The 57,671-nt window shown below is 70.6% G+C and carries 39 protein-coding genes (1 of these 39 only partly in view); 34 read left to right on the forward strand and 5 right to left on the reverse strand.

Annotated elements, in window-relative coordinates:
* From PGN25_15695 to PGN25_15710, 4 genes are all read left to right on the forward strand, one after another.
* Positions 1–1,448, forward strand: the 3' portion of a protein-coding gene (locus tag PGN25_15695) for a 2-isopropylmalate synthase (protein ID MEH3118980.1). The gene continues 115 nt to the left of window position 1, outside the view; the window shows 1,448 of its 1,563 coding nt (coding positions 116–1,563); its start codon lies beyond the left edge, outside the window; the stop codon is at positions 1,446–1,448.
* 158 nt (positions 1,449–1,606) lie between these two features.
* On the forward strand, positions 1,607–3,442 hold the full coding sequence (ilvD, locus tag PGN25_15700) for a dihydroxy-acid dehydratase (protein MEH3118981.1): 1,836 nt from the start codon (positions 1,607–1,609) through the stop codon (positions 3,440–3,442).
* 160 nt (positions 3,443–3,602) lie between these two features.
* Positions 3,603–4,613, forward strand: coding sequence for a DUF1611 domain-containing protein (locus tag PGN25_15705; GenBank protein ID MEH3118982.1), 1,011 nt, complete (start codon positions 3,603–3,605; stop codon positions 4,611–4,613).
* Between the two features lie 13 nt (positions 4,614–4,626).
* Positions 4,627–5,607, forward strand: coding sequence for a dipeptide epimerase (locus tag PGN25_15710; GenBank protein MEH3118983.1), 981 nt, complete (start codon positions 4,627–4,629; stop codon positions 5,605–5,607).
* Between the two features lie 10 nt (positions 5,608–5,617).
* Here PGN25_15710 and PGN25_15715 read toward each other — a convergent pair whose 3' ends face one another.
* Positions 5,618–6,739 carry a transglycosylase SLT domain-containing protein gene (locus tag PGN25_15715; protein ID MEH3118984.1) on the reverse strand — a complete coding sequence of 374 codons (1,122 nt, stop codon included), beginning with the start codon at positions 6,737–6,739 and terminating at the stop codon, positions 5,618–5,620.
* Between the two features lie 314 nt (positions 6,740–7,053).
* On the opposite strand from PGN25_15715, the gene PGN25_15720 reads away from it, so the two are divergent.
* The 14 genes from PGN25_15720 to PGN25_15785 all read left to right on the forward strand — a co-directional run bounded on the left by PGN25_15720 (position 7,054) and on the right by PGN25_15785 (position 23,771).
* Positions 7,054–8,244, forward strand: coding sequence for an inositol-3-phosphate synthase (locus PGN25_15720; protein ID MEH3118985.1), 1,191 nt, complete (start codon positions 7,054–7,056; stop codon positions 8,242–8,244).
* Between the two features lie 11 nt (positions 8,245–8,255).
* Complete coding sequence (locus PGN25_15725; GenBank protein ID MEH3118986.1) at positions 8,256–9,176, forward strand: hypothetical protein; 921 nt, start codon at positions 8,256–8,258, stop codon at positions 9,174–9,176.
* A 31-nt stretch (positions 9,177–9,207) separates the two neighbouring features.
* Positions 9,208–10,389 (forward strand): methyltransferase domain-containing protein, encoded by a 1,182-nt coding sequence (locus tag PGN25_15730; protein MEH3118987.1) that lies wholly within the window; start codon positions 9,208–9,210, stop codon positions 10,387–10,389.
* Entirely contained in the window at positions 10,389–11,417 is a 1,029-nt protein-coding gene (locus PGN25_15735) for a Gfo/Idh/MocA family oxidoreductase (GenBank protein MEH3118988.1), read from the forward strand. Before PGN25_15730 ends, PGN25_15735 begins: the two co-directional genes overlap by 1 nt.
* Before the next feature lie 183 nt (positions 11,418–11,600).
* Positions 11,601–13,220, forward strand: a complete 1,620-nt coding sequence (locus tag PGN25_15740) for a YcaO-like family protein (GenBank protein MEH3118989.1) — start codon at positions 11,601–11,603, stop codon at positions 13,218–13,220.
* Positions 13,221–13,395: 175 nt separating this feature from the next.
* Positions 13,396–14,289 (forward strand): sugar phosphate isomerase/epimerase, encoded by an 894-nt coding sequence (locus PGN25_15745; protein MEH3118990.1) that lies wholly within the window; start codon positions 13,396–13,398, stop codon positions 14,287–14,289.
* Between the two features lie 10 nt (positions 14,290–14,299).
* Positions 14,300–15,529 (forward strand): glycosyltransferase family 4 protein, encoded by a 1,230-nt coding sequence (locus PGN25_15750; GenBank protein ID MEH3118991.1) that lies wholly within the window; start codon positions 14,300–14,302, stop codon positions 15,527–15,529.
* Positions 15,526–16,287, forward strand: a complete 762-nt coding sequence (locus PGN25_15755) for a PIG-L family deacetylase (protein ID MEH3118992.1) — start codon at positions 15,526–15,528, stop codon at positions 16,285–16,287. The genes PGN25_15750 and PGN25_15755 overlap by 4 nt, the downstream gene beginning before the upstream one ends.
* A complete protein-coding gene (locus tag PGN25_15760) occupies positions 16,271–16,996 on the forward strand; it encodes a uracil-DNA glycosylase (GenBank protein MEH3118993.1) in 726 nt (241 codons plus the stop codon). The genes PGN25_15755 and PGN25_15760 overlap by 17 nt, the downstream gene beginning before the upstream one ends.
* 83 nt (positions 16,997–17,079) lie before the next feature.
* Entirely contained in the window at positions 17,080–18,135 is a 1,056-nt protein-coding gene (locus tag PGN25_15765; GenBank protein ID MEH3118994.1) for a lysylphosphatidylglycerol synthase domain-containing protein, read from the forward strand.
* A gap of 22 nt (positions 18,136–18,157) precedes the next feature.
* Entirely contained in the window at positions 18,158–19,438 is a 1,281-nt protein-coding gene (locus tag PGN25_15770) for an ATP-binding protein (protein ID MEH3118995.1), read from the forward strand.
* Between the two features lie 190 nt (positions 19,439–19,628).
* Complete coding sequence (locus PGN25_15775; protein ID MEH3118996.1) at positions 19,629–22,121, forward strand: heavy metal translocating P-type ATPase; 2,493 nt, start codon at positions 19,629–19,631, stop codon at positions 22,119–22,121.
* Positions 22,118–22,534, forward strand: a complete 417-nt coding sequence (gene cueR / locus PGN25_15780) for a Cu(I)-responsive transcriptional regulator (protein MEH3118997.1) — start codon at positions 22,118–22,120, stop codon at positions 22,532–22,534. The genes PGN25_15775 and cueR overlap by 4 nt, the downstream gene beginning before the upstream one ends.
* Before the next feature lie 64 nt (positions 22,535–22,598).
* Positions 22,599–23,771, forward strand: a complete 1,173-nt coding sequence (locus PGN25_15785) for a M20 family metallopeptidase (protein ID MEH3118998.1) — start codon at positions 22,599–22,601, stop codon at positions 23,769–23,771.
* Between the two features lie 681 nt (positions 23,772–24,452).
* Here PGN25_15785 and PGN25_15790 read toward each other — a convergent pair.
* Positions 24,453–25,121, reverse strand: coding sequence for a CatB-related O-acetyltransferase (locus PGN25_15790; protein MEH3118999.1), 669 nt, complete (start codon positions 25,119–25,121; stop codon positions 24,453–24,455).
* Positions 25,122–25,759: 638 nt separating this feature from the next.
* Here PGN25_15790 and rimP point away from each other — a divergent pair.
* The 7 genes from rimP to PGN25_15825 all read left to right on the forward strand — a co-directional run bounded on the left by rimP (position 25,760) and on the right by PGN25_15825 (position 35,482).
* On the forward strand, positions 25,760–26,503 hold the full coding sequence (rimP, locus tag PGN25_15795; protein MEH3119000.1) for a ribosome maturation factor RimP: 744 nt from the start codon (positions 25,760–25,762) through the stop codon (positions 26,501–26,503).
* Positions 26,504–26,578: 75 nt separating this feature from the next.
* Complete coding sequence (nusA, locus tag PGN25_15800) at positions 26,579–28,204, forward strand: transcription termination factor NusA (GenBank protein MEH3119001.1); 1,626 nt, start codon at positions 26,579–26,581, stop codon at positions 28,202–28,204.
* A gap of 20 nt (positions 28,205–28,224) precedes the next feature.
* On the forward strand, positions 28,225–28,965 hold the full coding sequence (locus PGN25_15805; GenBank protein MEH3119002.1) for an RNA-binding protein: 741 nt from the start codon (positions 28,225–28,227) through the stop codon (positions 28,963–28,965).
* Between the two features lie 64 nt (positions 28,966–29,029).
* The gene (infB, locus tag PGN25_15810; GenBank protein MEH3119003.1) at positions 29,030–31,951 is read left to right on the forward strand and encodes a translation initiation factor IF-2; all 2,922 of its coding nucleotides are present in this window, start codon (positions 29,030–29,032) and stop codon (positions 31,949–31,951) included.
* Positions 31,952–32,053: 102 nt separating this feature from the next.
* Complete coding sequence (gene rbfA / locus PGN25_15815) at positions 32,054–32,491, forward strand: 30S ribosome-binding factor RbfA (protein MEH3119004.1); 438 nt, start codon at positions 32,054–32,056, stop codon at positions 32,489–32,491.
* A gap of 125 nt (positions 32,492–32,616) precedes the next feature.
* Positions 32,617–33,642 carry a tRNA pseudouridine(55) synthase TruB gene (gene truB, locus PGN25_15820; protein ID MEH3119005.1) on the forward strand — a complete coding sequence of 342 codons (1,026 nt, stop codon included), beginning with the start codon at positions 32,617–32,619 and terminating at the stop codon, positions 33,640–33,642.
* Positions 33,643–33,802: 160 nt separating this feature from the next.
* Positions 33,803–35,482, forward strand: a complete 1,680-nt coding sequence (locus PGN25_15825; GenBank protein ID MEH3119006.1) for a methyl-accepting chemotaxis protein — start codon at positions 33,803–33,805, stop codon at positions 35,480–35,482.
* Positions 35,483–35,565: 83 nt separating this feature from the next.
* Here PGN25_15825 and PGN25_15830 read toward each other — a convergent pair whose 3' ends face one another.
* Entirely contained in the window at positions 35,566–36,600 is a 1,035-nt protein-coding gene (locus PGN25_15830) for an aspartate-semialdehyde dehydrogenase (protein ID MEH3119007.1), read from the reverse strand.
* 624 nt (positions 36,601–37,224) lie between these two features.
* Between PGN25_15830 and PGN25_15835 the strand changes: the two genes are divergently transcribed.
* Positions 37,225–38,064 (forward strand): hypothetical protein, encoded by an 840-nt coding sequence (locus PGN25_15835; GenBank protein MEH3119008.1) that lies wholly within the window; start codon positions 37,225–37,227, stop codon positions 38,062–38,064.
* Positions 38,065–38,179: 115 nt separating this feature from the next.
* On the forward strand, positions 38,180–38,593 hold the full coding sequence (locus PGN25_15840; protein ID MEH3119009.1) for a hypothetical protein: 414 nt from the start codon (positions 38,180–38,182) through the stop codon (positions 38,591–38,593).
* Positions 38,594–38,665: 72 nt separating this feature from the next.
* On the opposite strand, the gene speG is transcribed toward PGN25_15840, so the two are convergent.
* Complete coding sequence (gene speG / locus PGN25_15845) at positions 38,666–39,214, reverse strand: spermidine N1-acetyltransferase (protein MEH3119010.1); 549 nt, start codon at positions 39,212–39,214, stop codon at positions 38,666–38,668.
* A 402-nt stretch (positions 39,215–39,616) separates the two neighbouring features.
* Here speG and PGN25_15850 point away from each other — a divergent pair, with 402 nt between their 5' ends.
* The 7 genes from PGN25_15850 to glgB all read left to right on the forward strand — a co-directional run bounded on the left by PGN25_15850 (position 39,617) and on the right by glgB (position 57,098).
* The gene (locus PGN25_15850) at positions 39,617–40,243 is read left to right on the forward strand and encodes a TetR/AcrR family transcriptional regulator (protein ID MEH3119011.1); all 627 of its coding nucleotides are present in this window, start codon (positions 39,617–39,619) and stop codon (positions 40,241–40,243) included.
* 74 nt (positions 40,244–40,317) lie between these two features.
* Positions 40,318–40,797, forward strand: a complete 480-nt coding sequence (locus PGN25_15855; GenBank protein MEH3119012.1) for a DUF2852 domain-containing protein — start codon at positions 40,318–40,320, stop codon at positions 40,795–40,797.
* A 297-nt stretch (positions 40,798–41,094) separates the two neighbouring features.
* Positions 41,095–42,900 (forward strand): malto-oligosyltrehalose trehalohydrolase, encoded by a 1,806-nt coding sequence (gene treZ, locus PGN25_15860; GenBank protein ID MEH3119013.1) that lies wholly within the window; start codon positions 41,095–41,097, stop codon positions 42,898–42,900.
* On the forward strand, positions 42,897–47,822 hold the full coding sequence (locus tag PGN25_15865) for a malto-oligosyltrehalose synthase (protein MEH3119014.1): 4,926 nt from the start codon (positions 42,897–42,899) through the stop codon (positions 47,820–47,822). The genes treZ and PGN25_15865 overlap by 4 nt, the downstream gene beginning before the upstream one ends.
* A 69-nt stretch (positions 47,823–47,891) precedes the next feature.
* Positions 47,892–51,269 (forward strand): DUF3416 domain-containing protein, encoded by a 3,378-nt coding sequence (locus PGN25_15870; GenBank protein MEH3119015.1) that lies wholly within the window; start codon positions 47,892–47,894, stop codon positions 51,267–51,269.
* A 136-nt stretch (positions 51,270–51,405) separates the two neighbouring features.
* A complete protein-coding gene (gene treS / locus PGN25_15875; protein ID MEH3119016.1) occupies positions 51,406–54,672 on the forward strand; it encodes a maltose alpha-D-glucosyltransferase in 3,267 nt (1,088 codons plus the stop codon).
* Between the two features lie 68 nt (positions 54,673–54,740).
* Positions 54,741–57,098, forward strand: coding sequence for a 1,4-alpha-glucan branching protein GlgB (gene glgB / locus PGN25_15880; protein MEH3119017.1), 2,358 nt, complete (start codon positions 54,741–54,743; stop codon positions 57,096–57,098).
* A gap of 12 nt (positions 57,099–57,110) precedes the next feature.
* Here the strand turns inward: glgB and PGN25_15885 are convergent, their stop codons facing one another.
* Positions 57,111–57,440, reverse strand: coding sequence for a YnfA family protein (locus PGN25_15885; protein MEH3119018.1), 330 nt, complete (start codon positions 57,438–57,440; stop codon positions 57,111–57,113).
* Positions 57,441–57,671 lie beyond the last annotated feature (231 nt).

Below are 57,671 nucleotides of genomic sequence, written 5' to 3' on the forward strand. Positions count from 1 at the left end.
CCGAGATCCTCGACGCCATGGGCGTCGACATCATCGAGGCGGGCTTCCCCATCGCCTCGAACGGCGACTTCGAGGCCGTGTCCGAGATCGCCCGGCGCACCAAGCGCGCGACCGTCGCCGGCCTCGCCCGCGCCATCCCCGCCGACATCGCCCGGGCGGGCGAGGCGGTGCGCCACGCGCAGCGAGGCCGTATCCACACCTTCGTCTCGACCTCGGAGATCCACCTCACCCACCAGATGCGCAAGACGCAGGACGAGGTGATCGAGATCATCCTGAAGACCGTGGCCCAGGCCCGCGACCTCGTGGAGGACGTGGAGTGGTCGGCCATGGACGCGACCCGCACCGACATCGATTACCTCTGCCGCTGCGTCGAGGCCGCGATCCGCTCGGGCGCCACCACCATCAACCTGCCCGACACGGTGGGCTACGCCACGCCGCAGGAATACGGCGCGATGTTCCGCGCCGTGCGCGAGCGGGTGCCGAACGCCGACCGGGCGATCTTCTCCGTGCACTGCCACAACGATCTCGGGCTCGCGGTGGCGAACTCGCTCGCCGGCCTGGAGGGCGGCGCCCGGCAGATCGAGTGCACGATCAACGGCATCGGCGAGCGGGCCGGCAACGCCGCGCTCGAAGAGGTCGTCATGGCGATCCGCACCCGCGGCGATGTGATGCCGTTCGAGACTGGCATCGACACCACGATGCTGACCCGCGCCTCGAAGCTCGTCAGCCACGCGGCGAACTTTCCCGTGCAGTACAACAAGGCCATCGTCGGCCGGAACGCCTTCGCCCACGAGAGCGGCATCCATCAGGACGGGATGCTCAAGCATTCCGAGACCTACGAGATCATGACGCCAGCCTCGGTCGGGCTCACCAAGACCTCGCTGGTGATGGGCAAGCATTCGGGCCGCGCGGCCTTCCGCTCGAAGCTGTCCGAACTCGGCATCTCGCTGTCCGACAACCAGTTCCAGGACGTGTTCGAGCGCTTCAAGGATCTGGCCGACCGCAAGAAGCACGTCTACGACGAGGACATCGAGGCGCTGGTGGACGAGAACCTCGCCACCGCCCACGACCGCATCAAGCTGATGTCGCTCTCGGTGATCGCCGGCACGCGCGGGCCGCAACGCGCGACGATGAAGATCGAGATGGACGGCCGCACCTTCACCGAGGAGGCCGACGGCAACGGCCCGGTGGACGCGGTGTTCAACGCGATCCACGCCATGGTGCCGCACGACGCGATGCTCGAACTCTATCAGGTCCACGCCGTGACCGAGGGGACCGACGCGCAGGCCGAGGTCTCGGTGCGGCTCAAGGCCGGCGAGCGCTCGGTGACGGCGCGCGGCGCCGACCCGGACACGCTGGTGGCGTCCGCCAAGGCCTACCTGTCCGCGCTCAACAAGCTCTCGGCCGCCTCCGTACGGCTGCACGCCCAGCACGCCGCGGTGGTCTGACGCTCCTCGCCGTCATTGCGAGGCGAAGCCGAAGCAATCCAGGGCGCGACTTCCCCGGAAGAGGGAGTGCCGTCTGGATTGCTTCGCTTCGTTCGCCATGACGGGCGTGACGATGACACTGCGCATCATGGTCTGAAGACACAAAAAGTCCCAAAAGAATGCCCGCCTATCGCTCCCGCACCACCACCCATGGCCGCAACATGGCCGGCGCCCGCGGCCTGTGGCGTGCCACCGGGATGAAGGATTCCGATTTCGGCAAGCCGATCATCGCGGTTGTGAACTCGTTCACGCAGTTCGTGCCCGGCCACGTCCACCTCAAGGACCTCGGCCAGTTGGTGGCCCGCGAGATCGAGCAAGCGGGGGGAGTCGCCAAGGAGTTCAACACCATCGCGGTCGATGACGGCATCGCCATGGGTCATGACGGGATGCTCTACTCGCTGCCCTCCCGCGAGCTGATCGCCGATTCGGTCGAATACATGGTCAACGCGCATTGCGCCGACGCCATGGTCTGCATCTCGAACTGCGACAAGATCACTCCCGGCATGTTGATGGCCGCTTTGCGCCTCAACATCCCGGCGGTGTTCGTCTCCGGCGGGCCGATGGAAGCGGGCAAGGTCGTGATGAAGGGCGTGACCCGCAAGTTCGACCTCGTCGACGCGATGGTCGCGGCGGCCGACGACCGGGTCTCGGACGAGGACGTCGCGGTGATCGAGCGCTCGGCCTGCCCGACCTGCGGCTCGTGCTCGGGCATGTTCACGGCGAACTCCATGAACTGCCTCACCGAGGCGCTCGGCCTCTCGCTGCCCGGCAACGGCTCGGTGCTGGCGACGCATGCCGACCGCAGGCGCCTGTTCGTCGAGGCCGGGCACCTGATCGTCGATCTGGCCCGGCGCCATTACGAGCAGGACGATGCGAGCGTGCTGCCGCGCTCGATCGCGACGATGGCCGCGTTCGAGAACGCGATGACCCTCGACATCGCCATGGGCGGCTCGACCAACACCGTGCTGCACCTGCTCGCCGCCGCACACGAGGGCGAGGTGCCCTTCGCCATGGCCGACATCGACCGGCTCTCGCGCCGCGTGCCGGTGCTGTGCAAGGTCGCGCCTGCCGTCGCGAACATCCATATGGAGGACGTGCACCGGGCCGGCGGCATCATGGGTATCCTGGGCGAACTCGACCGCGCCGGCCTGATCGACCGCAACGTCGGCAATGTCGGTTCCGGCACGCTCGGCGCGGCGCTCGACCGCTGGGACGTGACGAAGACCGAGAGCCAATCCGTCCGGACCTTCTACCGCGCCGCGCCGGGCGGCGTGCCGACCCAGGTCGCCTTCAGCCAGGAATCCCGCTGGGACGACCTCGACCTCGACCGCGAGGCGGGCGTCATCCGCGACGCCGCGCACGCCTATTCGAGGGACGGCGGCCTCGCTGTGCTCTACGGCAACCTGGCGCTCGACGGCTGCATCGTGAAGACCGCTGGCGTCGATGCCTCGATTCTCAGCTTCACCGGCACGGCCCACGTCTTCGAGAGCCAGGACGCGGCGGTGGACGGCATCCTCAACGGCCGCGTGAAGGCCGGCGAGGTGGTGCTGATCCGCTACGAGGGCCCCCGCGGCGGCCCCGGCATGCAGGAGATGCTCTATCCCACGAGCTACCTGAAATCGAAGGGCCTGGGCAAAGACTGCGCCCTCGTCACCGACGGGCGCTTCTCCGGCGGCTCCTCGGGGCTCTCCATCGGCCACGTCTCGCCGGAGGCGGCCGAGGGTGGGCTGATCGGCCTCGTCGAGCAGGGCGATAGGATCGAGATCGACATCCCGAACCGCCGCATCCACCTCGCCGTGGACGAAGCCGTGCTCGCCGAGCGCCGTGCCGCCCGCGACGCGGAAGGCTGGCGCCCGGCCGCGCCCCGCAAGCGCAAGGTCAGCATGGCGCTCCGCGCCTACGCCATGCTCGCCACCAGCGCGGCGAAGGGGGCGGTGCGGCGGATCGAGGCGTAGGCGAGAACCGGTCCTGGATCGACCGAGGTTCCTCATGCCGAGGCGCCGGATCGTCGTTGCAGCCACGGGATGCATGCTACCCCTCGCGCCTCGGGCACGGATCGCGCATAGACAGGTTCTCAGGCCGTGCTTCGCACCGGACGGGGGAGACGTCGGACCCATGCAGATCGCCACGCCCTACCTGATGTTCCTCGGCGACGTGCCGGACCGGCTCGCCGCCAAGACCGCCTACGGCATCAACGACTGGCGTCCGGAATGGTGCGTCGGCCAGCTCCGGATGGAGGGCTGCGCCGCCGATCTCGACATCCCCGACCTGACGCTGGAGGAGGCGGTCTCGAAAGGCTGCCGCACCATGGTGGTCGGCGTGGTCAATGCCGGCGGCGTGCTGCCCGAGCACTGGGTGAAGGAGATCGTCGCGGCGCTGGACGCCGGGCTCGACGTGGCGAGCGGGCTGCACGCTCGCCTCGGCTCGGTTCCCGAGATCGCGCAAGCCGCCGAGCGCCGGGGTCGTGCCCTCCACGACGTGCGTCACACCACCGAGACCTTCCCCACCGGCAAGGGCACCAAGCGTCCCGGCCGGCGACTGCTCACCGTCGGCACCGATTGCTCGGTCGGCAAGAAGTACACCGCCCTCGCCCTGGAACGCGGCATGCGCGAGCGCGGGATGGATGCCGACTTCCGCGCCACCGGCCAGACCGGCGTGTTCATCTCCGGACGGGGCGCCGCCATCGACGCGGTCGCGGCCGATTTCATCTCCGGCGCCGTCGAGTGGGTCGCCCCCGCCGCCGAACCGAATCACTGGGACCTGATCGAGGGCCAGGGCTCGCTGTTCCACCCGTCCTTCGCCGGCGTCAGCCTCGGCCTGCTGCACGGGGCGCAGGCCGACGCCTTCGTGGTCTGCCACGAGCCGACCCGCACGCGGATGCGCGGCGTCGAGGCGAGCCTGCCGACGATCCAGGAGGTCATCGACCTGACGATCCGCTGCGGCTCCCTCACCAATCCCGGCATCCGCCCTGTCGGCATCGCCGTGAACACCCAGGCCCTGCCCGAGCCGCAGGCGCGCGCGCTGCTGGCGGAAGCGGAAGCCGCGCACGGCCTGCCGGCGACCGATCCCGTGCGCTTCGGCGTCGAGGGGATCGTGGATCGGATCCATGCCGAGTTTCCGGCTTGAGGGAGGGCCAGCGATGCCGCGTCTGACCGTCGCCGTCGAGCGTTTCCCGATCGCGGGCACCTTCACGATCTCCCGCGGCAGCCGCACGGAGGCGGTGGTCGTCGTCGCGACCATCGAGGACGGCCCGGTGCGGGGGCGCGGCGAGTGCGTGCCCTACGCCCGCTACGACGAGACCGTCGAGAGCGTCGCTGCCGCCCTCGACGGGCAGGCGGACTGGATCGCCGGTGGGGGAGGGCGCTTCGATCTCGCGGCGCGGATGAAGCCGGGCGCGGCCCGCAACGCCCTCGATTGCGCCCTGTGGGATTGGGAAGCGAAGCGCTCCGGCCGACCGGCCCACGAACTCGCCGGCCTCCCCGCGCCGGGGCCGGTCACCACCGCCTACACCCTGAGCCTCGGCGATCCCGATTCCATGGAGGCGGCCGCCCGCGCCGCCGCGCACCGCCCGCTCCTCAAGGTGAAGCTCGGCGGCGAGGGCGACCCCGAGCGGATCGCGGCCGTGCGCCGCGGCGCGCCGGGCGCGCGCCTGATCGTCGATGCCAACGAGGCGTGGCGGCCGGAGACGATTCAAGCCAATCTCGCGGCCTGCGCGGCGGCGGGCGTCGGCCTCATCGAGCAGCCGCTGCCGGCGGGCGAGGACGGGTTTCTGGCCGAGATCGACCGAACCATCCCGATCTGTGCCGACGAGAGCCTGCACGACCGCGCCGGGCTCGATGCGCTGGCCCGGCGCTACGACGCCATCAACGTCAAGCTCGACAAGGCCGGCGGCCTGACCGAGGCGCTGAAGCTGGTCCACGAGGCCCGGGCGCGCGGCTTCGAGATCATGGTCGGCTGCATGGTCGGCTCGTCGCTCGCCATGGCGCCGGCGATGCTGCTCGCGCACCACGCGGCCTATGTCGATCTCGACGGGCCGCTGCTGCTCGCCCGCGACCGCGCGTCGGCGCTCACCTACGAGGGCAGCACGGTCTCCCCGCCGCGGCCCGAACTGTGGGGGTGACGGGCGGCGCCTACTGCACCGAGCGGATCGCCAGCGGGGGCACCACGGTCTCGTTGACCCGCAGGCGGGCGTCGAGGATCGGCGCGGCGGGCTCGTCGGCCTGCTGCTGCGCGGCGAGGTCGGCGATGGCCTGATACTGGCTGAGGCGCCGGTCGATCATGATGTCGAGCTTCTCGTGCACCTCCGCCACCGTCAGGCTGCGGCGCTTGCCCCCGTCCTTCCCCGTGAAGATGGCGCGGTTGGCCCGCGCGGCGCGGCCGAAGGCGGCCTTGGCGACCTTGTCCGGGTCCTCGGCGCTGAGCGAGAGGAACTTGCCGGCGCTCGCCGTGCCGAGGAAATGCGCGAGGTAGAGTTCGGTGGTCTTCAGTTCGCGGCCGATCCGGGCCTCGATCCGGCTGCGGTCGCGTTTGATCAGCTCGCCCGCCATCAGGCCGGAAATGTAGGGGTCGTCGCGCAGGTCGAGCACCCGCTTGCGCAGTCCCGCGTCGGCGATGGTGATGCCCGCGCCGTGGCCCTTCACCGCGGCGGCCTCGTCGGCGAGCCCGTGCTTGGCGCCGTACTGCCGGATCATCTCCAGCCACGTGCCGGTGACGAACTGGAACAGCCCCTGCGCCGAGGAAGCGGAGGACTTCACGCCGGTGTCGAAGCTCGATTCCTTGTCGGCGAGCGCCATCATGTAGACGGGATCGACGCCGGTGACCTCGGAGGCCTTCAGGATGGTCTCCACCAGGGGCCGCGGCACGCTCATCTCGCCGAAGCGCAGGATCTCGTCGTCGTTGTCGAGCCGCGGATTGGCGAGCGAAGCCTGCATCCGCTCGATCGGTGCGGTGAGGCCGCTGTCCTGGCCGAGCAGGGCCGTGCCGCCCCATTCGGCCTCGGCGCCGGCCGGACGCAGGTCGGCGCGAACCATCAGCGGGATCGAGGCCGGGGTGGCACCGTCGCTCTCGTAGGCGGAGACCGCCTGCGGCGCGGCCGCGAGCAGCGTCACGCCGGCGGTCACGGCGGCGAGGCGGCGCACGAGCGGCGAGCGGCCGCGCGGCGGCCGGGCGGCTGCGTTGCTGGTCGCCGACCCGCAAGGCACGAGTCGGCTCACGTCGTCGGCGCGAGGCGCCGGCTCCGGGTAAACCCCCATCGGTCTTCCTTGTTGGCGCCGCGGCGTTCTCGAGGCCGGGCTTCGTTTTGACCGGCGGAGGTTTCGCCGCCGGGTGTGACCACAATGGGACCACCCCGTGATCCAAACGTGATCCCGTTAATAGGGCGTTAAGCCATTGTATTTACGTTATTTTAACCATTGCCGCCGCAGCCGCCGGGAGCTCGCCTGCGGCAAAGATGGCCGTGCGGCGCTCGGAACGCGCCAGGCCAGCCACGGTTGTCATGGGCCGCGCGGCGGCCAGTTAGGGCTCATCCCAAGACGTCAGCGCCACCACAGCAGAAAGTCGAGTTCCCATGGGCATTCAGACCGGTCGACGCGTCGGAGTGGCGTTCGTCGGCATGGGCGGCGCCGTCGCGACGACGGCCATCGCCGGCATCGAAACCATCAAATCGGGGTCGAACCGTCTGGATGGCCTGCCGCTCGCGGGCGTGCCCGTCGCGGGGCTCGCCGACTACAAGGATCTCGTCTTCGGCGGCTGGGACCTGAACGGCGACGATCTCGCCTCCGCCGCGACCGGCCACGGCGTGCTGACCCGCGAGGACATCGAGAACGGCGCCCAGGCGCTCAAAGGCATCACCCCCTGGCCGGCGGTGGGCTCGGCCAAGTTCTGCAAGAACATCGACGGCGCCAACCGCATCGTCGCCAGGGATCACCGCGAGACGGTCTCGGTCATCGCCAACGACCTCAACCGCTTCCGCAAGGAGAGCAACCTCGACGACGTCGTGGTGATCAACCTCGCCTCGACCGAGCGCTGGCCCGATCTGTCCGACCCGGTTCTGAACTCGGCGGAAGCCTTCGAGAAGGGGCTGGACGCGAGCGACGAGTCGATCTCGCCGGCGATGCTCTACGCCTACGCCGCCATCAAGAGCGGCGTGCCCTACGCCAACTTCACGCCGAGCGTCGCCGCCGACGTGCCGGCGCTGCTGGACCTCGCCCGCGAGACGAACGTCCCGGTGGCCGGCAAGGACGGCAAGACCGGCCAGACCATGATGAAGACGGTGCTGGCCCCGGCCCTGAAGGCGCGCCAGCTCCACGTCGACGGATGGTTCTCCACCAACATCCTCGGCAACCGCGACGGCCTCGCGCTGAACGACCCGAACTCGCTCCAGTCGAAGCTCAACACCAAGGGCACCGTGCTCGATTCGATCCTCGGCTACCCGGTCGAGGATCACCTCGTGCACATCCATTATTACCGTCCGCGCGGCGACGACAAGGAAGCCTGGGACAACATCGACGTCACCGGCTTCATGGGCCAGCGCATGCAGATCAAGGTGAACTTCCTGTGCAAGGACTCGATCCTGGCCGCGCCGCTCGTCATCGAGATCGCCCGCGTGCTGGATCTGGCCAAGACCCGCGGCGACGGCGGCGTGCAGGAGCAGCTCTCGACCTTCTTCAAGGCGCCGATGGTGAAGAACGGCCACGGGCCGGAACACGATTTCGGCAAGCAGCAGCGGATGCTGTTCGACTGGCTGGGCGTGCAGTAAGGCACCCGCCGGTGGCGGCCTTCCCGGAGACGGAACCGGCGGCTCCCGCGGAACTGCGGGCGCTTCTGATCGAACTCGGCGATCTCAAACGCGTCCGCTCGGCCGGGCGCGCGGGCTCGATCGCCGAGCGCCTGTTCGCGCAGGGCTGGTCGGCGCTCGTCGGGGGCGCCGCCCCGGAGACGGTGGCGCTCGACATCACGGCGAAGGCGCTCGCCGCCGCGCGGCTCTGCGACCTCGACGCGGCGTTCCTCGGCGCCGCCGGGCTCGACGCGGCGCAGGCTTCCGCCGTGCTGGTGGCCGGGCTCGATGCCGTGGCCGGCTCGGTGGATGCCGGCCTGCGCGAGCGTCTGCGGACGGCCCTGCGCGCACCCGCCCCCCTGCCGATGGGGCCGGTGCCGGACTTCGTCGGCGCCCTGGCGCAGCAGCCGCGGGCGGGCGTGACCTGTCCGGGCAAGCCGCGCATCCTGCTGGAGCCGCCGGAGAACCACGCCGAGCACTGCCTCGTCGTGGCGGTCTACGGCGTGCTGCTGAGCCCGTTCTACCGGGCCGACCCGACCACGGTGTTCCTCGCGGCGATGGCGCACCACGTCCACAACGCGGCGATGCCCGATGCCGGCTTCACCGGGGAGATGCTGCTCGGCGACCATCTCCGGCCGGTCGTCGGACGCTGCTCGGAATGGGCGCTGGAAGAACTGGAACGGCCGCTTCAGGAAACGGTCCGCGCCGCCCGCCTCGTCCTGCCGGACGATGCGACCGCCGAGGGCCGCGCCTTCCACGCCGCCGACTCCATCGACCGCGTGCTGCAGATCGCCCAGCACCTCCGGGCGGCCTCGCTGACGATGGACACGGTGCTCGGCGAGATGGAACTGGTCCATGCCGGGCCGGTCAAGGCTTTCCAGGATCGCGTTCTGACCGATATGCGCATCCCGTGACGTCCCGCGCTGTCCGGCAGAATCCAGGATCATGATCCCCTTCGATCTCCTCTCGCCGGAGACCGGCCAACCGCTCAAGGCCGACGGCGCGCACGCCCTGCGCGACGTCGAGACCGGGGCACGCTGGCCCGTCATCGACGGCATTCCCTATCTGCGGAAGGGGCGCGACAATCTCGTCGCGGCGGCCCTCGACCACCTCGACGCCGACCGGAGGGAGGAGGCGCTCGTCCTCCTCCTGGCCGATCAGGACGATTGGTGGACCGGCCCCCCGGCCGATCCCGACGCCCTGCGCAAGCTGGTGCGCGAGCGCGAGCGCGCGACCCTGCGCCAGGCGGTGGCGTGGCTCGGCTGGGGCCGCGTCGGCGACTACTTCGTCAACCGCTGGACCGATCCGACCTTCCTGGCGGGCCTGAGCCTGCTGGAGGCGCACTGGAACAGCCCTTCCTGCGCGTTCGAACTGGCCTGCGGCATCGGTCACTACCTGCGCGAACTGAAACGGCGCGGCGTGAAGGTCGCGGGCGCGGACGTGGTCTTCGCCAAGCTCTGGGTCGCCCGGCACTGGGTGGTCGGCGAGAAGGCGCAGCTCGTCTGCTTCGACGCCGCCTCGGCCCACTGGCCGATCCCGGAAGCGCCGGTCGATCTCGCGATCTGCAACGACGCCTTCTACTTCCTCGACGACAAGCCCGGCATCCTCGCCTGCCTGCGCCAGACCGCCGGGGAAGAGGGCTGGCTCGCCCTCAGCCACATCCACAACAGCGGTCGGCCGGGCTTCTCCGCCGGCAAGGCGATCTCTTCGGCCGAGATCGAGGAGCTGTTCCCGGACGGGCTCGTCTACGACGATGCCGAATTGACCCGCGCCCTGGTCGAGGCCCGCGCGCCGCAGCCGCGCGAGCCGCGCGACCTCCGGGCCTGCGAAGCCTTCTCGGTGGTGGCCGGGCCTGGGATGCGCCCGGCGCCGCGGGCCATCGTCGACGGCATCACCCTTCCGCCGGCCGACGCGGCGCTCCACCTCAACCCGCTCTACGCGCCCGACGACGGCGGCTTCGCCATCCGCTGGCCGTCCGAGCGCTACGAGGCGGAATACGCGCCCCGGGTCACCTACCCGCTGCACTCGGACGGACCGCCCGCCATCGATTGGGCCGGCGGCCCGGACGCGCCGGACGCCGCGCGGGTGCGTCGCCGCGAATACGTCGATCTGCCGGAGCGCTGGTGATGGGGGCGAGCGTCGGCTGGGGCATCGTCGGCTACGGCTGGGTCGCCCGCGACTACATGGCCCCGGCGATTCGCGCCGCCGGGCACCGCCTCGTCGCCGTGGCCGATCCGGGTGCCGCCTCGCGGGCGGCGGCGGAGGTGGAAGGCGCGCGGGCGCATGCCGATCTCGCCGGCCTGATCGCCGATCCCGCGGTCGAGGCGGTCTACGTCGCGACGCCGAACCACCTGCATCGCGGCGCCGTCGAGGCGCTCTGCGCCGCCGGCAAGGCCGTGCTGTGCGAGAAGCCGATGGCGGCCTCCCTCGCCGATGCCGAGGCGATGGCGGCGGCGGTGCGTCGCGCGAACGCCTTCTACGGCACCGCCTTCGACCAGCGCCACCATCCCGGCCATCGCGCCATGCGAACCCTCGTCCATGAGGGCCGGATCGGTACGGTGACGGCGGTGCGCATCGTCTACGCCTGCTGGCTCGACCGGGCCTGGACCTCGTTCAGGGGACAGGACAACTGGCGCATCGATCCGGTCCAGGCCGGCGGCGGCGCGCTGATGGATCTTGCGCCCCACGGCATCGACCTCGTGGACTTCCTGCTCGGCGAGCCCATCGCCGAGATCGCGGCCATGACCCAGGCCCGCGCCCAGGACTACGCCGTCGATGACGGCGCCCTGCTGATCGGCCGCACCGCGTCGGGCGCGCTCGCCCAACTCAACGTCGCCTACAACTGTCCCGACGCGCTGCCCCGCCGCCGGCTGGAGGTCGTCGGAACCCGGGGCCTCATCACCGCCACCGACACGATGGGGCAGACGGCGGGCGGCACCGTCACGGTCACGGACGGGTCCGACGGACGGGTCGAGGACATCGCCTTCGACAAGGCCGCCTCGCCCTTCCTCCAACAGGTGCGCGCCTTCGGCCGCGCCCTGCGCGACACGGAGGCGCGCGCCGCCTGGGACGCGGAGCGCGACCTCGACACCATGCGCCTGATCGCCCGCGCCTACGCGGCGGCGGGCGCACCGGCCGGCCGCGACGCGGCCTGACGACGATTTGGGAGGAGACCGGCCGATCCCATTCCCGTCCTCGTCCTGCGGTGCGCAGCGAAGCTTCGAAGGATCCTCCAGATCTCCGCGCGATCCCTGGAAGATCCTTCGAGGCCGCTTCGCGGCACCTCAGGATGAGGTTCGGGGTTGGAGGAGAGCCGGTCAGCCGCGAACAGGAAGACGATGACAGCGACCGACGCCCTCGACCGGGACGACCGCGCCCACCACCCGAGCCTCGCGGCGCCCCGCCCCTATCGCCGCGGCGCGCCGCGGACGATCGAGGGCCTGCCCGGGCGGCTGCCGGACGCCGTGCGCGCCTATCTCGACGTGCTGCCCGAGGGCCGGGTCGTCGGCTTCAACCTCGCCGGCCTCGACCGCACCGGTATTCCGGTCTGGTTCGTCGCGCTGTTCCTCGACGACCCGTTCTATGTCGGCGCCATGCCCTCGGGCATCGGTTACGGCGCCACCGACGACGAGGCCCTGATCGGCGCGGTGGCCGAGATCGCCGAGAACCTGATGCCCTCCGTCGCCCTGCTGCCGCGCAAGGGCGACAACCAGGCGGCCGTCTCCTACGCCGACCTCGTGCGGGTCTACGGCGCATCCGCCGTCGCCGACCCGCTGACGCTGTGCCTGCCGGCCGGCTCGTCCGTGGGCCGCGACACCCCCCTCGACTGGACCAAGGCCGTGCGCGCCCGCACCGGCGAACCCGTCTGGATGCCGCTCGACATCGCCGCGACCGACTATTTCGAGCTGCGCGAAGGCTACCAGCCCTTCACCAACCTCATCACCAACGGCCTCGGCGCCGGACCGGACGTGGCCTTCGCCCTCGGCCACGGCCTGCTCGAACTGCTCCAGCGCGACGGCAACGGCCTGCTGTTCCGCGCCCTCGACCAGGGCGTGACACTCGATCTCGACGGGATCGGCCCCGAGACCCGAGGCATGCTCGACCGGCTCGACAGCCTCGGCATCCGGGCCCTGCCGAAATTCGCCACCGACCAGTTCGGCCTCACCAACCTCTACGTCGTCGGCTACGACAGCGACCCGGCCCGCACGCCGGCGCCGATCGCCCTTTCGGCCTGCGGCGAAGCCTGCGATCCGGACCGGGAGCGGGCCTTGCGCAAGGCGCTCCTCGAATTCCAGGCGGCGCGGGTGCGAAAAACCTTCGGGCACGGACCGCTGGCGCTGGCCGACACGGTGGCGCCGCCCGGCTACGTCGAGGCCTTCATCCGGAAGGCGCTGCCGAGCCTCGACCTGGAGGAGAGCCGGGCGCTTCAGGCGATGCTCGCCTGGATCGACCTGTCATCGTCCGAACTGCGCGAGGTGCTGAGCGGGACGGTCTATTCCGAACGCGGCACCAAGGCCTTTTCGGACCTTCCGACCACGCCCGCGCCGGACGGGCATGCCCGCGGAACCATCGCCCGCGAGCGCCTGGAAGAGGCCGGCTTCGACGTGCTCTACGTCGATGGCTCGCCGCCCGACGGCGGGATCGGCGTGGTCAAGGCGATCGTGCCGGGGCTCGAGGTCGAGACCATGAGCTACTACCGCATCGGCGAGCGCAACACGAAGAAGCTGATCGAGCGCGATCATCCGCTGATCCGCTTCGGCACCCCGACCGACACGCTCCTGCCCGTGCGCCTGACGCCGGAGGCCATCGAGCGCTTCGGCGGCCAGCCGCTGTTCGACGTGGCGCTGGCGGAAACGATCGTCGGCTCGCACTATCCGCTCTACCGCGAGCCGGAATCGCACCACGCGCCGTTCCGCTACGAGCGTCAGGGCCGTCGCGCGCAGGGGAGGCCGGCATGAGGCAAACCATCGCCACGGCGCATCCCACGCTCCCCCTCATCCTGAGGTGCGGAGCGCAGCGGAGCCTCGAAGGATGCTCCGGGGATCGCGCGGGAACCGGAGCCTCCTCCGAGGCCGCTGCGCGGCACCTCAGGATGAGGACGCGAGTTGGATGGCAGCCGCGGGAGGCGCAACGATGAGCCTTCGGTTCGCCTACAACACCAACGGCACGGCCCATCACCGCATCGAGGATGCGATCCGCCTCATCAAGGATGCCGGCTACGACGGCGTGGCCCTGACCCTCGACATCCATCACCTCGACCCCTTCGCCGACAACTGGGTGGTGGAGGCCGACCGCATCGCCAGCCTCCTCGATCGACTCGAACTCGGCTCGGTCATCGAGACCGGCGCCCGCTTCCTGCTCGATCCGAGCGCCAAGCACGAGCCGACCCTGGTGACCGCGGACGCCGCCGGCCGTGCCCGGCGCGTCGGTTTCCTCAAGCGCGCCGTCGAGATCGGCAGGATCCTGAACTCCGAGGCCGTCTCGTTCTGGGCGGGCGTTCCGAAGGCCGGGGTCGACCGCGACGCGGCGCGAGGCTGGCTGGTCGCGGGCCTGCGTGAGGTGGCCGACTTCGCCGCCGAGAAGGGCGTCGTCGCGGCGCTCGAACCGGAACCCGGCATGCTGATCGAGACGCTCGACGATTTCGCCGGGCTCGACGTACCCGGCCTGTCGCTCGCCCTCGACACCGGCCACTGCCTCGTGACGCAGGAGCGCGACCCGGCTGCGGCGTTACGCGAATTCGCTCCCCGCCTCGGCACGGTCGCGATCGAGGACATGAAGCGGGGCGAGCACATCCACCTGCCCTTCGGCGAGGGCGACATGGACGTGCCCGCCGTGCTCGACGCGCTGGATGCGGTCGGCTTCGAAAAGCTCGTCTGCGTGGAACTGTCGCGCGATTCGCACCGCGCCGACGTGATGGTGGGCCAAGCCCTCGACTTCCTTCGAACCTGCCGCCGTCCCGGCCCCGGCTTGCCCGCGCCGGACACCGCGCCGCGCGAGACCGCGATCCCGGGGCTGCCCACGCCATGAGACTCTGCCCATGAGACTCTGCTTCGTCAGCCGCCGCTACTTCCCGGCGATCTCCGGCATGAGCGTGTACGCGCAGAACCTGCTGCGCGAGGTGGCGGGCGCCGGCCACGACGTGACGATGATCTCGCAGTATCGCGGCGACGCGTTCGGCACCCATGTCTATGGCGGCGGCCCGCCGCCTCCGGTTCCGGGCGTGCACGTCATCGGCCTCGAACAGCGCGGCGAGCAGGAGAACGGTGACTTCGAGCGCGACATCGACGAGATGGTCGAGACGATTCGCGCCGAACACGCGAAGAAGCCGTTCGACGTGCTGCACGCGCAGTACGGCTATCCCACCGGCTGGGCGGTGCTGCTCGCCGGCAAGCGGCTCGGCGTGCCGACCGTGGTCTCGATCCAGGGCGGCGACGGCCACTGGGTCGGCTCCTGCTGCGAGACGCATCGCCGGGCCATGGTCGAGGTGCTGGCCCACGCCAACGCCCTGCTGATCGGCGGACGATCCTTCGTCGGGGAGGTCTGCGGCCGGCTTGGCTCCGATCCCGCCCGCTTCACCATCGTGCCCGGCGCCGTCGACACCGCGCGCTTCACGCCCGGTGGACGGGAACTGGAGGACGAGGAGCCGGTGCGGCTGCTCTACCACGGCCGGGTCGACCGCCGGAAAGGCGTGCTCGACTTCCTCGACGCGCTTGAGTGCCTGTGGGAGGCCGGCGTACCGTTCGACGCGGTGATCTCCGGGATCGGTCCGGACGTCGAGACCGCCCGCGAGAAGGCGGAGGCGATCGGCTTCACCTCGGCACAGGTCCGCTTCACCGGCTATGCCGATTACGACACCGTGCCGGCCCTCTACCGCGAGGCGGACGTGTTCGTATCGCCGACCTACGCGGAAGGGTTCTCCAACACGATCCTGGAGGCGATGGCCTCGGGGCTGGCGGTGGTCTCGACCCACGCGGTCGGCGTGTCGGACTGCCTGCGCGACGGCGAGAACGGCCTGCTGGTCAACCCCGGCGACGTGCGCGGCCTCACCGGTGCCCTGCGGCGGGTGGTGGAGGATGCGGCCCTGCGCACGCGCCTCGCCGAGAGCGGTCTCGAAGAGTGCCGCCGGGTCTATTCCTGGACCGCGGTGGGCCGGCAGATCGTGGAGGTCTACGGCCAAGTCGCCGGGGAGCGCCCGCACGGCGACTGTCCCGACACGCTGCCCCTCGATCCGGACTGCCGCTTCCGCAAGGAGCCGCACCTGCTGTGATGCCGACCGCGCTCGCCATCTCGCCGCATCTCGACGACGCCGCCTTCTCGGCCGGCGGCACGCTGGCGCGCCTCGCCGCGCGGGGCTGGCAGGTCGTGATGGTCACGGTCTTCACCGCCTCCGTCGCGAACCCGCACGGTTTCGCCCTGGCCTGCCAGCTCGACAAGGGATTGGCGCCGGAGGTCGACTACATGGCCCTGCGCCGTGACGAGGATCGGGCGGCGGCCGAAGCGCTCGGGATCGGGGAGCCGGTCCACCTGCCGTTCCGCGAAGCGCCGCACCGGGGCTACGGCTCTGCGCCCGACCTGTTCGCTCGGCTTCGCCCCGACGACCGGATCGGGCCGAACCTCGCCGACGCCTTCGAGCGCTTGATGGCCGATACCGGGCCCGACCTGATCCTCGCGCCGCAGGCCGTGGGCGGGCACGTCGATCACGTGCAGGTGGTGCGGGCCTTTCGCGGCGCGCAGCCGCCGCTGCCGGTGCTGTGGTGGCGCGACTTCCCCTACACCGTGCGCGACGCCGAACCGAAGGAGCCGCTGCGGGCGGTCTTCGAGGGGTTGCCCGAGCAGGTCGTGCGCCTCGACGGGGAGGCCGGGCGGCGCAAGGCGGAGGCCTGCGGGGCTTACGGTTCGCAGATCGGCTTCCAGTTCGGCGGCCTCGAAGGCCTCCGGGCGTGCCTGGCGGCGGAGGATCGCGTCGAGCGCTTCCGCCTGCAGGGCCGGCTTCCGCCCGGTCTGGCCGATGCCGGTTTCGCCTGACGCGCCCAAGAGCCTGCGCGATCCCGCCCTCCTCGAAGCGCGCCGGGCGATGGCCGACGCGCCGCATGTCCGGCCCCTGCGCGACTTCGCGAAACGGATTTCCGCCGAGCGCGGGGCCGACGTGCCCGACCCCGATCCCCTCGACGGCGGGGTGGAGGCGCGGCTGCTCCTGCTCCTCGAAACGCCCGGTCCTTCGATCGGCCGCACCGGCTTCGTCTCCCGCGACAACGCCACCGGCACCGCCGCGAACCTGTTCCGCTTCCTCGCCGAGGCCGGCATCGCCCGGCGCGACACCCTGATCTGGAACGCCGTGCCCTGGGTGATCCATGCGCCCGGCGCCCTGAACCGCGCCCCTCGCCGCTCGGAGGCGGCCGCGGCCGCCCCCTACTTCGCGCCGCTGCTCGTCCTGCTGCCGCGCCTCGCGGTGGTGGTCGCGGCGGGACGCTTCGCGCAAGCGGCCGCGGCGCCGTTGAGCGCCTTGCGGCCGGACCTTCCGGTGCTGCCGATCCCGCATCCGAGCCCGACCCATGTCTGCACCGCGCCGAGCGTGCGCGGGCGTATCCTGGCTGGATTGACGGAGGCCGCGGTGCGGCTCGCGGCGCCGCAAGGTCGAGATGCCGGCATTTCGGCCGTATTGCCGGTGCAGGGCGGGCTCGCGGGCGTCGGCCGTCCCTGGCCTTTGACGGACGAAGCCCCTAAATGCCCGTGAGCGGGTCCTGACGGATGCCGCCCGGGATGCCCGCGCTTCAGACGCGCGAAGCGGGCGACCAGCGGAGGCGGACGCCGTTCCACATGAGTTCTGCCGGGAAGCACAGGACGGTCGCCGAGGCGGAGCCGGCCGAGGCGAGCCGCGAGGCTGCCGCCGGGTCGAAGGGGGCGGGCAAGCGCGGGCGCTACGCCTGGATCGGCACGCTCGCCAGCGTCGTCCTCATCGTCGCCTCCCTCGGGGTGCTGTGGAAGCTCTCGGAAGAGATCACCTGGGCCGAGTTGCGGAAGGCGTTCACCGGCGTCACGAACGCGCAGCTCGCCGAGGCCTTCGCCGCCGTCGCCGTCAGCTACCTGTTCCTCACCTGCTACGACGCGCTGGCCCTGCGCCAGCTCCGGCTGAAGATGCCCTACCGCATCACCGCGCTCGCCTCCTTCACCAGCTACGCGGTGAGCTTCACCCTCGGCTTCCCGCTCATCACCGCGGCGGCGATCCGCTATTGGATCTACTCGAAGCGCGGGCTCTCCGCGGCCAGGATCGCGGCACTCACGGTGATCGCCGGCTTCACCTTCTGGCTCGGCATGGGCGTGGTGCTGGGCTTCAGCCTCATCATCGAGGCGGGCCAACTCGCGAGCCTCACCTTCAAGAGCATCGGCGTCAACAGCAGCGTACGCCTCAACCAGATCCTCGGCTTCGGCACGCTCGGCCTCGTGCTCGTCTATCTCGCCTGGGTGTCGGTGAAGCGGCGCTACATCAAGGTCCGCCATTGGCAGCTCGAACTGCCCGGCGCGACGGTCTCGTTCAGCCAGATGCTGGTCGGCATCGGCGATGTCTGCGCCGCGGCGGCCGTGCTCTACCTGCTGATGCCCGCGGGCCTGAACCTCGCCTTCACCACCTTCCTGGCGATCTACGTGCTCGCCGCGATGCTCGGCATCGCCTCGAACGCCCCGGGCGGCATCGGCGTGTTCGAGGCGACCGTGCTGCTCGCCCTGTCCTACCTGCCCCGCGACGAGGTGCTGGGCTCGCTGCTGCTGTTCCGGGTCTGCTACTATCTCGTCCCCTTCGTCCTCGCGCTGCTGATGCTCGGCCTCTACGAGGGGATGCTGCGGCTGCGTCGGCGCCGGGCGGCGAACGACCCGTGATCCGGCCGGCCCGCTGGCGTCGATGACGACGAACCCGGCCCGTCCCGCGTGGCTCGGCGCGACCATGGCGGTCGCGGTCATCGTCTTCGCCGAGGCGATCGGCGGCACCGTCGATACGGCGCTGATGCTCGCTGCCGCGCTTGCCCTGCTCGTCGGCGGGGTGCTGGGGCGCGGGGGGCGGGCCGCGATGGTGCCGCTGCGCGAGACCGGCGTGCCGCAGCGGCACGCCATCGCCGAAGCGCTGCTCGCCAACATCCCCGATCCCGTCATCCTGGTCGATCGCCGGGTGGTGGTGATCGAGGCCAACCCCGCGGCCCGTCGGCTGCTGCCCGGGCTGAAGCTGCGCCACCCGCTCTCCTTCTCCTTGCGCGCGCCCGACGTGCTCGACGGCATCGAGGAGGTGCTCCGCACCGGCTCCGCGGTGAGGACCGAGTATACCGCCCGCGTGCCGACCGAGCGCGCCTTCGAGGTACAGATCGGCGCCCTGCCGATGCCCGACGGCTCCGAGGGCGGCGAGGCCAACGTCGTGCTGTTCCTGCGCGACCTCACCGAGGCCCGCCGCCTGGAGGCGATGCGGGTCGATTTCGTCGCCAATGCCAGCCACGAGCTGCGCACGCCGCTCGCCGCCCTGCTCGGCTTCATCGAGACCCTCCAGGGCCCCGCCCGCGACGATGCGGGCGCGCGCGAAAGATTCCTCGGCATCATGCGCATGCAGGCGCAGCGGATGACGCGGCTCATCGACGACCTGCTCTCGCTCTCGCGCATCGAACTGCACGAGCACGTCGCCCCGACCCGGACCGTCGATCTCGGCCGCATCGCCCGGCAGATGGTCGACATGCAGGCGCCGCTCGCCCGCGAACGCGGCGTCGAATTGAAGGTCGAGCGGCCCGAGATCCCGCTCCCGGTTCTCGGCGACCGGGACGAGCTGCTGCGCGTCATCGAGAATCTCGTCGAGAACGCGGTGAAGTACGGCGGCAGCGGCGGCGTGGTCGCCGTCTCCCTCGATCGCGTCGAGGCGCCGGACGGGCGCGGGGCCCGGATCGAGCTGTGCGTGCGCGACGAGGGACCGGGCATCGCCGCCGAGCATATCCCGCGGCTGACCGAGCGCTTCTACCGGGTCGACACCGCGTCGAGCCGCCAGCAGGGCGGCACCGGGCTCGGGCTCGCCATCGTCAAGCACACGCTCAAACGCCACCGCGGCAAGCTCGTCATCGAGAGCGAGCCGGGCCGGGGAACCACCGCGCGGGTGAGCCTGCCGGAGCATCGGCCGGAGGCGGCGGTCATCGGGCCGCCCCCGGAATGAGGCCTTTCGCTCCATCGAAGACCAACCGGCGACGATCTTGACGCATCGCCGGTTGCCCGCGCGGCGGCGGGCGTTCGCCGGACGCGGGGAAGTCGACCATCGGTCGGCTTCCAGGCGGCTTGGTAGAAGACGTCCGCGCGATCGGAAGACCCTTGACCTTCCCATGATGGGAAGGTCCATCTGAAGCGGCATGGATACCGTTCTGAACCGCCCCGCCATGCCGCCCGCGCCTTCCCTGCGGAGCGCGCCGCTGATCCTGCCCGTCGAGGGCATGAGCTGCGCCTCCTGTGTCGGCCGCGTCGAGCGCGCGCTCGCCGCCCTGCCCGGCGCGGCGGACGTGTCGGTCAACCTCGCCACGGGCCGGGCGAGCCTCAGGCTCGCGGAGGGCACACCGCCGTCGCAGGCCGTCGAGGCCATCCGCGCGGCGGGCTACGACGTGCCCGAGGCCGTCACCGCCGTCGCCGTCGAGGGCATGAGCTGCGCCTCCTGCGTCGGCCGCGTCGAGCGGGCGCTGACGGCCTTGCCCGGTGCGGTCTCGGCCAGCGTCAACCTCGCCACCGGCCGGGCCGAGTTGCGCCACGCGGCCGGCGCCGTCTCGACCGCCGATGTCGAGGCGGCGGTGCGGGCGGCGGGCTACGAGCCGCGCTCCCTCGAAGCCGCGCAGGACGCCGGGCACGCGGAGCGGCAGGAGCGGGAGGCGTCGGCGCTGCGCCGCGACCTCGTCCTGGCGGCCGTGCTCTCCGCGCCCGTCGTCGTCCTCGACATGGGCGGCCACCTGCTGCCGGGCTTCCACCATGCCGTGACGGATTGGCTCGGCCGGAGCGGCCTCGCCTGGGGGCAGGCGGGGCTGGCGACGCTGGTTCTGGCCGGGCCCGGCCGCCGCTTCTTCCGGGTCGGCGTGCCGAACCTCCTGCGCGGTCACCCCGACATGAACGCGCTCGTCGCCCTCGGTGCCGGCGCGGCCTACCTCTTCTCCCTCGTCTCGACGGTCACGCCGTGGTGGCTGCCGGCGGGTTCCGCGCACCTCTACTTCGAGGCGAGCGTCCTCATCGTCACCCTGATCCTGCTCGGGCGCACGCTGGAGGCGCGGGCCAGGGGCCGGGCCGGCGCGGCCATCGCCCGGCTGATCGACCTCTCGCCCAGGACCGCCCGGCTGGTGGAGGCGGCGGGCGAGCGCGAGGTGCCGGCCGCCGCCCTGCGCGTCGGCGACCGGGTGCGGGTCCGCCCCGGCGAGCGCGTGCCGGCGGACGGGACGGTCGCGTCCGGTGCCTCCTTCGTCGACGAGAGCATGATCACCGGCGAGCCGGTGCCGGTGGAGAAGGGCCGGGGCGCCCGCGTCGTCGGCGGCACGCTCAACACCACGGGCAGCTTCGACCTCACCGTGGACCGCACCGGCGCCGACACGGCGCTCGCCCGGATCGTGCGGATGGTCGAGGCGGCGCAGGGCGGCAAGCTGCCGATCCAGGCTCTGGTCGACCGGGTCACCCTGTGGTTCGTGCCCGCCGTCATCGCGATCGCCGCGCTGACCTTCCTCGGCTGGCTCGTCCTCGGCCCGGCGCCCGCCCTCGGCCACGCCCTGGTCGCGGCGATCGCGGTGCTCATCATCGCCTGTCCCTGCGCCATGGGGCTGGCGACGCCGGTCTCGATCATGGTCGGCACCGGCCGGGCGGCGGAGCGGGGCGTGCTGTTCCGCCAGGGCGCCGCGCTCCAGGCACTGCGGGACGCCCGCGTCGTCGCCCTCGACAAGACCGGCACCCTGACCGAGGGCCGTCCCCGGCTGACCGACCTCGTGACGGCATCCGGCTTCTCCCGCGAGACCGTGCTGGCGCTGGCGGGCGCCGTCGAGGCCCGCTCGGAACATCCGGTCGCCCGTGCGATCGCCGGGGCGGCGCGGGAGGCCGGCGCGCTCGTCCGGGCGGACGGCTTCGAGGCCTTGCCCGGCCACGGCGCCTCGGCCCGGGTCGAGGGGCGGCCGGTGGCGCTCGGCAACCGCCGCTGCATGGAGCGTCTCGGCGTCGCCACCGATGCGCTCGAAGGCGAGGCGGCGCGGCTCGCAGGCGAGGGCAAGAGCCCGATCTTCGTCGCCGTGGATCGGCGGCTCGCTGCTCTCGTCGCCGTGGCCGATCCGGTCAAGCCGGAGGCGCGGGCCGCGCTCGACGCGCTGCGCGCCCGCGGGATCACGGTGGCGATGCTGACGGGCGACGCCCGCGCCACGGCCGAAGCGGTCGCCCGCGGGCTCGGCATCACGGAGGTCGAGGCCGAGGTGCTGCCGGAGGGCAAGGTCGCGGCCCTGCGCACCTTGCGCGCGGCGCACGGACCGGTCGCCTTCGTCGGCGACGGCATCAACGACGCGCCCGCTCTCGCCGAGGCGGATGTCGGCATCGCCATCGGCACCGGCACCGACGTCGCGGTGGAGAGCGCCGACGTGGTGCTGATGTCGGGGGCGCTCGGCGGCTTGGTCGAGGCCGTGGCCCTGTCGCGGGCGACGCTCGCCAACATCCGCCAGAACCTGTTCTGGGCGTTCGCCTACAACGCCGCGCTGATTCCGGTGGCGGCGGGGGTGCTCGCGGCCTTCGGGGGCCCGCAGCTCTCGCCGGTTCTGGCCGCGGGGGCGATGGCGCTCTCCAGCGTCTTCGTCGTCGGCAACGCCCTGCGCCTGCGCCGGGCGGGCACTGCGGCATGAGCGGGCGATCCGTCACCATCGGCGAGGCGGCCCGCGCCACCGGCGTCTCGGCCAAGATGATCCGCTATTACGAGGAGACCGGCCTGCTCGGGCCCGCCGGGCGGACGGCCTCCGGCTATCGCGTCTACGGCGCGGGCGATCTCCACGCCCTGCGCTTCGTGCGCCGCGCCCGCGATCTCGGCTTCTCCGTGCGCGAGATCGCCGACCTGCTGGCGCTGTGGCATGATCGCTCCCGCGCCAGCGCCGCGGTGAAGGCGGTGGCGCTCGACCATGTGGCGGACCTGCGCCGCCGCATCGGCGAACTGGAGGCCATGGCCCGCACCCTCGAACATCTGGCCGAGCGCTGCGGCGGCGACGCGCGGCCGGACTGCCCGATCCTCGACGATCTGGCAGGGGCCGCGGACGCACCGTGAAGCGTCGCCGTTGACCCGCCGCTGGCCTTCTGCTTGCTGGGGCCGATCCGGAAAGGTTGGATCCATGCCCGTCATCGACCGCATCGCCGATCTCTCGGAGGAGATCGCCGCCTGGCGGCGCGATCTCCACGCGCATCCGGAGCTCCAGTACGACGTCCACCGCACCGCCGGTTTCGTCGCGGAGAAGCTGCGCGCCTTCGGCTGCGACGAGGTCGCCACCGGCATCGGCCGCACCGGCGTCGTCGGCGTGATCCGCGGCCGGTCGCACGGCTCGAACCGGGCCATCGGCCTGCGCGCCGACATGGACGCCCTGCCGATCCATGAGATCCGCGACCTTCCCTACCGCTCGACCGTGCCGGGCAGGATGCATGCCTGCGGCCATGACGGGCACACCGCCATGCTGCTCGGTGCCGCGAAGTATCTCGCCGAGACCCGCGCCTTCGACGGCGACGCCGTGCTGATCTTCCAGCCGGCGGAGGAGGGCGGCGGCGGCGGCGAGGCCATGGTGCAGGACGGGATGATGGAGCGCTTCGGCATCGAGGCGGTCTACGGGCTGCACAACATCCCGGACCAGCCGCTCGGCACCTTCGCGATCCGCCCGGGCCCGATCATGGCCTCGACCGACCGCTTCACGATCGCGATCGAGGGCAGGGGCGGGCACGCGGCGCTGCCGCAGGCGGCCATCGACACGGTGCTGGCGGGAAGCCACATCGTCGTGGCGCTGCAATCCATCGTCGCGCGCACCGTCGATCCGCTCGATTCGGCTGTGGTCTCGGTCTGCGCGGTGGAGGCGGGCGAGGCCTTCAACGTGCTGCCGCAGACGGCCGAATTGCGCGGCACCATGCGGGCGCTGACGCCGGCCGTGCGCGACCTGATGCGCGCGCGTCTGGTGTCCATCGTCGAGAACGTGGCCGCGGCCTTCGGGGCGCGGGCGGGCATCGATTTCGCCAGCGGCTATCCGGCGACCGAGAACCACCCGGCCGAGACGGACTTCATGGCCGACGTCGCGGCGCAGGTCGTCGGCGAGGCCCGGGTGGATCGCGGGGTCGCCCCGATGATGGCCGCAGAGGATTTTTCCTACATGCTCGCCCACCGGCCGGGCGCCTACATCTTCATGGGCAACGGCCCCTCGGCCGGCCTGCACCACCCGGAATACGACTTCAACGACGCCGCGATCCCCTACGGCACCTCGCTGTGGGCGCGGATCATCGAGACGGGATTGCCGATCCGCGAGTGAGAGCCTGTTTGACTGCAGTGATCCCATCTCGCCCCTCATCCTGAGGTGCCGCGTGAGCGGCCTCGAAGGGTGCTCCAGATCCCGCGTGATTCCTGGAGCCCCCTTCGAGGCCTCCGCTGCGCTCCGGCATCTCAGGATGAGGGTCGGGATGGGAGCAGGGCTTTTCCTCTCGCCTTGCCGTGGCCTGACGAAGACACGTTGGCCGGTCAAACAGGCTCTGATACGACATCCGGTTGATGAGTTCGGCCTCTCCTGCGTCATCGCGAGGCGAAGCCGTGGCGATCCAGGGCGCGCCCTTTCCGGACCTGTCGCGCCCTGGATCGCTTCGCGGCCGCTCGCGAGGACGGAGTGCGGCGAAACCCGAAGCGATCGATCGGAAACGGTATGAGACGACGCGAGCCTTGCTCGGTCCGGTCGAAAACCGCTGCGGCACGGCCGAATGCGATGCTTCGGCGTCCGGCGCTTTTTGTGGGCATTTGTCCCACATAATCCGGAAACAAACCCGCGTCAGACACGGCGGATGCCCCCGACGGACATCCTCCCCGTGGCCGAGCGCAGTCCCGACGAACCGCCGCGCCTCTCGTCGCGCGACCTGCTCCTGGCCCTTCTGCTCATCCTTTGGATTGCCGCCGTCCTCGCGACCGAGCCGGGACCGGTGCGGCCGCCGCCGCCGCTCGTCCCCTACGGTGCGGCGGATGCGGCCTCACCGGCCACCGCTTCCAGCGCGCCGATATCGCCGCCGCCGATCAGGGGCAGGTGAGCGGTGATCCGCTCGATCGGCCAATCCCACCACGCCACGGCCCGGAGACGCGCGGCCTCCTCGTCCGAGAAGCGGCGCCGGACGACCCTTGCCGGGTTGCCGGCGACGATGGCGTAGGGCGGGACATCGGCCGCGACGACGGCGTGCGCCGCGACCACCGCGCCGTCGCCGACCGAGACGCCCGGCATCACGGTGCTGCGAAAGCCGAGCCACACGTCATGGCCGATCACGGTGTCGCCCCGGTTCGGAAAATCGAGTTCTTTCTCGTGCCGGCCGATCCAGGCCCCGCCGAAGATCGGGAAGGGATAGGTCGAGAGCCCGTCCAGCCGGTGGTTGCCGCCGTTCATCAGGAAGCGCGTGCCGGAGGCGATGGCACAGAACTTCCCGATCACCAGCCGGTCGCCGATGAAGGGAAAGTGGTAGAGGATCGCGTCGAGGAAGGCCTGCGGCCCGGCCGGATCGTCGTAGTAGGTGTAGGCACCGACTTCGACGTTCTCCGGCAGGGCGAGGTTGCGGATGAAGGTGACGCGCGCCTGCCCCGGGATCGGGTGCAGCGCGTTCGGATCCGGGCCGAGACCGTTCGCCGGCATGGTTTGCTCCCTCGTCGCGTGTGCCGTTCGACTCGATTGCAGCCGCCCGTGGCAGGATCGCGGCGCTGGAGGCCGAGGATCGTGCTCAGGGCCATCGCTCGAAGCCGCCTGAGCGGCTTCGCGGCGCGAAGAGCGCCGCGCGGAGCGGGCTTTTCAGGATGTCAGTCCTGAAAAGCATCGAGCGGAGCGAAAGCCCAAGGGGCCGAGATGTCCGCGGAGGCGGGCGCCGGCGACTGATACGCTATCCGGTTGATGAGTTCGGCCTGTCCTGCGTCATCGCGAGGCGAAGCCGTGGCGATCCAGGGCGCGACCTTTCCGGACCTGTCGCGCCCTGGATCGCTTCGCGGCCGCTCGCGATGACGGAGGGGGGCCAAACCCGAAGCGATCAATCGGAAACGGTATGAGGCCGGCAAAAACCAGGGCAATCGTTTTCAAGCGATTGCCCTGGGATCGTGCTTCGAACCGCTTGAATTCGCGGCGCGCCGGGGGTAAGTCACGGCTCAACATTTCTGGTGCAGTCGATAGGCTGCTTGCGGGAGTGGGCCCCCCGGGGTCCGCTCTTTTTTATTTCCCGCAAGGACCCCTGTACCGGAACTGCCAAGTTTTCATCCCGACTGAGTCTTTCGGAAAACGACAGCATGGCGGAGCCCACCGAGAAGCGGCTTGTCGGCGAAACGGGCGTCGCCGCGCGCGTGGCCCAGGTGGTCGAGGGACCGATCGAGGGCCTCGGCTTCCGGCTGGTGCGGGTGAAGGTCTCGACCGCGCAGGGCTGCACCGTGCAGATCATGGCCGAGCGGCCCGACGGCACCATGGGCGTCGACGAGTGCGAGACGGTGAGCCGCGCCATCTCGCCGATCCTCGATCTCGAAGATCCGGTCGGCGGTGCCTACCACCTCGAAGTCTCCTCGCCCGGCATCGACCGGCCGCTGGTGCGCGTCTCGGATTTCGAGCGCTGGGCCGGCTACGAGGCGAAGGTGGAGCTGGCCGTGCCGCTCGACGGGCGCAAGCGCTTCCGCGGCATCCTCGGCGGGCCGAGCGCCGACGGCGCCACGGTGCCGATCGACCTGCCCGACGTGAAGCCCGGCCTGCCGAGCCGCATCGACCTGCCGCTGCGCGATCTCGGCGAGGCGCATCTCGTCCTCACCGACGACCTGATCCGCGAATCGCTGCGCCGCGGCTCCGCCCCGCCGCAGGACGGCGACGACGAGGACGCGGATGAGGCCGACGAGGCGGAGGACGAGGCGCCGCAGATCCGCTTCATCCCGCAGCCGAAGCGGCCCAGGCCCAAACCCGACAAGCCTGTGAAGGCGAAGAAGCCCAGGCCCGGCGGCCCGACCGTCACCAAGGCCGCCCGCCTCAAGAACCGCGACACCCTGCACTGATTTTTTTCGCGTTTCCCCGTCCCGAGAGACGGGGGGTACGCCTGCAAGCACGACCTGAAGGAAGGACCAGGAACCATGGCCGTCGTCAGCGCCAACCGGCTCGAACTCCTGCAGATCGCCGACGCGGTCGCCCGCGAGAAGGTGATCGACCGCCAGATCGTCATCGAGGCGATGGAGGAGGCGATCGCCAAGGCCGCCCGCTCCCGCTACGGCGCCGAGACCGACGTCCACGCCGAGATCGACCCGAAGAGCGGGGCGCTGCGCCTGTCGCGCCACCTGCTCGTGGTCGATCAGGTCGAGAACGACGCCCGCGAGATCACCCTCGATCAGGCCCGCCACTACAATCCCGGCGCGCTCGTCGGCGACGTGATCTCCGACACCCTGCCGCCCTTCGATTTCGGCCGCGTCGCGGCGCAGTCGGCCAAGCAGGTGATCGTGCAGAAGGTGCGCGATGCCGAGCGCGCCCGCCAGTACGACGAGTACAAGGACCGCATCGGCGAGATCCTCAACGGCGTGGTCAAGCGCGTCGAGTACGGCAACGTCATCGTCGATCTCGGCCGCGGCGAGGGCATCGTCCGGCGCGACGAGATGATCCCGCGCGAGACCTTCCGCCCCGGCGACCGCATCCGCTCCTACCTGTTCGACGTGCGCTCGGAAGTGCGCGGACCGCAGATCTTCCTGTCGCGCTCGCACCCGCAGTTCATGGCCAAGCTGTTCGGCCAGGAAGTGCCGGAGATCTACGACGGCATCGTCGAGGTGAAGGCGGTGGCCCGCGATCCGGGCTCGCGCGCCAAGATCGCCGTCATCTCCCGCGATTCCTCGATCGATCCGGTCGGCGCCTGCGTCGGCATGCGCGGCTCCCGCGTCCAGGCGGTGGTCGGCGAACTCCAGGGCGAGAAGATCGACATCATCCCGTGGTCGGAGGATCAGGCGACCTTCATCGTCAACGCGTTGCAGCCGGCCGAGGTGGTCAAGGTGGTGCTCGACGAGGAGGCCGACCGCATCGAGGTGGTGGTGCCCGACGACCAGCTCTCGCTCGCCATCGGCCGCCGCGGCCAGAACGTGCGTCTGGCCTCGCAGCTCACCGGCTGGGACATCGACATCCTGACCGAGGCCGAGGAATCGGAGCGTCGCCAGAAGGAGTTCGCCGAGCGCACCCAGGTGTTCATGGAAGCGCTCGACGTGGACGAGACCGTCGGCCAACTGCTTGCGGCCGAAGGCTTCCGCAACGTCGAGGAGATCGCCTACGTCGACGTGGCCGAACTCTCCAACATCCAGGGCCTCGACGAGGAGACCGGCGCCGAGATCCAGGCCCGCGCGCAGGACTATCTCGCCCGCATCGAGCAGGAGCAGGACGACCGCCGCCGCGAACTCGGCGTCGCGGACGAACTGCGCGAGATCGAGGGCGTCACCACCGCCATGATGGTGGCGCTGGGCGAGAACGAGGTGAAGTCGGTCGAGGATCTCGCCGGATGTGCCACCGACGACCTCGTCGGCTACACCGAGGGCCGTGGCCCCGAGGCCGTGCGCCATGCCGGCTACCTCGACGGCTTCGAGCTGTCGCGGGCCGAGGCCGAAGCGCTCATCATGGCCGCCCGTCTGCACGCCGGCTGGATCGAGGCGCTGCCCGAGCCGGGGGGCGAGGCCGCCGAGGGCGAGGAGGCGGACGAGGAGGCCGCGGCCGAGCCGCAGCAGGCCTGAGCGAAGGGCAGGGCACCGCGATGCAGGACATGACCGTGCAGGGGGAGGCGGCCGGGACCGGCCCGGAGCTCGACCGCGGCCCCGGCCGCGGCCGGGAGCCCGTGCGCACCTGCATCGTCACCCGCACGGCGCAGTCGCCCTCCGGCCTGATCCGCTTCGTGCTGGGGCCGGACGGCACGGTGGTGCCGGACCTGCGCGCCCGCCTGCCGGGCCGCGGCGCATGGGTCACCGCCACCCGCGCCACGGTCGAGGCGGCGGTCAAGCGCCGCGCCTTCAACCGCGCGTTCAGGACGAGCGAGGCGAAGGTCGCGCCCGACCTCGCGGAGCAGGTCTCGGACGGTCTGCGCACCGACCTGCGTCAGGCGCTGGCGCTCGCCAACAAGGCCGGTTGCGTCGTCACCGGCTTCGGCAAGGTCGAGTCGGCGGTGCTCGGTGCCGGGGGCGTCGCGGCCCTGATTCACGCCAGCGACGCCGCCGCGGACGGTCGCCGCAAGCTCGCCGCCGCCTTGCGGCGCCGCTACGGCGATGCCATATCGGTCATTCCCGTCGTCGATGACCTGTCCAACGCCGAATTGGACATGGCATTGGGCCGGGATCATGTGATACACGCTGCCCTCATCGCGGGAGCCGGCACCACCGGCTATCTCGCGCGTTGGCGTCGGTTCCGCACCTTCGAGGGTATGGCGTCGGCGTCCGAGGAGGACGCCCCGCTCGATGCTGGGCCGGCCGCCTTTGATTCGCACGACGACGGAATGAGATGACAATCGGCCGGGCATGCCCGCCGCCGGCCGACGGGACGATGGAAGCCCTCAGGGTTCAGACTGAATGAGCGATACGAACAATCCGGGTGACAAGACGCAGACCAGGGCCCCGTCGAAGCCGTTGACGCTGAAGCGTCCGGTCGAGCAGGGAACGGTCCGTCAGAGCTTCTCCCACGGGCGGTCGAAGTCCGTCGTGGTCGAGACGGTGAAGCGGCGCACGATCGGTGCCGCCCCCGGAACGGTCGCGTCCCGCGAGCCCGTCGCCGCGCCGCCGCCGCGTCCGGCCTCCGTCGCGCCCGCTGCGGCGGTCCGGCCGGCCGGCCGCTCGGCCTCGGGCGTCGTCCTGCGCACGCTGAGCGAGCAGGAGCGGGACGCCCGCGCCGCCGCGCTCGCCGACGCGCAGCGCCGCGAGTCGGAGGCCCGCACCCGGGCCGAGGCCGAGGCGCAGGCCCGCCGCGACCGTGAGGAGGCCGAGCGCCGCGAGCGCGAGGCCGCCGAGGCCCGTCGCCGCGAGGAGGAGGAGCGCCGTCGCCAGGAGGACGAGCTGCGCCGCAAGGCCGCCGAGGATTCGCGCCGCCGCGGCGAGGAGGAGGCCGCCCGCGCCGCCGCGGCGCCGGCTCCCGAGGCGCCTGCGGACGCCCCGGCCGCTGCGCCGGTTGCGGCTTCCGCGCCCGCCGCCCGTCCGGCCCCCGCTCCGGCGCGCCCGGCCGCCCCGTCTTCCGCCGCGCGCCCGGGCGGTGCTCCGCAGCGTCCCGCCGCTGCCGGCGCCCGGCCCGCGCCGAGTGCGGCCCGTCCGGCCGCGCCGCAGCCGCTGGCCGAGCCGCGCCGCACCATCACCGCGGACGTGAAGAAGCCGCGCGACCTCAACTTCATGGCCCGTCCGACCCCGGCGCCGGAGCCCGAGAAGGCGCCGAGCCCGACGACCGCCGCCCGCCCCGCGGGTGCGGGGGCCGCCGCGCGTCCCGCCGGCCGTCCCGGCGCCGCTGCGGCCGAGGAGGAGGCGGACACCAAGCGGGTGATCCGTCGCCCCGGCATGCCGCTCAAGATCATCACGCCGCCCAAGACGCCGAAATCGCCGGGCGGCGACCGCAACCGCGGCCGTCTCACCATCGCCAACGCCACGGCGGGCGAGGACGAGCGCACGCGCTCCGTCGCCTCCTTCCGCCGCCGCCAGCAGCGCATGAGCGGCCATCGGCACGAAGAGTCCAAGGAGAAGATCGCCCGCGACGTGACAATCCCCGAGACGATCACCATCCAAGAGCTCGCCAACCGCATGTCCGAGCGTGCGGTCGACGTCATCCGTCTGCTGATGAAGCAGGGCCAGATCCACAAGATCACCGACGTGATCGATTCGGACACCGCCCAGCTCATCGCCGAGGAGATGGGCCACACGGTCCGCCGCGTCGCCGAGTCGGACGTCGAGGAGGGTCTGACCTCCGACGAGCCGGATCTGGAGGAGGATCTCGAGCCGCGTCCGCCGGTCGTGACGATCATGGGTCACGTCGATCACGGCAAGACCTCGCTGCTCGACGCCATCCGCGCGGCGAACGTGGTCGAGGGCGAGGCCGGCGGCATCACCCAGCATATCGGCGCCTATCAGGTGTCGGCGCCCTCGGGCGACCTCATCACCTTCATCGACACCCCCGGCCACGCGGCCTTCACCTCCATGCGCGCCCGCGGCGCCAAGGTGACGGATATCGTCGTGATCGTGGTGGCGGCCGATGACGGCGTGATGCCCCAGACCGTCGAGGCGATTCACCACGCCAAGGCGGCGGGCGTCCCGATGATCATCGCCATCAACAAGATGGACAAGGCGGACGCGAACCCGCAGCGGGTGCGCACCGAGCTGCTGCAGCACGACATCCAGGTCGAGTCGATGGGCGGCGAGACCCTGGAGTTCGAGGTCTCGGCCAAGACCGGCGATGGCCTGCCCGCCCTGCTCGAAGGTCTGCAGCTCCAGTCCGAGATCATGAACCTGCGCGCCAACGAGAAGCGCGACGGCGAGGGCACCGTGATCGAGGCCCAGCTCGACCGCGGCCGCGGCCCGGTGGCGACCGTGCTCGTGCAGCGCGGCACCCTGTTCACCGGTGATATCGTCGTGGCCGGTGCCGAGTGGGGCCGCATCCGCGCGCTCATCGACGACACCGGCAAGCACATCCCCTACGCCGGTCCGTCGGTCCCGGTGGAGGTGCTCGGCTTCAACGGCACGCCGGACGCCGGTGACCGCGTGATCGTGGTGCCGAACGAGGCCCGCGCCCGCGAGGTCACCGAGTACCGCGCCCGGATCAAGCGCGACCGCCTGAACGCCCGCACCGGCGGCGCCAACCGCTCCCTCGTCGACATGATGCGCGAGGCCAAGGAAGGCGCCGGCCGCAAGGAACTGCCGATCGTCATCAAGGGCGACGTGCAGGGTTCCGTCGAGGCCATCAACGGTGCGCTCACCGCCCTCGGCAACGACGAGGTCGGCGTGCGCATCCTGCTCTCGGGCGTGGGCGGCATCACCGAGTCGGACATCACCCTCGCCAAGGCCTCCAAGGCGGTGGTGATCGGCTTCAACGTGCGCGCCCACAAGGAGGCGCGCGCCTCGGCCGAGCGCGAAGGCACCGAGATCCGCTACTACGGCATCATCTACGACCTCGTGGACGACATCAAAGCCACGCTGTCGGGGATGCTGCCGCCGACGCTGCGCGAGGAGCGTCTCGGCGAGGCGCAGATCCTGCAGATCTTCGACGTGTCGAAGGTCGGCAAGATCGCCGGTTGCCGCGTCATGGAGGGTGTGGTCCAGCGCGGCGCCCATGTCCGCCTGCTGCGCAACGACGTGGTGATCCACGAGGGCAAGCTGGCTCAACTGAAGCGCCTCAAGGACGACGCCAAGGAAGTCATCGCCGGCTACGAGTGCGGTATGTCCTTCGAGAGCTACCAGGACATGCGGGTGGGCGACTTCATCGAGTGCTTCCGGGTCGAGGAGATCCGCCGCACGCTCTGAGCGGCCCTCTTCCGCCGCTCTTCGAGAAGCGGGGCCGCGGCGAAAGCTGCGGCCCCCTTTGTTTCAGGCACGAACCTTGCGCCTCAGCGACGTCGATCCCCGATGGCTCAGAAGCAGACTTCCTCCGGTCCCTCGCAGCGCCAGCAGCGCGTGGCCGAACTCGTGCGCCATGCCCTGGCCGAAGTGCTCCAGCGCGGCGACATCCAGGATCCGGTGCTCGGCTCCCACGTCGTCACCGTGCCCGAGGTGCGGATGTCGCCGGACCTCAAGCTCGCCACCGCCTACGTCATGCCGCTCGGCGGACAGGACGAGGCGCCGGTGATCGCCGCGCTCGACCGCCACAAGAAGATCCTCCGCCAGGAGGTGGCCCGGCGGGTGAACCTGAAATACGCCCCCGAACTGCGCTTCCGCCGGGACGAGACCTTCGACGAGGCCGCCCGCATCGCCCGGCTGCTGCGCAGCGAGAAGGTCCAACGGGATCTCGACAGCGCACCCCGCGCCGAAGACGAGGCCGAACCGGATTCGCCCTCGCGCGATTGATGTCGATCCGGGCGGTTTTTCTCAAGCCGCCCACTCACCCTTCGGGCCGGTTGTTCGGGCCCGTGGACGGGACGAGTCCGTCGAAAAGACCCGTCGCAAGAAAAGACCCGTCGATCGAGGACAGGATGCAGGACGAGATTTCTTCCGAGCGCGCCGTCGAGGCGCCGCAGGGGCCGCGCGGCGATGTCCGGCGCGATGGGCCGCCGCAGGGCGGACGCCGACCCCAGCGCGGTCGACCGCGCCATGACCGCCCGAAGAAGAACGACGTGAGCGGCTGGGTGGTGCTCGACAAGGGCGTCGGCATCACCTCGACCCAGGCCGTGGCCGTGGTGAAGCGCCTGTTCAATGCCAAGAAGGCCGGCCACGCCGGCACCCTCGACCCGCTCGCCTCCGGCATCCTGCCGATCGCGCTCGGCGAGGCGACCAAGACCGTCCCCTTCGTCATGGACGGCCGCAAGGCCTATCGCTTCGAGGTGACCTGGGGCGTCGAGACCGATACCGACGACGCGGAGGGCCGCCCGGTCGAGACCTCCGGGAACCGGCCGACCCGCGAGGCGGTGGAGGCGGCGCTGCCGGCCTTCGTCGGCGAGATCGAGCAGGTGCCGCCGCGCTTCTCCGCCATCAAGATCCAGGGCGAGCGCGCCTACGACCTCGCCCGCGACGGCGAGGTGGTGGAACTCGTCGCCCGGGCCGTGCGCATCGACCACCTCTCGGTGATCGAGCATCACGGCGACCGCACGGTGATCGCCGCCGAGTGCGGCAAGGGCACCTATGTCCGCGCGCTCGCCCGCGATCTCGGGCGCACGCTCGGCTGCTGCGGCCACGTCTCCGCCCTGCGGCGCACCCGCGTCGGCCCCTTCGAGGAGGCGGGCGCCTGCACCGTCGCCGCGCTGGAGGAGAGCACGGAGATGCATCTCCGCGCCGTCGAGACCGCCCTGGACGAGATCCCCTCGGTCGCGGTGAGCCGCGATATGGGATTGCGCCTGATGCGCGGTCAGCCGGTGATCCTGCGCGGCCACGACGCGCCGATGGAGGGCAAGGTCTACGCGACCTGCGGTGGCGTCCTCGTCGCGGTCGGCGACGTCGAGCGCGGGGAATTGGTCCCGCATCGCGTGTTCCATCTGGGTGGAACGGCGCAGCAGAGAAACTGAGGAAAAGATCGGCGTCTGTTGCGTAACACACATGCTCTGCCTGCAAAGACGATCATAGGGCATTGAACGTCATGAGGAGGAGTAGCCGGCTTCATTTAACCTCGGATCAATCCGACTCTTCTTAGAAGCCCGCTATCCTCATCGAATGGTGGGCTTTTCCATGCGCGTGTCTCTCGGCCTCAAGCTGGCCACCGTCGTCGGGCTGCTCGGCCTCGTCGGAGCCGGCATATCCGCTTTCGCTCTCAGGCAGGCCGCGCAGCAGCAGGCGCGAGATGCCCTCACGGAGTCCTTCTGGAACGCCGGGCTCCAGGCGCGTGGCCTCGCCCAGGCCATCGAGCACGCCGTCGTCCAGGCGACCGCCCTCTATACCGCCGCGGATACGGCCGAAGCGAAGGATCGCCTGTCCGCCCTGCAGGTGGCGCTCGCTGCGGTCGAGGAGGCCCGCGCTCCCTTCCTCGCCGCCATGGAGAGTCATCTGCCGCCGGAGAAGCGGCGCCGGCTCGATCTTTCGGTAAAGGAGTTCGTCGCCTACCAGACCGAGACCGCCGAACTCGGCCTGACGCTCTCGCCCCGCGCCGCCCTGATCCAGGCGAGCGACGAGGCGACGGTGAAGAACCGCGAGCGCATGGTCGGCGAGATCGGCGCGCTCGGACGCGACGTGCTCGCGCGGCTCGACGGGCAGCGCGAGGCGGCCGCCCAGGCGCAGCGGACGGGGTTCGTCACCCTCATCGCCGCACCGGCCGCGGCTCTCGTCCTGGCGCTGCTCGCCGCCTTCTGGATCATCCGGACCCAGATCCAGCGCCCGCTGCACCGGCTCAAGGCGACGATGCAGGCGCTGGCCGACGACCGCCTCGACGCGGCGGTGCCGTTCACGACGCATCGCGACGAGGTCGGCGAGATGGCAGCGGCCATCGCGCATTTCCGCGCCGCGCTCATCGAGAAGCGCGAACTCGACGCCGCTGCCCGCGAGCGGCTGGCGGAAGACGGTGCCCGCGGCGCGCGCCTGGCCGCGGCGACCCAAGCCTTCGAGGACGAGACCCGGCGCGCGATCGCCGATCTCGCCGGCTCGGCGCAGGCCATGCGCTCGGCCGCCGACCGACTGCGCGAGACCGCGAGCGACACGACCCTACGCGCGGTGCAGGTCGCGGGCGCGTCCGATCAATCGGCCGGCGTGGTGGACAGCATCGCCGGCGCGGCCGAGGAGCTGTCGAGTTCGGCCCACGGCATCGGCGAGCGCGTCCGCCACGCCAGCCGGATCGCCGAGACCGCGCTCGCCGACGCCCGCGGGCTGGAGACGACGGTCGTGGCCCTGTCACGGGCGGCGGAGGAAGTCGGCACCGTGGTGACCTTGATCCGCACGGTCGCCGAGCAGACCAACCTCCTGGCCCTGAACGCGACCATCGAGGCCGCCCGCGCGGGTGAAGCCGGTCGCGGCTTCGCCGTGGTGGCGGGCGAGGTGAAGGCACTCGCCGGCCAGACGGCGACGGCGACCGATCGGATCGCCGCCCAGGTCGCGGCGATCCAGCAGGCCGCCGACGGCACGAGCGCGGCCATCGGCGAGATCGGGCGGACGATCGCGCAGCTCAGCCTGATCGCCACGGAGGTCGCGGCGGCGGCCGAGCAGCAGGGCCAGGCGAGCCACGAGATCGCCCGCTCCATCGCCGGCGCCGCGTCCGATGCCCGAACCGTCTCGGAGAGCATCGCCGGAGTCCGCGCGGCGGCGGTCTCGAACGAGGAGCGCTCCGACGAGGTTCGGGTCGGCGCGGGTCAGGTCGGGGAGGGCAGTGCCACCCTTCAGGCGGCGATCGGCACATTCCTGGAGCGCGTGCACGCGGCCTGAGCGAGGGCGCCGCGCGTCATCGCGCGAAAGAAGAACGCCGCCCCGTTCGAGGGCGGCGTCTCGGTTCGATCCGTGAAAAGCCTTCAGGCGGCGGCCTTCGCCTTGCCGAGCAGCTTGCGGTTCACCAGCACCTCGGCGATCTGCACCGCGTTGAGGGCCGCGCCCTTGCGCAGGTTGTCCGAGACGCACCAGAAGTTCAGGCCGTTCTCGACCGTGGCGTCCTCGCGAATGCGGGAGATGTAGGTGGCATCCTCGCCCGCCGCCTCGTGGGGAGTCATGTAGCCGCCGTTCTCGCGCTTGTCGATCACCAGAACGCCCGGCGCCGAGCGCAGGATCTCGGTGGCCTGCTCCGCGCTGATCGGCTGCTCGAACTCGACGTTGACCGCCTCGGCATGGCCGATGAAGACCGGCACCCGCACCGCGGTCGCCGTGAGCTTGATCTTGGGATCGAGCATCTTCTTGGTCTCGGCGACCATCTTCCACTCTTCCTTCGTGTAGCCGTCCTCCATGAACACGTCGATGTGCGGGATGACGTTGAAGGCGATGCGCTTGGTGAACTTCTTCGTCACGACCTCGCCGGCCGTGAACACGGCGCGGGTCTGGTTGAACAGCTCGTCCATGGCGTCCTTGCCGGCGCCGGAGACCGACTGATAGGTCGAGACCACGACGCGCTTGATCGTCGCCGCCTCGTGCAGCGGCTTCAGCGCGACGACGAGCTGCGCGGTCGAGCAGTTCGGGTTGGCGATGATGTTGCGCTTGGTGAAGCCCGCGACCGCGTCGGCGTTCACCTCGGGCACGATCAGCGGCACGTCGGCGTCGTAGCGGAACGCGGACGAGTTATCGATCACCACGCAACCCTGCTGGCCGATGCGCGGGCTCCACTCCTTGGACGCCTCGCCGCCTGCCGACATCAGGCAGATGTCGGTGTCGGAGAAGTCGTAGGTGTCGAGCGCTTTGACCTTGAGAATCCTGTCGCCGAAGGAGACATCCTGGCCCTGGCTGCGGCGCGAGGCCAGCGCCACGACCTCGTCGGCCGGGAAGGCGCGCTCGGCCAGAATGTCGAGCATCTCGCGGCCCACGTTGCCCGTGGCTCCGACGACGGCGACCTTGTAACCCATCTCATCAAACTCCGCTGCGCGGGCGATGTCACCGGCCCGCCTCCTCCCGTGGCCGGCGGACACACCGCTCCGGACCGCTTTTCGGGAAGATTCCATAGGCGCGAGAACCCGCCCGATTCCGCGATCAGGTGGGCTTTTCGCGCGGCGCGAGCAAGATGCCCGACGCGCCCGCCTGTCAAGGGGGACGGGGCGGAACGACAGGCCATCGCGCGAAGCCGCCTGAGCGGCTTCGCGGCGCCAAGGGACACGACCAAGAGCGCCGCCAAGAGCGCCGCGCGGAGCGAGAGCTTGAAGCCCGCGCAGGCGGGCGCCGGCGACTGAGGCCGGCCAAAGAAAACCAGGGCCATCGCTTGAAGCGATGGCCCTGAACGATGCTCAGGGCTGCGAACTCGGGTTGACGGGATGCGTCCGTTGGATGCGATCTCGCCGCCACGGCACCGGACGATCGTCATCGGTCCGCGCCTGTGACGGGCCGTCGGCGACGACAACCCTCGATTCACCAACGGGCGAGAATTGCGGGGAGGGAGCCGGGTGTCGCAACCGGCTGGTGGCGACGAGCCCGGCAGAGAGGGCGTGACGGCGAGGGCCTCTGCGGCCCCGCGGACCCGACACAGGCCTGCGCCCATGCTCCCCCATCCGGACGACGCCTTCGATCGGACCGGCGACCTCGCGATCCTGCCGCGTCCGCGTCCCTTCCGCGGGGCGCGCCTCGCGGTCAAGCTCGCGGCCTGCGCGGCGCTGATCGCCGGCCTGTCCCTCGTGGCCCGCGAACGCGCCGCGGCCCCCGAGCCGCCGCACGTCTGGAGCGAGCCGCCGCGGGCGGCGGAGGGCGCGCGCCGGGCCGTGGCCGCCACCGAGCCGCTCCTGACGCTGCGCGAGGATCCGGCCGAGCTTCCGCCGCAGCCGGAACCGACCCGCTGGAACGCCGCCAGCGGGCAGCGCGAGGATGGGACGGGCAGCGGCAGCTTCGACATGATCGAGGCGCCCTACCTCCTCGTCACCGCGACGGATTCGGGCGGACGGAGCGAGTCCGTTCCGAGCCTGTTCGTGACCCTGGTGCGGCGGGCGGCGGACGGGCGCGGCCTCTCCGTCACCCGCACCGGCGAGCGCGGCACCGTCGCGACCCGGCTGGGCGGTTTCGAGACCGTCGAAGCGACCTTGACGGGCGCGGGCAAGCGCACCTGCACCGGCTTCCGCAGCCTCGACCTGAGGGCCGTCGCCGTCGATGGCTGGCTCTGCGGCATCCTGGGCCAGGCGCCCGAACCGCGCGCCGTGGCCTGCGCCGTCGACCGGATCGTCCTGGCCGGCCGCGTGACGGCAACGTTCGGTGCCGACGCCTTCACAGCCCCGAGCGCCTGCCGCTCGGACGATGTCGCCGGAGCAGGGCCGGGCGATCGCACCGGTTCGATCGCCATCGCCGAGGCGGCGTCGCCGAGAAACAATGCGGCAAAATCGCGGCGATAATGACGAAGCGCGGCCTTATTTCGGGAACAACGGCCACGCCGGAACGTCTACTCTGCAACGACGGGATTCTTAACGAACGGCCCGTACCGTAGGCTCTCACACGACAAGGTACGCCATGCGCTTTTCCAAGCTCGCCCTCCTGGGCGCCATGACCCTCACCGCGATCGGCTTCGGAACGGGCGCGGAAGCGCAGGGCCCCTACGGCAACCCCGGCTACGTCCGCGTCAGCCAGCCGCTGCCGATCCGCATCCGTCCGCGCTCCTGGCTCGATGCCGGCAACGTGGTCGAGCCCGGCAACGGTTCGGTGTCGAACCCGGCCACCAACCCGGCCTTCATCGCCGCCTCGACCCAGCTCAACCCGCCCTACGGCCGCAACGACCGCTTCGGCGGCGGCATCCTGCCCGACCCGATCACCAACGGCCCGTTCATCGGCGCGCGCTCGACCGCGATCCGCAACGTCGACCTCTCGGCCATCGACGCCATCGATCCGACCTCCTACGTCGCGCGCTACGGCAACCCTTACCGGTAAGCTCTTCGTACCGATCACGGCAACCGGAAGCGGGCCCTTCGGGGCCCGTCTTCGTTTGCGGCCGTGCGCCGGTCAGGTCTTCAGCACCGGCTCGGCCACGTCGCCGGCGCCGCGCTCGGCGAGGTAGTGCGGCTGGAACAGGCACATCCGCACCGCGTCGCGGTAGCGGCCGTTCACGAAGAACTCGTCCTTGAGAATGCCTTCGGGGCGAAAGCCGCAACTCTCGTAGATGCCCGCCGCGCGCTTGTTGTCCTTGTCCACGTGCAGGTAGAGCTTGTGGATGTTGAGCACCTTGAAGGCGTAGTCGATGGCGATGCGGGTGGCGCGCTTGGCGTAGCCCCTGCCCTGATGGTCGGGGTGGATCGCGATCTGGAATTCGCAGCGGCGGTGCAGGTGGTTGATCTCCACGAGTTCGACCATGCCCGCCGGCTCGCCGCGATCCGTGGCGATGATGAAGCGGCGCTCGGTCTGGTTGTGGATGTTGCGCTCGTAGAGCTGCGCCAGTTCCGCGAAGGACTCGTAGGCCTCCTCGAACCAGTAGCGCATGATGCTGTCGTTGTTGTTGAGCTGGTGCACGAAGAGAAGATCCTCGCGCTCCAGCGGTCGCAGTTTGATACTCATGTCCGTACTCGGCCGGGGCTGATCCGTTCGTGATCCCAGGCCTACTCCCACGCCGACCAAGACGGAATGATGAAAGCCGGCTCTAAGTAGAAACAGGCTCTACGGGTTTGAGTTGGCACGCAAGTCCGAGGCGCTCGATCTGGCGGACGAGCGCCTTGGCTCGCATGGTCGGCGTGGCCTTGCGGAAGTGGTGGGCCGGTTTTCCCGGAGGCTCCTGCGGGGCCCGTCAAGCCGGATGAGCGGAAAAGACGGTCGACTCGTAGACCGACTCGCGAGAAAAGGCCGGCGAGAGAAGGCGGGACGGTGCCGCCGCGTGGAAACGGATGCCTCGATCGCGCGTCTCCCGAGCGGAGCGACCGGTTGGCGGAGGACGCTTCCGCCGGGCGGAGTAGGGAGTTTCGGGTGCGACCCTGGCGCGAGGGACCGGGCGACCGGCGCAGCTACCATCACGGCAACCTCAAGGAGGCGCTGATCGAGGCGGCGCGCCGATTCATCGCCGAGCGCGGCATCGGCGGTTTCACCTTGGTCGATGCGGCTCGGCTGGTCGGCGTCACACCGGCCGCGCTCTATCGCCATTTCCGCGGGCGCGAGGCGTTGTTGGAAGAGGTGGCCGGCCGGGGTTTCGCCGACCTTGCCGACCGACTCGCCCGCGCGCTCACCGGCCGCGGCACGCCGCTGGAGCGCTTCACCCGCATGGGCGAAGCCTATCTCGCCTTCGCCGAGGAGGAACCGGGCTACTACGCCGCCATCTTCGAGGTGCGTGGCCAGGCGGTGCCCGCTCCCGCCACTGACAGGCCAAACCCGTTCGACCTGCTGGTCGAGGCCCTGCGCTCGACCTTCCCCGACGGCTTCGCCGGCGTCGATCCGCGCTTCCTCGCCCTGGAGGTCTGGGCACTGTCGCACGGCATCGCCACGCTCTCGGCCGCAGGCCAACTCCCGAAGCCCGGGCCTGACAAGTACGAACTGCTCCGCGCGGGCGTGCTGGCCCTCGTCCACGGTGCCGGCGGACGGGCAAAGGAAAAGCCTTGAGCGGCAGCCCTTGAAACGGCCGAGGCGGCTCCGCATGTGAATGTTGTTCACATTCACACCCGGAGCCTTCAGCCGTGAACACGTCCTCCACCTCTCCCTGGTCCTGCGGCGCGTCTCACCGCAGCGGCCCCTTTCCCAAACGCTCGCTCGAGATCGGCGCCATCGTCGTCGGCTTCATCTACTGGTGGCCGATCGCCGTCGCCTACGTGGCCTGGAAGATCGCGGGCTATCCCGCGCTCGGCCAGATGAAGGCGTTCGCCAACAGCGGCAGCTTCAGCTTCGCCGGCGGCAACGGCCCGTCGCGCTTCGCCCGCGCCTACGAGGCGGCCAAGGGCTTCTCCGGCACCGGTGCCCCCAGCGGCAACTGGGCCTTCGAGGAGTACCGCCGGGCCGAGTTGGAGCGTCTCGAAGCGCGCCGCCGCGCCCTTCAGGAGGAGAGCCGGGCCTTCGCCGAGTTCGTCGAGGAGCTGAAGCGGGCCAAGGACCGCGAGCAGTTCGACGCTTTCATGGCCAAGCGCCGCTCCGAAGGCGGCGGCCCGACCATCGACGCCTGATCGGCCAAGTCTCGGTCAAGTCTCGGCCAAGCCCAAGCAACCTCGGCCAAGCCCAAGCGAGCAACGCGTTCGAACGAAAGGCTCCCCGCCGATCCCGGCGGGGAGCCTTTCGCGCGTTTGGAGCCGAAACGGGGTGCGGTGCGGCGAATCCGTCACACCGGGCGGTTGTCGCAGGCCGGCGCCGCCATAACTGCCGCGGCCGGGAACAAGCGAAGCCCGGGCGCCTTGTGAGACACAGGAAACGCCCGCCAGCCTGAACGACGATCGATTCCACTTCCAGCGGAGACCGGTGGCCTGATGCGGCGCGCCCATGCGATGCGGTTCGGCAGCGAGCTTGCCGAGGACGGTGTGCGGTTCGCCCTCTGGGCGCCGACCGCCAAGGATGTGACCCTCGTCGCGGACGGGGCCGACCACCCCATCCCCGATGTGGGCGACGGCTGGCGCCGCACGACGCTGCCGGGCGTGAAGGCCGGCGCACGCTACGGCTTCCGCATCGACGGCGGTCCCGTCGTTCCCGACCCCGCCTCGCGCTTCCAGCCCGGGGACGTGTCCGAGCCGTCCGAGGTCATCGACCCGGATGCCTTCGCCTGGACCGACGACGCCTGGAAGGGGCGGCCGTGGGAAGAGGCCGTCGTCTACGAACTGCATGTCGGCACCGCGACGCCCGAGGGCACCTATGCGGGCCTGGAGAAGCGGCTCGACGATCTGGTCGATCTCGGCGTCACCGCGATCGAACTGCTGCCGCTCGCCGACTTCAAGGGCACCCGCAACTGGGGCTACGACGGCGTCCTGCCCTACGCCCCGGATTCGGTCTACGGGCGGCCGGAGGATCTCAAGCACCTGATCGACACCGCCCACGCCAAGGGGCTGATGGTGCTGATCGACTGCGTCTACAACCATTTCGGCCCGGCCGGGAATTATCTCCACGCCTACGCCAAGACGTTCTTCACCGAGCGCCACCAGACACCGTGGGGCGCCGGCATCAACTTCGACGGCAAGGAATCCGGCCCCGTCGTGCGCGACTACTTCATCGAGAACGCGCTGTACTGGCTGGAGGAATACCATTTCGACGGCATCCGCTTCGATGCGGTCCACGCCATCCTCGACGATTCCGAAAAGCACTTCCTGGCCGAACTCGGCGAGACGATCCGCAGCGCGTTCCCGGACCGGCACGTCCACTTGATCCTGGAGAACGAGGCCAATCAGGCCCGCTGGCTGGAGCGCGACGGCGAGGGCCGGCCGATCCTTCACAGCGCGCAATGGGCGGACGACCTGCACCATTGCTGGCACGTTCTGCTGACCGGCGAGAAGGCCGGCTACTACGAGAGCTTCGCCGACCGTCCGGTCGAGCATCTCGCCCGCTGCCTCGCGGAGGGCTTCGCCTATCAGGGCGAACCGTTCCCGACCCTCGACAACCATCCCCGCGGCGAGCCTTCGGGCCACCTGCCGCCGTCGGCCTTCGTCACCTTCCTCCAGAACCACGATCAGGTCGGCAACCGGGCGCTGGGCGAACGGCTCAGCCACCTCTCCGACCCGAAAAGACTCGCGCTCGCCCGTGCCGGGCTGCTGCTGGCGCCGCAGATCCCGATGCTGTGGATGGGCGAGGAATGGTCGGCCTCCGCCCCGTTCCTGTTCTTCGTGGATTTCGCGCCCGACGAGGAGCTGAACAAGGCGGTGCGCGAAGGCCGCCGCCGCGAGTTCAAGAGCTTCGCGGCGTTTGCCGACGACACCTCGGTGATCCCCGATCCGACCGAAGCCAGGACCTTCGAGGATTCGAAGATCGATTGGGACGAGGCCGAGACCGAGCCCCACCGCGCGGTCTGGGCCGACACCCGCAACCTGCTTCAGATTCGCCGCCAGAGCGTGGTGCCGCTGACCAAGTCCCGCTTCCTCGGCGCCAAGGCCGGGATCCCGGCGCCCGGCGTGGTCGATTGCACCTGGCGCTACGAGGACGGCTGGCTGCGCTTCATCGCCAATGTCGGTGACGCCGACTACGAGGCGACCGCTGCGAGCGGTCAGGTGATCTGGTCGAACGGGGGGTCGCGACAGGCCATGCAACTGCCGTCCTGGACCGGCGTGTTCCTGATCGGGGGCGAGCGGTGAGTTCTTCCGACGTGAGTGCCCTGGAACGTCTCGCCGACCTCGTCGGCATCGCCGACGGTTTCACCGATGCCTTCGGGCAGCGGGTCGATACGCCGCTCGAAATCCGTCGCGGCATGCTGGAAGCGCTCGGCTTCGCCGCCGGCGACGACCAGGCCATCCGAAAAAACCTCGCCTCGGTCGAGGCGGTGCGCGCCAACGTGATCCCGCCGCTGCTCGCGGCCGAGGCGCGGCGCGGCGTGCGCGTGCCGGTGCGGATGGACGTGAGTTCCGGCGCCGTCGCGTGGCGCCTCGTGGACGAGCACGACCGCTCCCGCGAGGGACGCGCCACCCTGACCGCCTCGGAGGACGGTGCCGGCTTCGACCTGCCGCCGCTGACGCCGGGCTATCATCAGCTCTCCGTGACGATCGGCGATCGCCAAGCACGAGCCTGGATCGTCGCCGCGCCGCGGCGCTGCTGGCGGCCCCGGGCCTACGCCGAGGACGGCGCCCGCGATTGGGGTCTCGCGGCGCAGCTCTACGGGCTGCGTTCGCCGGACAATCTCGGTATCGGCACCTACGCCGATGCCGGCCGCGCCGCCCGCGACGCGGCACTTCGGGGCGCCTCGTTCCTGGGCCTGAGCCCGGCCCACGCCCTGTTCCCGACGGACCGGGCGAAGATCTCGCCCTATTCGCCGTCTTCGCGTCTGTTTCTCGAAACCCTCTACATCGAGCCGGCGGCGCTGCCGGGCTTTGCCGGAAGCCGTGCCGCCGGCATCCTCGAAAGCCACCGCGCCCGCATCGAGTCGCTGCGCGACACCTCGCTGGTCGACCACGCCGGCGTGTGGGAGGTGCTCTCGCCGGTTCTCGAAGCGGTGTGGGAGGATTCCGACGCGCGGGCCGGCAAGGATGCGGCGTTCGCGGCCTTCCGCGAGGAGGGCGGCGAGAACCTCGAATCCCACGCGACCTTCGATGCGCTGTCGGAGCATTTCCGGGGACAAGGCGCGCACTGGCTCGGCGATTGGCCGGAGGCGTATCGCCGCGCCGGCACCGACGCGGTTCGTGCCTTCGCCGAGAGCCACGCCGACCGCATCGGTTGCCACGTCTTCCTGCAATACCTCGCCGACCGGCAGCTCGCGGCCGCGTCCGAGCTGGCGCTGAAATCCGGCATGCGGCTCGGGCTCTACCGCGATCTGGCGGTGGGTGCCGACCGGGGCGGCTCCGAGATCTGGTCCCACCCCGAGCGCTTCGCCAACGGCGTCTCGATCGGCGCGCCGCCCGATCTCCTCGCCCCCAAGGGCCAGGACTGGGGCTTGCCCGCCTTCGACCCGCTGGAGATGGAGCGGGACGGCCTCAAGGCGTTCCGGGCCCTGGTGAAGGCGAACATGCGCCATGCCGGCGCGATCCGCATCGACCACGCCTTCCAGCTCGCGCGCCTGTTCCTGATCCCGCTCGGCAAGTCCGCCCGCGAGGGCGCCTACGTCCTGATGCCGTTCGAGCCGATGCTGGCGGTGCTGCGGCTGGAGAGCCACCGCGCCAAATGCCTCGTCATCGCCGAGGATCTCGGCACGGCCCCGGAGGGCTTCTCCGACGCGCTGATGCAGTCGGGCATCCTCAGCTACCGCATCCTCGCCTTCGAGCGGGAGCACGGGGGTGCCTTCAAGGCGCCGGAGGCCTACCCGAAGGACGCGCTCACCGCGATCACCACCCACGACCTGCCGACCTTCGTCGGCTGGTGGCGCGGGGTCGACACCGACACCCGCCAGTCGCTCGGCCTCTACGATGCCGACCGGGCCGAGGCCGAGCGCACCGAGCGCGTGGCCGAACGCTGGCGCCTGTCGGAGGCGCTGGCGAGCCAGCAGCTCCTGCCGGGTTCCGAGCCGCCGGAGCACGCGCCGTTCGAGGCGGCCGCGCGCTACCTCGCCCGCGCTCCGTCGATCCTCACGGCCGTCCAGTACGAGGACGTGGTCGGCGAACTCTCCCAGGCCAACGTGCCGGGCTCGACCGAGGGCTATCCGAACTGGCGGCGCAAGCTCGACCGCAATCTGGAGGCCATCGCCGCGCCGGGCGGGCCGCTGGCCAAGCTCGCCGCCGCCCTCTCGGCCGAGGAGCGCGGGCCGCGCTCGGGCGCGGCGCGCCTCGCCTCGGCGCCGCCGCGGGCGACCTACCGCCTGCAGTTCCACGAGGGTTTCACCTTCGCGGACGCGGAGAGGATCGTCCCGTACCTGCAGAAACTCGGGGTCAGCCACGTCTACGCCTCGCCGTTGCAGCGGGCGCGGCCGGGCTCGACCCACGGCTACGACATCGTCGACCACTCGCAGATCAACCCGGAGATCGGCGGCGAGGAGGGCTTTCGCAGCTTCACCGACGCCCTGCACGCGCACGGGCTGAAGCTCCTGCTCGACATCGTGCCCAACCACATGGGCGTCGGCGGGGCCGACAATCCGTGGTGGCTCTCGGTGCTCGAATGGGGCGGCCTGTCGCCCGCGGCCAACGCCTTCGACATCGACTGGGAACGGCTCGGCGCCAACGGCAAGCTCGTCATCCCCTTCCTCGGCGAGCGCTACGGCGAAGCGCTGGAGAAGGGCACGCTCGAACTGAAGTTCGACGAGGAGGCCGGCGCCTTCAGCATCTGGCACTACGAGCACCAGTTCCCGGTCTGCCCGCTGCAATACCCGACGATCCTGAACCGCGCGCTCGCCGCGCTCGGCGAGATCGGCGACGACATGTCGGCGGAAGTCCTCGCCATCACCGAGCGCCTGCGCTCCATGGGTGAGGAGACCCATCCCGAGCGCCGCCGGGCCATGCCCGAGGCCGCCGAGGAGCTGAAGCGCCAGCTCGCCGGCGCGGTTCGAGCCTCGCCGCAGATCGCCGCCTCGATCTACCGCGCGCTGCACCTGCTCAACGGCAACCGCGACTATCCCGACAGCTTCGGGCCGCTGCACCGGCTGCTCGAACAGCAATCCTACCGGCTCGCCCACTGGCGGATCGCGTCGAGCGACATCAACTACCGCCGCTTCTTCGACGTGAACTCGCTCGCCGGCCTGCGCGTCGAGTTGTCGGACGTGTTCGTGCGCTCGCACGACCTGCTGTTCCGCCTGATCGGCGAGGGCCGCATCGACGGCCTGCGCATCGATCACATCGACGGCCTTGCCGATCCGCTCGGCTATGCGAGGGCGCTTCAGGCCGCGGTCGGTCCCGGCTTCTACATCGTGGTCGAGAAGATCCTGGAGCCCGGCGAAAAGCTGCGCGACTGGCCCGTCGCCGGCACCACCGGCTACGACGTGCTCAACCAACTCGACGGCATCCTCGTCGACAAGGCGCTGAAGCCGCGCATCGAAAAGTTCTACCGCTGGGCCACCGACAGGGACGAGCCCTACGGCTTCCAGTTCCGGGCGGCCAAGGCGGAGATCCTCGAGATCAGCTTCGCCTCGGAACTCGAGGTGATGACCGGCGACCTCAAGCAGATCGCCGATTCCGACCGGCGCACGCGCGACTTTTCCACCAACGCCATCCGCCGGGCGCTGATCGAGATCGTGGCGCGCTTCCCCGTCTACCGCTCCTACCTGCCGGGCGATCTCGACGAGACCGAAGTCGAGGCCGAGGACGTGCGACTGATCGAGGGGGCGGTGCGCAAGGCCAAGCGCTGGAGCGCCCTGCCGGACCGATCGGTTCACGACTTCGCCGCCGACGCGCTGCTCGGCCGCATCGATGTCGGCGGCGCCGGGCAGCCCGATCCGCAGGTGGTGCTGCGTTTCCGCCGCCGCTTCCAGCAGCTCACCGGCCCGGTGATGGCCAAGAGCCTGGAAGACACGCTGTTCTACCGCTTCGCCGAACTGCTGGCGCTCAACGAGGTCGGCGGCGATCCGGGCGAGTACGGGATCGACGCGGAGCGCTTCCACGCGCTCCAGGCCGCGCGCGCCCGCGACTGGCCGAACGCGATGATCACCACGGCCACCCACGACACCAAGCGCGGCGAGGACGCCCGCTCGCGCCAGCTCGCCCTGTCCGAGATGCCGGAGGAGTGGGCCCGCGCCTGGGACACGTGGCGGCGGGCCTCGGAAGTCCACGTCGAGCCGGTCGAAGGCGAGCCGGCGCCGGACGCCAACGACCAGTGGATGTTCCTGCAGGCCATCCTCGGCGCGTGGCCACTGGAGCTTCTCGAACGCGACGACGCGGATGGGATCGAGGATTTCCGCAAGCGCCTCGACGCCTATGCCGAGAAGGCTTTGCGCGAGAGCAAGCGCCGGTCGAGCTGGGTCAACGTCGACGAGGCCTACGAACAGGCCGTGCACGGCCTGTTCGCCGCACTCGTCGCGCCGGGCTCCGACTGCCTCGCCCGTCTGCGGCCGCTCGTGCGGCGGCTCGCCTTCCTCGGCATGATCGCCGGACTCGGGCGCACGGTGCTCAAATGCACCCTGCCCGGCATTCCCGATACGTATCAGGGTACAGAGTTCTGGGACTTCTCCTTCGTCGATCCCGACAACCGGCGGCCGGTCGATTACGAGGCGCGCGCCCGGGCCCTCGAAGCGGGGAGGGCGCCGGCCGACCTGATCGGGTCGTGGTCGGACGGGCAGGTGAAGCAGGCGACCCTCGCCCGCCTGCTCGCCGACCGCGCGGCGCGCCCGGCCTTCTACGCCGATGCCGATTACCGGCCCCTGGCCGCGGAGGGCGCGCGCGCCGGGCACGTGATCGCCTTCACCCGCTCGGCGGCGACGTCCGGCGAGGACGATCTGCTGGTGGCGGTGCCGCGGCTGGTCGCACGGCTGACGCCCGAATCGGCTTGGTCGGGCGAGGCCTTCGCCGGCACCGGCCTGCCGGTGCCGGCCGGCAGCCGCTGGACCGACGTCATCGGCGGCGGCGAGGTCGCCGCGGAGGGCGACCGTCTCGACCTCGGTCGGCTGTTCGCGACGCTGCCCTATGTGGTGCTGCGGCGGACCGCGTAGGGCGCTCTCTGCCGAAAAGGCGTCAAAACAAGCGCGCGAAGGCGTGAAGCGACGAGACGGAGGCGAGCCATGAACGCACCGAACACCGCGATGACGCCCGCGACGCGCACCGGAGCGGAGACGGTGGCCCTGCCCGCCGCCTTCGCCCCCCGCGCCGAGGGCCCGCGCATCTACAACCTGTTCCCGCTCCTCGTCGGCACGGTCTCGGCCTGGACGGCCGAGCTGCCGCGCATCGCCGGCCTCGGCTTCGACTGGGTCTATCTCAACCCGTTCCACCAGACCGGCGGCTCGCGCAGCCTCTACGCGGTGGCCGATCTCGACCGGCTGGACGAGCGCTTTCGCGACGACGACGGGACTTCGGACGACGAGCAGATCGCCCGGTTCTGCCGCACGGCGGAGTCGCACGGCGTCTCGGTGATGAGCGACCTCGTCATCAACCACACCGCCGACAACGCCCACCTGTTCCACGAGCGGCCGGACCTGTTCGTGCGCGACAGCGAAGGCAAGCCGGTGAGCCCGGCGGCGATCGATCCGGACGATCCGTCGAAGCGGACCGTCTGGGGCGACCTGATCGAGCTCGACTACCATTCCGAGCACGCCCGCCACGAACTGACCCGGATCTTCGACGGCTACATCGCCCGGCTTCAGACGCTCGGCGTGCGCGGCTTCCGCTGCGATGCCGCCTACAAGGTGCCGCCGGAGGTCTGGCGCGCCCTGATCCGGGCGGCGAAGGAGCGCGATCCGCAGGCGCTGTTCGCGGCCGAGACGCTGGGCTGCACCTTCGAGGAAGCACAGGCGACCGCGGGCGCCGGCTTCGACTACCTGTTCAATTCCTTCGCGTGGTGGAACCTCAAGGCGCCCTGGGCCCTGGAGCAGTACGAGCGCCTGCGCGTCGTCGCGCCCTCCATCGCCTTCCCGGAAAACCACGACATGGGTCGGCTGGCCGCCGAGATGTCCGGCGATGCGGCGGCGATCGCCGAGCGGCTGAAGACGCGCTACGCGCTTTCGGCTTTCTTCTCGGCCGGCGTGCTGATGCCGATCGGTTACGAGTGGGGCTATCGCCGCGCCCTCCACGTGGTCGAGACCGATCCCGGCGCGCGCGAGCACGAGACCGGCATCGACATCTCGGGCTTCGTGAAGGCGGTCAACGCGCTGAAGGCCGAGATCCCGGCCGCCAACGTCGAGGGCGCGCAGATGCGGCTCTCGGCACCGGATGCGCCCTTCACCGCCCTGTTCCGCACCGATACCGGTCACCCGGCCTCGGCGCATTCGGCGACGCTGGTGCTGTTCAACCCGAGCGACAGCCCGGTCCCGGTCGATGCCGGCCGGCTGATCGAGCGGACCGGCGGCCTGCTCGGCACCTTCGTCGATCGCACGCCGGAAGCCGAGCCGATCGCCTTCCACCCCGGCGCCAGCATCGACCTTCGGCCGGGCGAGCTGCGCATCCTCGTGGCCGAGCGCGCCAAGGTCGCCGCCCCGCCGCCCGCGACGACGCCGGAGGGCAAGGGCCGGGTCGTCATCGAGGCGGTCAGCCCCGAGATCGACGGCGGCCGCTCGGCGGTGAAGCGCGTCGTCGGCGAGCAGGTGCGCGTCGAGGCCGACATCTTCTCCGACGGCCACGAGATCATCAATGCGGCGATCCTCTCCCGCGTCGTCGGCGAGGAGACGTGGCGGCGCGATCCGATGGTGTTCGTGGACAACGACCGTTGGGCCGGCCACTTCCCGCTGGAGCGCAACGCCCGCTACGAGTTCACGGTCGAGGCGTGGCGCGACGGCTTCTCCTCCTGGGTGCGCGACACCCTGAAGAAGCGCGACGCGGGCGTCGACGTGCGCCTGGAAACCATCGAGGGCGTCGAACTGATCCAGATCGCCGAGGATCTGGCGCTAGGGGCCGACAAGCAGCGGCTCGACGCGCTGATCCGCTCGCTCGCCGCCGAGCCCGAGGGCTCGCCGGCGATCCTCGAGAAGATCCTGGCGCCTGAATCCACCGCCCTGATCCGGCGCAATGCCGAGCGGGTGAACCTGTCGCGCTATCCGGTGAACGTCCCGGTGATCGCCGACCGTCTCGCGGCCCGTTTCTCGGCTTGGTACGAGATCTTCCCGCGCTCGCAATCGGGCGATCCGAACCGTCACGGCACCTTCCAGGACGTGATCCGGCGCCTGCCGGAGATCCGCGAACTCGGCTTCGACGTGCTCTACTTCACGCCGATCCATCCGATCGGGAAGACCAACCGCAAGGGCAAGAACAATACGCTGAAGGCGAAAGCAGGCGATGTCGGCTCGGTCTACGCCGTCGGCTCGGAAGAGGGCGGCCACGAGGCGGTGCATCCCGAGCTCGGCACGCTGGAGGATTTCCGCCAGCTCGTCGCGGCCAGCCACGCGCACGGCATGGAGGTCGCGATCGACTTCGCGATCCAGTGCTCGCCCGATCATCCCTGGATCAAGAACCACCCCGAATGGTTCGAGTGGCGGCCCGACGGCACGCTGAAATTCGCCGAGAACCCGCCGAAGAAGTACGAGGACATCTCCAACGTCCACTTCTACGGGGGAGCGCTGCCCTCGCTCTGGATCGAGCTGCGCGACATCGTGCTCGGCTGGTGCGCCCACGGCGCCCGCATCTTCCGGGTCGACAACCCGCACACCAAGCCGATCCCGTTCTGGCAGTGGATGCTGGGGGAGGTGAACGCGCGCTACCCGGACGCGATCTTCCTGGCGGAAGCCTTCACCCGGCCGAAGATGATGAAGAAGCTGGCGAAAGCCGGCTACCAGCAGAGCTACACCTACTTCACGTGGCGCACCACGAAGCAGGAGCTGACCGATTACGCCCTCGAACTCGCGGGCGAGATGGGCGAGTACTATCGCCCCAACTTCTTCGCCAACACGCCCGACATCAACCCGTACTATCTCCAGACTGGCGGGCGGCCGGGCTTCGTCGTGCGCGCGACCCTCGCCGCGACGCTGTCCTCGATCTACGGCATCTACAACGGCTTCGAACTGTGCGAGGCCGCGCCCTATCCGGGCAAGGAGGAGTACCTCGACTCCGAAAAATACGAGCTGAAGGCCTGGGACCATCACCGCCCCGGCAACATCCGCGAGCACATCATCAAGCTCAATCAGGCGCGCAGGGACAACCCGGCCCTGTGGGACTTCCGGAACATCCACTTCACGGGAGCCGGGAACGACAACGTCATCGCCTACGCGAAGGTGACGCCGGAGCGCGACAACTGCGTGTTCGTGATGGTCAATCTCGACCCGAAGAACCGTCAGGAATGCACCTACGAGGTGCCGCTCTGGCTGCTCGGGCTGCCCGACGACGGGGCGGTCGAGGTCGAGGATCTGCTGCTCGGCTACAAGTTCGAGCTCTACGGCAAGAACCACCGGATCGCCCTCGATCCGGCCGACCGCTCGGCGATCGTCTGGCGCTTGCGTCCCCGGCGGGTTGCCTGAACCGACCCCACTGCTAGATCGGGCGGAATGCGGCGTTCACCGTCGTGTTCTCGCCAAGAAGCGGGCCGAGGAAGCTCGCAGTCCGGCGCCGCAGGGCCCGGTTCCGCTCTCGAAAGTGACGTGAGGCAGCGACGGGATGATCGATCGCAGCGATCCGCAGTGGTACCGTGACGCCATCATCTACCAGATCCACGTCAAGTCGTTCTTCGACTCGACCGATGACGGGATCGGCGATTTCGAGGGCCTGACCCAGAAGCTCGACTACGTCCGCGACCTCGGGGTCACGGCGATCTGGCTGATGCCGTTCTATCCGTCGCCCCTGCGCGACGACGGCTACGACATCGCGGACTATCGCGACATCAACCCGTCCTATGGGACGATGCAGGATTTCCGCCGCTTCGTGGACGCCGCCCACGAGCGCGGCCTGCGCGTCGTCACCGAGCTCGTCATCAACCACACGTCCGACCAGCACCCCTGGTTCCAGCGCGCCCGCGAGGCGCCGGCCGGGAGCCCGGAGCGCGACTTCTACGTCTGGTCCGACACGGACGACAAGTATTCCGACACGCGCATCATCTTCCTCGACACCGAGGTATCGAACTGGACCTGGGACCCGGTCGCCAAGCAGTACTTCTGGCACCGCTTCTACGCGCACCAGCCCGATCTCAACTTCGACAACCCGGCCGTGCTGGAAGCGGTCATCGAGGTGATGCGCTACTGGCTCGACATGGGCGTCGACGGCCTGCGCCTCGACGCGATCCCCTACCTGATCGAGCGCGACGGCACGAACTGCGAGAACCTCTCCGAGACGCACGGCGTCATCAAGGCGATCCGCGCCGCCCTCGACGCCGAGTACCCGGACCGGATGCTGCTGGCCGAGGCCAACCAATGGCCCGAAGAGACCGCCCAGTATTTCGGTGAGGGGGACGAATGCCACATGGCGTTCCACTTCCCGCTGATGCCGCGCATGTACATGGCGATCGCCCGGGAGGACCGGCACCCGATCACCGACATCATGCGCCAGACCCCGGAGATCCCGGAAGGCTGCCAGTGGGCCATCTTCCTGCGCAACCACGACGAGCTGACGCTCGAAATGGTGACGGCGGAGGAGCGTGACTATCTCTGGTCGTTCTACGCCGCCGAGCGGCGCGCCCGCATCAATCTCGGCATCCGCCGCCGCCTCGCGCCGCTCTTGGAGAACGACCGGCGCAAGATCGAGCTGATGAAGTCCCTCGTCCTGTCGATGCCCGGCACGCCGGTGCTCTATTACGGCGACGAGATCGGCATGGGCGACAACATCTATCTCGGCGACCGCGACGGCGTGCGCACGCCGATGCAGTGGTCGCCGGACCGCAACGGCGGCTTCTCCCGCGCCAACCCGCAGAAGCTGTTCCTGCCCGCGATCCAGGACCCGATCTACGGCTACGACGCGATCAACGTCGAGGCGCAGACCCAGGCGCAGACCAGCCTGCTCAACTGGACGCGGCGCATGATCGCGATCCGCAACAACTCGGTCGCGCTCGGCCGCGGCGCGATCCAGTTCCTCTATCCCGCCAACCGCAAGGTGCTGGCGTGGCTGCGCGAGCACGACAACGAGCGCATCCTCTGCGTCGCCAACCTCTCGCGGGCGCCCCAGGCGGTGCAGCTCGACCTGTCGGACCTGCGCGGCGCGATCCCGATCGAGCTGACCGGCGGCAGCGCCTTTCCGGCCATCGGCGAACTGCCCTACCTGCTGACGCTGCCGGCCTACGGCTTCTACTGGTTCTCGCTCTCGGTCGCGAATACCGGCGAGATCGGACCGCAGCCGCAGAGCCCCGAGCTGTTCACGCTGGTCCTGACCGGCGGTATCGAGACCCTGATCAAGGGGCGCGAGCGCATTGCCTTCGAGCGCACCGTGGCGCCGCCCTTCATCGGCTCGCGCCGCTGGTTCGGCGCCAAGGGCTCGCGCATCAAGGCGGTTCAGGTCGACGACAGCGCCATCGTCAAGGACGCCTCCGGCGCGGGCAAGTTCCTGCTGCCGCGGGTGGCGGTGACGCTCGCGAACGGCGAGCGCCAGGACTATTTCGTGCCGCTGGCCGTCGACGAGGGCCGCGAGGACGAGACGTTGATGGACCACGCGGTGGCCCGCGTGCGCCGCGGCCCGCGCACCGGCCTGCTCTACGAGGCCGCCGCGGCGGCGCCCTTCACCGTCGCCCTGATCGAGGCGATGCGCGACGGGGTGACGATCCCGTCCGAGCGCGGCAGCCTCGTCTTCTCCACCACCTCGGCCTACGATCCGGAGGTGCCGTTCGAAGCCGGCGACGTGCGCCGCCTCTCGGCGGAGCAGAGCAACACCTCGATCGCCATCGGCGCGCGGATGATGCTCAAGCTCCTGCGGCGCCTTCAGCCCGGCACCCATCCGGAGATCGAGATCGGGCGCTTCCTCACCGAGCAGGCGCACTTCCCGAACACGCCCGCCCTGCTCGGCGTGGTGGAGCACGTCGCCGAGGACAGCACCCGCACGGCCCTGGCGCTGCTGCAGAAGTTCGTCCTCAACCAGGGCGATGCCTGGACGCTGATGCTGGAAGGCCTGCGGCGCGACTTCGACCTCGTGGTGCTCGCCCCCGAGAGCGAGGCGCCGCATCCGGAAGACGCCTTCAACGACCACCTGCGCTGGGCGCTCCTGCTCGGCCAGCGCACGGCCGAGCTGCACCGGGCCTTCGCCATCGACACCGACGATCCGGCCTTCGAGGCCGAGCCGTTCGGCGAGGCCGATCTCGCGGCGCTCGCCGACGACGCCCGTCATCAGGCCGCCCGCGCCTTCAAGGGGCTCGACGCCATCACGGCGTGGTCGCCGGGCTCGGCGAGCGAGGCGCTGGCGGGCCGCCGCGGCGAGGTCGAGGCACTGATCGACGCGTTGGCCGCGGGCCCGCTGCGCGGCGCCACCAAGACGCGCATCCACGGCGACTACCATCTCGGCCAGGTGCTCGCCTCCGAGGGCGACCTCGTCATCGTCGACTTCGAGGGCGAGCCTTCGCGGCCGGTCGGGCAGCGCCGGGCCAAGTCGACGCCGCTGCGCGACGTGGCGGGGATGCTGCGCTCCTTCGCCTACGGTGCCGAGACGGTGGTGCGCGAGATCGCCGCCCGCTTCGGCGACAGCGAGGAGCGGGCGCGCAACGCGGCGATCGCGTGGCGCGGCATGATCGATGCCGCCTTCCTCGATGGATACCAGCAGGCCGTGGCGGGCAGCCCCGCCGCGGTGGAGGATGTCGAAACCCATCGCGGCCTGCTGCGCCTGAGCCTGCTGACCAAGGCGCTCTACGAGGTCGATTACGAGGTCAACAACCGCCCCGACTGGATCGAAATCCCGGCACGGGGTGTTCTGAACATACTGGATGAAGCCAAGCGCGACCGCGCTTCGGTGTGACTGCCGCGCTCCCGCGCCGAACCGGATTCCCCGCCGGCCCGGGAGAGCTTCCCGAGAGAGGTGACTGGATGACGGCTCTGGACGACAAGGCCGCGGCTCGCAACGATGCCCAACCGGCCGCAAACGTCCCGAACAGGTCAGGCTCGTCCGAGGCGCCGCGCGCGCCCCGGCCGGCGGATTCGCTGGGCGGCGATCAGGGGGCGCCCCGCATCGGTCGCCCGGCGGCGCAGCCCCGCGACACGCACCTCCACCCGGACGCCATCGCCGCCGTCATGGCGGCCGACCACGGCGACGCCTTCGGCGTGCTCGGGCCGCATCGGGTCGGACCCGGCGCCTGGGAGGTCCGCGCGATCCTGCCCGAGGCCAAGGCCGCCCGGCTCATCACGGCGGGGCAGAGCCTCCCGTTCGAGCGCGTCCATCCGGACGGGTTCTACGTCGCCGGCGTGAAGAGCGAGGGGCGGCCCCTCTACGAGATCGAAGTGGAGGCCTGGGACGGCACCGGCACCCGGCGCCACGACCCCTACGGCTTCGGCCCGTCGCTGGAGCAGAGCGAGATCGAGGGCCTGCGCCAGATCGGCAGCAACCTCGTCTACCGCGTGCTCGGCGCCCACGCCGGCGAACTCGACGGCATCGCCGGCTTCCGCTTCGCGGTCTGGGCGCCGAATGCCCGCCGCGTCAGCGTGGTCGGCGACTTCAACGATTGGGACGGCCGGCGCCACCCGATGCGGCTGTGGCTGAACGGCGGCGTCTGGGAGCTGTTCGTGCCGGGCCTCAAGGCCGGACAGAACTACAAGTTCGAGATCCGCGGGCCCGACGGTGCGCTGCTGCCGCTCAAGGCCGACCCGGTCGCCTTCCGCGCCCAGCACCCGCCGCAGACGGCCTCCGTGCTCCAGGGCCTCAACGAGCCGCAATGGCACGACGGCGCCTGGATGGGCTCCCGCAGCGAGAAGGATCCGCGCCACGCCGCCATGTCGGTCTACGAGGTGCATCTCGGCTCGTGGGCGCGGGTGCCGGGCGAGGGCAACCGCTACCTGACCTACAAGGAACTGTCCGAGCGGCTGATTCCCTACGTCAAGGAACTCGGCTTCACCCATATCGAGCTCCTGCCGATCACCGAGTACCCGTTCGACGGCTCCTGGGGCTACCAGCCGGTCTCGCTGTTCGCGCCGACGAGCCGCTTCGGCACGCCCGACGACTTCGTCGCCTTCGTCAACGCCGCCCACGAGGCCGGCATCGGCGTGCTGCTCGATTGGGTGCCGGGGCACTTCCCCCTCGACGCCCACGGCCTCGGCCTGTTCGACGGCACGCATCTCTACGAGCACGCCGACCCGCGCCAGGGCTTCCACCAGGACTGGGGCACCTACATCTACAATTTCGGCCGCTCCGAAGTGTCGGCTTTCCTCGCGGCCAACGCCCGGTTCTGGCTGGAGCACTACCACCTCGACGGCCTGCGCGTGGATGCGGTGGCCTCGATGCTCTACCTCGACTATTCGCGCCGCGCGGGCGAGTGGATCCCGAACCAGTACGGCGGCAACGAGAACCTCGACGCCATCGACTTCCTGCGCAAGACCAACGAGGCGACCTACAGCCACGCCCCCGGCACCGTCACGGTGGCCGAGGAATCGACTTCCTGGCCCGGCGTCTCGCACCCGACCTATACCGGCGGCCTCGGCTTCGGCTTCAAGTGGAACATGGGGTGGATGCACGACACCCTGAAATACATGTCGGAGGATCCGATCCACCGGCGCTACCACCACCACAACCTGACCTTCGGCCTGCTCTATGCCTTCTCGGAAAACTTCGTGCTGCCGCTGTCCCACGACGAGGTGGTGCACGGGAAGGGCTCGCTGCTCGGCAAGATGCCGGGCGACCGCTGGCAGAAATTCGCGAACCTGCGCGCCTATTTCGGCTTCATGTGGGGCCATCCCGGCAAGAAGCTGCTCTTCATGGGCGGCGAGTTCGGCCAGGAGCACGAGTGGAATCACAACCGCTCCCTCGACTGGCACCTGCTCGACGATTCCCTGCATGCCGGCGTCAAGGATCTGATTCGCGACCTGAACCACGTCTACACGTCCACGCCCGCGCTCTTCACCCGCGACGTCGAGCCCGGCGGATTCCAGTGGCTGGTGGCGGACGATTCCGACAATTCGGTCATCGCCTGGGCCCGCAAGGGCAAGGCGGAGGGCGAGGTCGCCATCGTCGTCTCGAACTTCACGCCCGTGCCGCGCGAGGGCTACCGCGTCGGCGTGCCGGCGGGCGGTTACTACCGCGAGGCGATCAACTCGGATGCCGAGCGCTACGGCGGCTCCAACGTCGGCAACATGGGCGGCGTCCGGGCCGAGGCCGAGCCGAGCCACGGGCAGTCGCATTCGCTGAAGCTGACCCTGCCGCCGCTCGCGACCCTGATCCTCGTCCGCGAGGGCTGACCTCGGGGCGGCTCAGCCGCTCCGGGGCCCGAACAGGATCACGGCCATGCCGGCGAGGCAGATGACCCCGCCGGCCACGTCCCAGCGATCGGGCCGGCAGCCCTCGATCCCCCACAGCCAGAGGATCGAGGCGACGATGTAGATGCCGCCATAGGCCGCAAAGGTGCGGCCGGCGGCTTCGCTCTCCGCCAGCGTCAGCAGGGACGCGAACAGCGTCAGCGAGACGAGGCCCGGCGCCACCCACCACACCGGACGACCGAGCCGCAGCCACGCCCAGAAGGCGAAGCAGCCGGCGATTTCCGCGAGCGCGGCGGCAGCGTAGGCGAGCAGGGTCTTGGCCATCGGCGACGCCTGGCCCAGGCCACGCGCGTTGCCAAGCCGACCGCGACGCATCGGCCGGTCGCCGGGCCGTCATCGCGCGTCAGCGAAGCGACATCTCCGCAGAGGTCGGCGTTCTGGATTGCTTCGGCTCCGCCTCGCGATGACGGAGAGGGTGGCCCTTTCCGTCATCGTGAGCCGTCAGGCAAAGCGATCCAGGACCGCGGCGGCACCGGATGGGGCGATCAAGAACCT

It is taken from the genome of Methylorubrum populi (assembly GCA_036946625.1).
Taxonomy (GTDB): domain Bacteria; phylum Pseudomonadota; class Alphaproteobacteria; order Rhizobiales; family Beijerinckiaceae; genus Methylobacterium; species Methylobacterium populi_C.

What these genes read in the sequence shown, in the direction of transcription:
- ilvD (MEH3118981.1), top strand. Translation starts at nt 1,607, where the DNA reads ATGCCCGCCTATCGCTCCCGCACCACCACCCATGGCCGCAACATGGCC.
- PGN25_15705 (MEH3118982.1), top strand. Translation starts at nt 3,603, where the DNA reads ATGCAGATCGCCACGCCCTACCTGATGTTCCTCGGCGACGTGCCGGAC.
- PGN25_15710 (MEH3118983.1), top strand. Translation starts at nt 4,627, where the DNA reads ATGCCGCGTCTGACCGTCGCCGTCGAGCGTTTCCCGATCGCGGGCACC.
- PGN25_15715 (MEH3118984.1), bottom strand. Translation starts at nt 6,739, where the DNA reads ATGGGGGTTTACCCGGAGCCGGCGCCTCGCGCCGACGACGTGAGCCGA.
- PGN25_15720 (MEH3118985.1), top strand. Translation starts at nt 7,054, where the DNA reads ATGGGCATTCAGACCGGTCGACGCGTCGGAGTGGCGTTCGTCGGCATG.
- PGN25_15730 (MEH3118987.1), top strand. Translation starts at nt 9,208, where the DNA reads ATGATCCCCTTCGATCTCCTCTCGCCGGAGACCGGCCAACCGCTCAAG.
- PGN25_15735 (MEH3118988.1), top strand. Translation starts at nt 10,389, where the DNA reads ATGGGGGCGAGCGTCGGCTGGGGCATCGTCGGCTACGGCTGGGTCGCC.
- PGN25_15740 (MEH3118989.1), top strand. Translation starts at nt 11,601, where the DNA reads ATGACAGCGACCGACGCCCTCGACCGGGACGACCGCGCCCACCACCCG.
- PGN25_15745 (MEH3118990.1), top strand. Translation starts at nt 13,396, where the DNA reads ATGAGCCTTCGGTTCGCCTACAACACCAACGGCACGGCCCATCACCGC.
- PGN25_15750 (MEH3118991.1), top strand. Translation starts at nt 14,300, where the DNA reads ATGAGACTCTGCTTCGTCAGCCGCCGCTACTTCCCGGCGATCTCCGGC.
- PGN25_15760 (MEH3118993.1), top strand. Translation starts at nt 16,271, where the DNA reads ATGCCGGTTTCGCCTGACGCGCCCAAGAGCCTGCGCGATCCCGCCCTC.
- PGN25_15765 (MEH3118994.1), top strand. Translation starts at nt 17,080, where the DNA reads ATGAGTTCTGCCGGGAAGCACAGGACGGTCGCCGAGGCGGAGCCGGCC.
- PGN25_15770 (MEH3118995.1), top strand. Translation starts at nt 18,158, where the DNA reads ATGACGACGAACCCGGCCCGTCCCGCGTGGCTCGGCGCGACCATGGCG.
- PGN25_15775 (MEH3118996.1), top strand. Translation starts at nt 19,629, where the DNA reads ATGGATACCGTTCTGAACCGCCCCGCCATGCCGCCCGCGCCTTCCCTG.
- cueR (MEH3118997.1), top strand. Translation starts at nt 22,118, where the DNA reads ATGAGCGGGCGATCCGTCACCATCGGCGAGGCGGCCCGCGCCACCGGC.
- PGN25_15785 (MEH3118998.1), top strand. Translation starts at nt 22,599, where the DNA reads ATGCCCGTCATCGACCGCATCGCCGATCTCTCGGAGGAGATCGCCGCC.
- PGN25_15790 (MEH3118999.1), bottom strand. Translation starts at nt 25,121, where the DNA reads ATGCCGGCGAACGGTCTCGGCCCGGATCCGAACGCGCTGCACCCGATC.
- rimP (MEH3119000.1), top strand. Translation starts at nt 25,760, where the DNA reads ATGGCGGAGCCCACCGAGAAGCGGCTTGTCGGCGAAACGGGCGTCGCC.
- nusA (MEH3119001.1), top strand. Translation starts at nt 26,579, where the DNA reads ATGGCCGTCGTCAGCGCCAACCGGCTCGAACTCCTGCAGATCGCCGAC.
- PGN25_15805 (MEH3119002.1), top strand. Translation starts at nt 28,225, where the DNA reads ATGCAGGACATGACCGTGCAGGGGGAGGCGGCCGGGACCGGCCCGGAG.
- infB (MEH3119003.1), top strand. Translation starts at nt 29,030, where the DNA reads ATGAGCGATACGAACAATCCGGGTGACAAGACGCAGACCAGGGCCCCG.
- rbfA (MEH3119004.1), top strand. Translation starts at nt 32,054, where the DNA reads ATGGCTCAGAAGCAGACTTCCTCCGGTCCCTCGCAGCGCCAGCAGCGC.
- truB (MEH3119005.1), top strand. Translation starts at nt 32,617, where the DNA reads ATGCAGGACGAGATTTCTTCCGAGCGCGCCGTCGAGGCGCCGCAGGGG.
- PGN25_15825 (MEH3119006.1), top strand. Translation starts at nt 33,803, where the DNA reads ATGCGCGTGTCTCTCGGCCTCAAGCTGGCCACCGTCGTCGGGCTGCTC.
- PGN25_15830 (MEH3119007.1), bottom strand. Translation starts at nt 36,600, where the DNA reads ATGGGTTACAAGGTCGCCGTCGTCGGAGCCACGGGCAACGTGGGCCGC.
- PGN25_15835 (MEH3119008.1), top strand. Translation starts at nt 37,225, where the DNA reads ATGCTCCCCCATCCGGACGACGCCTTCGATCGGACCGGCGACCTCGCG.
- PGN25_15840 (MEH3119009.1), top strand. Translation starts at nt 38,180, where the DNA reads ATGCGCTTTTCCAAGCTCGCCCTCCTGGGCGCCATGACCCTCACCGCG.
- speG (MEH3119010.1), bottom strand. Translation starts at nt 39,214, where the DNA reads ATGAGTATCAAACTGCGACCGCTGGAGCGCGAGGATCTTCTCTTCGTG.
- treZ (MEH3119013.1), top strand. Translation starts at nt 41,095, where the DNA reads ATGCGGCGCGCCCATGCGATGCGGTTCGGCAGCGAGCTTGCCGAGGAC.
- PGN25_15870 (MEH3119015.1), top strand. Translation starts at nt 47,892, where the DNA reads ATGAACGCACCGAACACCGCGATGACGCCCGCGACGCGCACCGGAGCG.
- treS (MEH3119016.1), top strand. Translation starts at nt 51,406, where the DNA reads ATGATCGATCGCAGCGATCCGCAGTGGTACCGTGACGCCATCATCTAC.
- glgB (MEH3119017.1), top strand. Translation starts at nt 54,741, where the DNA reads ATGACGGCTCTGGACGACAAGGCCGCGGCTCGCAACGATGCCCAACCG.
- PGN25_15885 (MEH3119018.1), bottom strand. Translation starts at nt 57,440, where the DNA reads ATGGCCAAGACCCTGCTCGCCTACGCTGCCGCCGCGCTCGCGGAAATC.